This is a genomic window from Hymenobacter tenuis (assembly GCF_054780495.1).
Map to the genome: position 1 here is coordinate 1,660,319 of NZ_BAAGWF010000001.1, position 55,818 is coordinate 1,716,136.

The 55,818-nt window shown below is 56.0% G+C and carries 56 protein-coding genes (2 of these 56 only partly in view); 28 read left to right on the plus strand and 28 right to left on the minus strand.

The genetic code is table 11. The features are described 5' to 3' along the window. The 7 genes from ACYVGU_RS07210 to ACYVGU_RS07240 all read right to left on the minus strand — a co-directional run. Positions 1–351, minus strand: partial view of a hypothetical protein gene (locus ACYVGU_RS07210; RefSeq protein WP_460621482.1) — the 5' portion only. The gene continues 483 nt to the left of window position 1, outside the view; the window shows 351 of its 834 coding nt (coding positions 1–351); the start codon lies at positions 349–351; its stop codon lies off the left edge, out of view. 276 nt (positions 352–627) lie between these two features. Then, positions 628–1,308: a hypothetical protein gene (locus ACYVGU_RS07215; RefSeq protein WP_460621483.1), complete on the minus strand. Its 681-nt coding sequence runs from the start codon at positions 1,306–1,308 to the stop codon at positions 628–630. Positions 1,309–1,389: 81 nt separating this feature from the next. Further along, positions 1,390–1,629: a hypothetical protein gene (locus tag ACYVGU_RS07220; protein WP_460621484.1), complete on the minus strand. Its 240-nt coding sequence runs from the start codon at positions 1,627–1,629 to the stop codon at positions 1,390–1,392. Position 1,630: 1 nt separating this feature from the next. After that, a complete protein-coding gene (locus tag ACYVGU_RS07225) occupies positions 1,631–1,861 on the minus strand; it encodes a hypothetical protein (RefSeq protein WP_460621485.1) in 231 nt (76 codons plus the stop codon). Positions 1,862–1,890: 29 nt separating this feature from the next. Further along, a complete protein-coding gene (locus tag ACYVGU_RS07230) occupies positions 1,891–2,322 on the minus strand; it encodes a hypothetical protein (protein ID WP_460621486.1) in 432 nt (143 codons plus the stop codon). Then, positions 2,322–2,660 carry a hypothetical protein gene (locus ACYVGU_RS07235; protein ID WP_460621487.1) on the minus strand — a complete coding sequence of 113 codons (339 nt, stop codon included), beginning with the start codon at positions 2,658–2,660 and terminating at the stop codon, positions 2,322–2,324. Before ACYVGU_RS07235 ends, ACYVGU_RS07230 begins: the two co-directional genes overlap by 1 nt. Before the next feature lie 61 nt (positions 2,661–2,721). Then, positions 2,722–2,904 carry a hypothetical protein gene (locus ACYVGU_RS07240; protein ID WP_460621488.1) on the minus strand — a complete coding sequence of 61 codons (183 nt, stop codon included), beginning with the start codon at positions 2,902–2,904 and terminating at the stop codon, positions 2,722–2,724. Between the two features lie 141 nt (positions 2,905–3,045). On the opposite strand from ACYVGU_RS07240, the gene ACYVGU_RS07245 reads away from it, so the two are divergent. The 4 genes from ACYVGU_RS07245 to ACYVGU_RS07260 all read left to right on the plus strand — a co-directional run bounded on the left by ACYVGU_RS07245 (position 3,046) and on the right by ACYVGU_RS07260 (position 6,504). Then, a complete protein-coding gene (locus tag ACYVGU_RS07245; protein ID WP_460621490.1) occupies positions 3,046–3,705 on the plus strand; it encodes a helix-turn-helix domain-containing protein in 660 nt (219 codons plus the stop codon). Positions 3,706–3,708: 3 nt separating this feature from the next. Continuing rightward, a complete protein-coding gene (locus ACYVGU_RS07250; RefSeq protein WP_460621491.1) occupies positions 3,709–5,076 on the plus strand; it encodes a hypothetical protein in 1,368 nt (455 codons plus the stop codon). 7 nt (positions 5,077–5,083) lie between these two features. Then, entirely contained in the window at positions 5,084–5,602 is a 519-nt protein-coding gene (locus ACYVGU_RS07255; protein ID WP_460621492.1) for a DNA-processing protein DprA, read from the plus strand. 65 nt (positions 5,603–5,667) lie between these two features. Continuing rightward, the gene (locus tag ACYVGU_RS07260) at positions 5,668–6,504 is read left to right on the plus strand and encodes an aminotransferase class IV (protein WP_460621493.1); all 837 of its coding nucleotides are present in this window, start codon (positions 5,668–5,670) and stop codon (positions 6,502–6,504) included. An 809-nt stretch (positions 6,505–7,313) separates the two neighbouring features. Here ACYVGU_RS07260 and ACYVGU_RS07265 read toward each other — a convergent pair. The 5 genes from ACYVGU_RS07265 to ACYVGU_RS07285 form a co-directional block, all read right to left on the minus strand. After that, positions 7,314–7,604, minus strand: coding sequence for a hypothetical protein (locus ACYVGU_RS07265; RefSeq protein WP_460621494.1), 291 nt, complete (start codon positions 7,602–7,604; stop codon positions 7,314–7,316). Positions 7,605–7,619: 15 nt separating this feature from the next. Beyond that, positions 7,620–8,414 (minus strand): thymidylate synthase, encoded by a 795-nt coding sequence (locus ACYVGU_RS07270; RefSeq protein WP_460621495.1) that lies wholly within the window; start codon positions 8,412–8,414, stop codon positions 7,620–7,622. A 73-nt stretch (positions 8,415–8,487) separates the two neighbouring features. After that, the gene (locus ACYVGU_RS07275; protein ID WP_460621496.1) at positions 8,488–8,970 is read right to left on the minus strand and encodes an SRPBCC family protein; all 483 of its coding nucleotides are present in this window, start codon (positions 8,968–8,970) and stop codon (positions 8,488–8,490) included. Between the two features lie 117 nt (positions 8,971–9,087). Continuing rightward, complete coding sequence (locus tag ACYVGU_RS07280; protein ID WP_460621497.1) at positions 9,088–9,597, minus strand: energy transducer TonB; 510 nt, start codon at positions 9,595–9,597, stop codon at positions 9,088–9,090. 67 nt (positions 9,598–9,664) lie between these two features. After that, positions 9,665–9,904, minus strand: a complete 240-nt coding sequence (locus tag ACYVGU_RS07285) for a hypothetical protein (RefSeq protein ID WP_460621498.1) — start codon at positions 9,902–9,904, stop codon at positions 9,665–9,667. A 206-nt stretch (positions 9,905–10,110) separates the two neighbouring features. Here ACYVGU_RS07285 and ACYVGU_RS07290 point away from each other — a divergent pair, with 206 nt between their 5' ends. Both ACYVGU_RS07290 and ACYVGU_RS07295 read left to right on the plus strand, forming a co-directional pair. After that, positions 10,111–12,411: an efflux RND transporter permease subunit gene (locus tag ACYVGU_RS07290; RefSeq protein ID WP_460621499.1), complete on the plus strand. Its 2,301-nt coding sequence runs from the start codon at positions 10,111–10,113 to the stop codon at positions 12,409–12,411. A gap of 114 nt (positions 12,412–12,525) precedes the next feature. Further along, positions 12,526–13,104: a hypothetical protein gene (locus tag ACYVGU_RS07295; RefSeq protein ID WP_460611746.1), complete on the plus strand. Its 579-nt coding sequence runs from the start codon at positions 12,526–12,528 to the stop codon at positions 13,102–13,104. Between the two features lie 121 nt (positions 13,105–13,225). Here the strand turns inward: ACYVGU_RS07295 and ACYVGU_RS07300 are convergent, their stop codons facing one another. Continuing rightward, a complete protein-coding gene (locus ACYVGU_RS07300; protein ID WP_460621500.1) occupies positions 13,226–14,053 on the minus strand; it encodes a sterol desaturase family protein in 828 nt (275 codons plus the stop codon). A gap of 91 nt (positions 14,054–14,144) precedes the next feature. Here ACYVGU_RS07300 and ACYVGU_RS07305 point away from each other — a divergent pair, with 91 nt between their 5' ends. Continuing rightward, positions 14,145–14,495, plus strand: a complete 351-nt coding sequence (locus ACYVGU_RS07305; protein WP_460621501.1) for a hypothetical protein — start codon at positions 14,145–14,147, stop codon at positions 14,493–14,495. 139 nt (positions 14,496–14,634) lie between these two features. On the opposite strand, the gene ACYVGU_RS07310 is transcribed toward ACYVGU_RS07305, so the two are convergent. Both ACYVGU_RS07310 and ACYVGU_RS07315 read right to left on the minus strand, forming a co-directional pair. Beyond that, positions 14,635–16,242 (minus strand): T9SS type A sorting domain-containing protein, encoded by a 1,608-nt coding sequence (locus ACYVGU_RS07310; RefSeq protein WP_460621502.1) that lies wholly within the window; start codon positions 16,240–16,242, stop codon positions 14,635–14,637. A 485-nt stretch (positions 16,243–16,727) separates the two neighbouring features. Next, a complete protein-coding gene (locus tag ACYVGU_RS07315) occupies positions 16,728–19,334 on the minus strand; it encodes a M1 family metallopeptidase (protein ID WP_460621503.1) in 2,607 nt (868 codons plus the stop codon). 88 nt (positions 19,335–19,422) lie between these two features. On the opposite strand from ACYVGU_RS07315, the gene pxpB reads away from it, so the two are divergent. From pxpB to ACYVGU_RS07340, 5 genes are all read left to right on the plus strand, one after another. Then, entirely contained in the window at positions 19,423–20,118 is a 696-nt protein-coding gene (pxpB, locus tag ACYVGU_RS07320; RefSeq protein ID WP_460621504.1) for a 5-oxoprolinase subunit B family protein, read from the plus strand. Beyond that, entirely contained in the window at positions 20,108–21,115 is a 1,008-nt protein-coding gene (locus ACYVGU_RS07325; RefSeq protein WP_460621505.1) for a 5-oxoprolinase subunit C family protein, read from the plus strand. The genes pxpB and ACYVGU_RS07325 overlap by 11 nt, the downstream gene beginning before the upstream one ends. Next, entirely contained in the window at positions 21,112–21,891 is a 780-nt protein-coding gene (locus tag ACYVGU_RS07330; protein WP_460621506.1) for a LamB/YcsF family protein, read from the plus strand. The genes ACYVGU_RS07325 and ACYVGU_RS07330 overlap by 4 nt, the downstream gene beginning before the upstream one ends. Continuing rightward, positions 21,888–23,081 (plus strand): NRAMP family divalent metal transporter, encoded by a 1,194-nt coding sequence (locus ACYVGU_RS07335; protein WP_460621507.1) that lies wholly within the window; start codon positions 21,888–21,890, stop codon positions 23,079–23,081. The genes ACYVGU_RS07330 and ACYVGU_RS07335 overlap by 4 nt, the downstream gene beginning before the upstream one ends. Before the next feature lie 222 nt (positions 23,082–23,303). Continuing rightward, on the plus strand, positions 23,304–24,737 hold the full coding sequence (locus ACYVGU_RS07340; protein WP_460621508.1) for an amidohydrolase family protein: 1,434 nt from the start codon (positions 23,304–23,306) through the stop codon (positions 24,735–24,737). 204 nt (positions 24,738–24,941) lie between these two features. Here ACYVGU_RS07340 and ACYVGU_RS07345 read toward each other — a convergent pair whose 3' ends face one another. Then, complete coding sequence (locus ACYVGU_RS07345) at positions 24,942–25,973, minus strand: LLM class flavin-dependent oxidoreductase (RefSeq protein WP_460621509.1); 1,032 nt, start codon at positions 25,971–25,973, stop codon at positions 24,942–24,944. Between the two features lie 165 nt (positions 25,974–26,138). On the opposite strand from ACYVGU_RS07345, the gene ACYVGU_RS07350 reads away from it, so the two are divergent. Beyond that, positions 26,139–26,675: a peptide deformylase gene (locus ACYVGU_RS07350; RefSeq protein WP_460621510.1), complete on the plus strand. Its 537-nt coding sequence runs from the start codon at positions 26,139–26,141 to the stop codon at positions 26,673–26,675. A 258-nt stretch (positions 26,676–26,933) separates the two neighbouring features. Beyond that, positions 26,934–27,296 (plus strand): Imm51 family immunity protein, encoded by a 363-nt coding sequence (locus ACYVGU_RS07355; protein WP_460611734.1) that lies wholly within the window; start codon positions 26,934–26,936, stop codon positions 27,294–27,296. Positions 27,297–27,468: 172 nt separating this feature from the next. Here ACYVGU_RS07355 and ACYVGU_RS07360 read toward each other — a convergent pair whose 3' ends face one another. Then, the gene (locus ACYVGU_RS07360) at positions 27,469–29,904 is read right to left on the minus strand and encodes a zinc-dependent metalloprotease (RefSeq protein ID WP_460621511.1); all 2,436 of its coding nucleotides are present in this window, start codon (positions 29,902–29,904) and stop codon (positions 27,469–27,471) included. A gap of 487 nt (positions 29,905–30,391) precedes the next feature. On the opposite strand from ACYVGU_RS07360, the gene ACYVGU_RS07365 reads away from it, so the two are divergent. The 5 genes from ACYVGU_RS07365 (at position 30,392) to ACYVGU_RS07385 (ending at position 36,135) form a co-directional block, all read left to right on the plus strand. Further along, the gene (locus ACYVGU_RS07365; RefSeq protein ID WP_460621512.1) at positions 30,392–32,767 is read left to right on the plus strand and encodes a glycoside hydrolase family 2 TIM barrel-domain containing protein; all 2,376 of its coding nucleotides are present in this window, start codon (positions 30,392–30,394) and stop codon (positions 32,765–32,767) included. A 201-nt stretch (positions 32,768–32,968) separates the two neighbouring features. Continuing rightward, positions 32,969–33,835, plus strand: coding sequence for an aldo/keto reductase (locus ACYVGU_RS07370; RefSeq protein ID WP_460621513.1), 867 nt, complete (start codon positions 32,969–32,971; stop codon positions 33,833–33,835). A gap of 229 nt (positions 33,836–34,064) precedes the next feature. Next, positions 34,065–34,796: a M48 family metallopeptidase gene (locus ACYVGU_RS07375; RefSeq protein ID WP_460621514.1), complete on the plus strand. Its 732-nt coding sequence runs from the start codon at positions 34,065–34,067 to the stop codon at positions 34,794–34,796. A gap of 133 nt (positions 34,797–34,929) precedes the next feature. Continuing rightward, complete coding sequence (locus ACYVGU_RS07380) at positions 34,930–35,355, plus strand: DUF1810 domain-containing protein (RefSeq protein ID WP_460621515.1); 426 nt, start codon at positions 34,930–34,932, stop codon at positions 35,353–35,355. Between the two features lie 117 nt (positions 35,356–35,472). Further along, on the plus strand, positions 35,473–36,135 hold the full coding sequence (locus tag ACYVGU_RS07385) for a hypothetical protein (protein ID WP_460621516.1): 663 nt from the start codon (positions 35,473–35,475) through the stop codon (positions 36,133–36,135). A 184-nt stretch (positions 36,136–36,319) separates the two neighbouring features. On the opposite strand, the gene mgrA is transcribed toward ACYVGU_RS07385, so the two are convergent. Next, entirely contained in the window at positions 36,320–37,312 is a 993-nt protein-coding gene (mgrA, locus tag ACYVGU_RS07390; RefSeq protein ID WP_460621517.1) for an aldo-keto reductase family protein, read from the minus strand. Positions 37,313–37,805: 493 nt separating this feature from the next. On the opposite strand from mgrA, the gene ACYVGU_RS07395 reads away from it, so the two are divergent. Continuing rightward, positions 37,806–38,417, plus strand: a complete 612-nt coding sequence (locus ACYVGU_RS07395) for a hypothetical protein (protein WP_460621518.1) — start codon at positions 37,806–37,808, stop codon at positions 38,415–38,417. Positions 38,418–38,429: 12 nt separating this feature from the next. Here the strand turns inward: ACYVGU_RS07395 and ACYVGU_RS07400 are convergent, their stop codons facing one another. Beyond that, the gene (locus ACYVGU_RS07400) at positions 38,430–38,708 is read right to left on the minus strand and encodes a hypothetical protein (protein ID WP_460621519.1); all 279 of its coding nucleotides are present in this window, start codon (positions 38,706–38,708) and stop codon (positions 38,430–38,432) included. Positions 38,709–38,898: 190 nt separating this feature from the next. On the opposite strand from ACYVGU_RS07400, the gene ACYVGU_RS07405 reads away from it, so the two are divergent. Beyond that, positions 38,899–40,881: a DEAD/DEAH box helicase gene (locus tag ACYVGU_RS07405; protein ID WP_460621520.1), complete on the plus strand. Its 1,983-nt coding sequence runs from the start codon at positions 38,899–38,901 to the stop codon at positions 40,879–40,881. Between the two features lie 179 nt (positions 40,882–41,060). Next, the gene (locus ACYVGU_RS07410) at positions 41,061–41,981 is read left to right on the plus strand and encodes an isoaspartyl peptidase/L-asparaginase family protein (RefSeq protein ID WP_460621521.1); all 921 of its coding nucleotides are present in this window, start codon (positions 41,061–41,063) and stop codon (positions 41,979–41,981) included. A gap of 482 nt (positions 41,982–42,463) precedes the next feature. On the opposite strand, the gene ACYVGU_RS07415 is transcribed toward ACYVGU_RS07410, so the two are convergent. Further along, entirely contained in the window at positions 42,464–43,594 is a 1,131-nt protein-coding gene (locus ACYVGU_RS07415) for an SMP-30/gluconolactonase/LRE family protein (RefSeq protein WP_460621522.1), read from the minus strand. Between the two features lie 233 nt (positions 43,595–43,827). Between ACYVGU_RS07415 and ACYVGU_RS07420 the strand changes: the two genes are divergently transcribed. Both ACYVGU_RS07420 and ACYVGU_RS07425 read left to right on the plus strand, forming a co-directional pair. Beyond that, a complete protein-coding gene (locus ACYVGU_RS07420) occupies positions 43,828–44,343 on the plus strand; it encodes an FKBP-type peptidyl-prolyl cis-trans isomerase (protein WP_460611722.1) in 516 nt (171 codons plus the stop codon). A gap of 279 nt (positions 44,344–44,622) precedes the next feature. Then, positions 44,623–45,255 carry a hypothetical protein gene (locus tag ACYVGU_RS07425; protein ID WP_460621523.1) on the plus strand — a complete coding sequence of 211 codons (633 nt, stop codon included), beginning with the start codon at positions 44,623–44,625 and terminating at the stop codon, positions 45,253–45,255. Between the two features lie 100 nt (positions 45,256–45,355). Here the strand turns inward: ACYVGU_RS07425 and ACYVGU_RS07430 are convergent, their stop codons facing one another. Continuing rightward, positions 45,356–45,964: an acyl carrier protein phosphodiesterase gene (locus tag ACYVGU_RS07430; RefSeq protein ID WP_460621524.1), complete on the minus strand. Its 609-nt coding sequence runs from the start codon at positions 45,962–45,964 to the stop codon at positions 45,356–45,358. Positions 45,965–46,060: 96 nt separating this feature from the next. Between ACYVGU_RS07430 and ACYVGU_RS07435 the strand changes: the two genes are divergently transcribed. From ACYVGU_RS07435 to leuS, 3 genes are all read left to right on the plus strand, one after another. Further along, positions 46,061–46,570, plus strand: a complete 510-nt coding sequence (locus tag ACYVGU_RS07435; protein WP_460621525.1) for a pyridoxamine 5'-phosphate oxidase family protein — start codon at positions 46,061–46,063, stop codon at positions 46,568–46,570. Between the two features lie 97 nt (positions 46,571–46,667). Continuing rightward, positions 46,668–47,351 carry a spheroidene monooxygenase gene (locus tag ACYVGU_RS07440; protein ID WP_460621526.1) on the plus strand — a complete coding sequence of 228 codons (684 nt, stop codon included), beginning with the start codon at positions 46,668–46,670 and terminating at the stop codon, positions 47,349–47,351. 96 nt (positions 47,352–47,447) lie between these two features. Then, on the plus strand, positions 47,448–50,228 hold the full coding sequence (leuS, locus tag ACYVGU_RS07445; protein ID WP_460621527.1) for a leucine--tRNA ligase: 2,781 nt from the start codon (positions 47,448–47,450) through the stop codon (positions 50,226–50,228). A 230-nt stretch (positions 50,229–50,458) separates the two neighbouring features. On the opposite strand, the gene ACYVGU_RS07450 is transcribed toward leuS, so the two are convergent. The 5 genes from ACYVGU_RS07450 to ACYVGU_RS07470 all read right to left on the minus strand — a co-directional run bounded on the left by ACYVGU_RS07450 (position 50,459) and on the right by ACYVGU_RS07470 (position 54,245). Continuing rightward, entirely contained in the window at positions 50,459–51,109 is a 651-nt protein-coding gene (locus ACYVGU_RS07450; protein ID WP_460611716.1) for an NAD(P)-dependent oxidoreductase, read from the minus strand. Positions 51,110–51,176: 67 nt separating this feature from the next. Continuing rightward, positions 51,177–51,620, minus strand: coding sequence for an Rrf2 family transcriptional regulator (locus tag ACYVGU_RS07455; RefSeq protein WP_460621528.1), 444 nt, complete (start codon positions 51,618–51,620; stop codon positions 51,177–51,179). A 98-nt stretch (positions 51,621–51,718) separates the two neighbouring features. Then, positions 51,719–52,090 carry an MmcQ/YjbR family DNA-binding protein gene (locus ACYVGU_RS07460; protein ID WP_460621529.1) on the minus strand — a complete coding sequence of 124 codons (372 nt, stop codon included), beginning with the start codon at positions 52,088–52,090 and terminating at the stop codon, positions 51,719–51,721. A gap of 86 nt (positions 52,091–52,176) precedes the next feature. Further along, positions 52,177–52,350 carry a DUF6728 family protein gene (locus ACYVGU_RS07465; RefSeq protein WP_460611713.1) on the minus strand — a complete coding sequence of 58 codons (174 nt, stop codon included), beginning with the start codon at positions 52,348–52,350 and terminating at the stop codon, positions 52,177–52,179. Between the two features lie 128 nt (positions 52,351–52,478). Continuing rightward, the gene (locus ACYVGU_RS07470; protein WP_460621530.1) at positions 52,479–54,245 is read right to left on the minus strand and encodes an AMP-dependent synthetase/ligase; all 1,767 of its coding nucleotides are present in this window, start codon (positions 54,243–54,245) and stop codon (positions 52,479–52,481) included. A gap of 225 nt (positions 54,246–54,470) precedes the next feature. Between ACYVGU_RS07470 and ACYVGU_RS07475 the strand changes: the two genes are divergently transcribed. Next, complete coding sequence (locus ACYVGU_RS07475) at positions 54,471–54,926, plus strand: hypothetical protein (RefSeq protein WP_460621531.1); 456 nt, start codon at positions 54,471–54,473, stop codon at positions 54,924–54,926. A gap of 10 nt (positions 54,927–54,936) precedes the next feature. On the opposite strand, the gene ACYVGU_RS07480 is transcribed toward ACYVGU_RS07475, so the two are convergent. Together ACYVGU_RS07480 and ACYVGU_RS07485 are read right to left on the minus strand one after the other, a co-directional pair. After that, on the minus strand, positions 54,937–55,257 hold the full coding sequence (locus ACYVGU_RS07480; RefSeq protein ID WP_460621532.1) for a DUF6984 family protein: 321 nt from the start codon (positions 55,255–55,257) through the stop codon (positions 54,937–54,939). A 166-nt stretch (positions 55,258–55,423) separates the two neighbouring features. Beyond that, positions 55,424–55,818, minus strand: the 3' portion of a protein-coding gene (locus ACYVGU_RS07485) for a Rossmann-fold NAD(P)-binding domain-containing protein (protein ID WP_460621533.1). It continues 268 nt past the right edge of the window; the window shows 395 of its 663 coding nt (coding positions 269–663); its start codon lies off the right edge, out of view — the gene reads right to left on this strand; it ends in the stop codon at positions 55,424–55,426.

Below are 55,818 nucleotides of genomic sequence, written 5' to 3' on the forward strand. Positions count from 1 at the left end.
GTGTACTAAGCGCTTTACTCCTAGCCGACACGCCAACGCACAGAGGGAAGCAGGTTTCATACCTAGCAGCTCAGCTAGCTCAGCTAGGGGCATGCCTGTAGGGTAATGCTTCCGCACTAGTTCCTTATGCTCTTCTGACGTGCGAAGCTTGCCAGCTCGATACACCTGGCAGCGGATACCTAAGCGTTTGGCCATCGAGAGTACACACTCCCGGCGACGGCCAACCAATTCGGCTACATAGTCAGAGCCTTTCGTGGGGTAATGCTCCTGAAGTATAGCCAAGTGCTCTTTGCTCCAGTTCGACTTTCGAGGCTGTTTACCGAAGGCCTCCACCTTTAAATTTAGCTTCAAAGCCATTTTAAGTATAGCGGTGTGGGTGCGCCCTAGCTGCTCAGCCAAAGCTTTACCGCCTTTAGTAGAGTACTCAGCTTTCAGTATTGCGAGATGCTGCTCGCTCCAATGATTCTCTCCAGAGCGGCGAAGGATACCCAAGTGCTGCGCCTTATCCCGAATGTGAGCCCATGGGCGGCCAAGCAGGTTTTCGAGCTCAGCCTTAGTACCTGACTGATAATGAGTGGAGAGCACGACAACCTCGGCCGGGCTCCACTTGGTGCATTTTGCTACCATCTAGGCTAGCGTTTGATTACGTTGAAGATGTGCTTTGCGCTCCTCTTTGGCGGCGAACACGTCCGGGTCGAGGTGCCAGCCTTTTGCCTCCCCTAGCCAGGCAGCTTGTAACTCCTCCAGCGTTTCGGCTTCGTTGAGGAAGCTTAGCACCACTAGCTTATCCATGGGTAAGTCGTCGGCTTCAGCGCTTGGGACGGCACCAGCGGAGGGAACCGGGGCGGTTGAAACCGGCGGCGTGGGCGCGGGCGCGGCCGGCAGAGAGGGGCGCTGTTCCGGATTCTGTTTCCGGTCGAACTCGTCGGCCTCGTCCTCTCCATAAGCACCAGCTGCATACAGGTCAGAGAGCTTGAGCACGGCGCGACTCATTGCCCGCTTTTCGGCCATTTCCAGATAATACTTGTTCTGGCTGGTAGCAGGGCATGCACTGCCAAACGTCTCGATGCTAGTGAACTTGGTACCCATCGGCTTCTTAGCCGTGGCCTTTACAGCGGCGTAGTCGGCTTGAGCCGCACACACCTCGTAGGTAATTTTGATACCAACCGCACTAGCTATCTTCTCGATGCCAGTCCGGCGAATGATAGTATAGTGCTGGTGCTTATGTATATCTTCTGATAGAAGACCGTAAGCGGTGAACAGCCGATTAAGTTTATCGCGCTGCGACTCAGTTTTCAGATTATCCACTTATGTTTGCAGTGTTCGTTAGAAATTCATTTGACAGGGCCGCGCTGGGCAATAGCGCGGCCCTGTTGCTTTTGATCCTTGCTACAGTGGCCGATAACTGAGGCGAGTAGCGGGGCGCTCAGCATCTTTAATGCCTAGGCTCGTCGGCTTGCGGTTGGACTTAGGGCCGTAGGCCATGCAGCCATAGGCTAGGAAACACAGGCCGCCGAGCAGCACCAAGAGCACGAACCGAATGCGGCCCCGGGCAATTTGCTTTTTGCGCTCCCGGCTCATTTCGGCCAGCTCCACAGAGTAAAGGCGAGGATGGGAAGTAGCGCGCATCCTAGTGGCCGTTTTGCAGTGGGCGGGATACTACGGCCGGGCTGGTAGAGGCAATGTTCTGGCGGCGCTGCAGCTGCTCAGCCGAGGTGCGCACGTGCCGCGCAAGGGCAGTAGCCACGCGGGCACCGGTGCCAGTCCAGGTTTCAGAGCAGATGTAATGGCCAGCGCTGCATTTGGCGGTCACTGTCGTTTCCCGCCGGATAGTGTTAGTGGAGGTGCTTAAGAGAATCACAGGGCAATTGTGAAAAGGTGAGAGTTGAGTTAGGCAGCGTCTTTCTCCGATAGCGCCTCATAGCGGAGGCGGAATACTTCACGGAGAAAGGCCTGGTACCATGCCCGCTCCTGGCTGTGGAGCATGAAGGCAAAGGCCCGTATGTTGGTCTTTTCTAGGCGGTCGTCGACGAGTGAGTCGTGGGCGTCGATATAAGCCAGTAAGTCTTGCAGGCTCAAGTCGTCTTGCTTGGCTTGCAGGGTGGCTTTGAGCTTATCCCGCCGGCTTTTTAGGCGGAATAGAAGCTTAAGCCTTTCGCCAGCGCTCCAGCCAGGCCACTGCTCTTTTCGCTCAGCCACGAGGGCCGGGTGAGCCGCTATGAGCAGCGGGTTTTCCAGCCAGAACTCCAGCGCCGCCGGCGTGGGCAGCTTGGCCGGTACGGCATAAAAAGCGGGGTTAAAGGAGGCGGTGGCGAGTAGCATTAGGAGGCCTTCAGTAATTCGCCGGTGTATTCGCGCACCTGGCGTTCTGTGACACGATAGTTTTTCTTACCGCAGCAGAAGTAGCCAATTCGGCCCTCTGTAATGAGTTGGCGGGCAGTGCGCTCAGAAATGTCTAGACGTTCCGTTAGCAACCCGTTATAGGGCCGGGACGGGTCAGGGTCACCACCTACACGATACACCACCATGAAGGCTCTTTCTGCGGCTTCCGCTGTCTCACGAGCGCGGTTGCGGCTTTCGATTTCAAATTCTAGGAGGCGTAGTGTTGCCTCCCGGTCCTCAATCTCAACTTGCCCACCGTTGAATGCGAAACGAAGCATTATGTATTTTGCAATAAATGGTGATAAAGCGAAACAAAACGTTAAGGGAAGGACAAAAAAATTAACCTGGCACTGATTGATTATCAGCCCAGTTGTTAAGAATGGAAGCAACCACTTCTGGCATTCTAACAGTCGCTCTCTTCTCTTGCTGCATTCGGCCTTGTTCGGCCTTTAGTGCTTGCTCAGTGGTCATTTTGACCTTTGCAAGAACTGTGTAAGTGGGTGGCTCTTTAGCTTCCATCATGGCTTAAATCGTAAGATGTGAACTGTTATGCAATTATACGTTACTAAACGTTATAAAGCAAAAAATGTTGCAACAATGTATTATAAATCGTTATGAATAGCATTCATTTGCGTTACATTTGAACAAGGGAGATTAACACAAATGCCAAAACTAGATAAGTCCGCTAAAGCACGTCTTACTCAACTGCGTGAAGACGCCAGTATGAGTCTTTATGATGTGGCTGAGAAAGTCGGAAAAAGCCATACTACTATCCATCGGTATGAATCTGACCCTAAAGCGGGCATCAAAACTGATATGCTTCAGGAGTTGGCTCGTGTTTATAAAACAACTGTTGCCTTTATATTAACTGGTGTACATCCAGACAGTACTGTAACAGTACCAAAGGCTGATTACATCGAATTGCCATTTTTTACACGAACTGCATACGGGTCCTTTGCGGTCAATTGCCTTGACCATTTGCCCGACGAATACAATACAATGTGGGTGCTGAAGCGTGAAGGACGAGATTATAAAGACGCTCGCATTCTAGAAATACGGGGCAATAGTATGGCTCCAAAGTATGGCGACCGGGTATGCGTTGCAGTCCGCCCTGTTCAAGAAGGAGACTGGCAATATGCCACCGGCGTTCACGCTATCTCACTTCGCAATGCCATGTTCATAATTAAGCGCATTACGAGCAACCAGAATGGCGTGATGGAGCTCACCAGCGATAGCTCAGGCGAGAAGATGAATATTGAGCTAGGCGATATCCTATGCATGTGGAAGGTAGGCGAGAAGGTGTACGAACCCGCTGAAGACTAGGCAATGGAGCTTGTATTTCGTATCCGAGAAGACCGTCTGGACAAGCACGGGCGAGCCGGCGTGTGGGCTGATATCCACTGGCCAGGCCACCGCGTACAGCCAGGCGTAGCCGTGAAAGTGGAGCCGACCAATTGGCAGCCCACAAAGGAGAAGCGCATCAAATCCCGGGAAGCGGATAGCAACGCCAAGAATCTACGCTTGCAAAAAGTAGTTACTGCAGTAGGTAAACTTTTTACTGCAGCGGAGGCCGAGGGCAAGGCCGAGCGGGACGTTACGGAGCAGGAGGTTCACGCCACCATTGCAGAAGTTCTAGGCTCAGCAGCGGATACGAAACGCACGAAGACGACAGAGCCGGCCCCTGGCCTTACTCCAGCATCGAGCTGGGCGGAGTTCAACGAACAGTGGAAAGCTGAAAACGCCCACTTGATGGCTAAGGAAAGCATGCGCCAGTACAACCCCGTTGTTACTAAGCTTGCTGAATTCGATGCCGCGCTTTGCCTTCAGAATATCTCCAAGGTAGTTTTTGGACGGTACGTGGCCATGCTCCAGTCAGAGCAGAAGAAGGACAGCACTATCCAGACGCACTATAAGTTCTTGCGCGAGTGCTTCCGCATGGTCAATCAACCGGTACCATCCTGGCTCAGCTTGCCAACTACTCGGCAAGGCAGGGCAGCCTCGTTAAAGAAAGATGAGTTCCTAGCCTTGGTCAACTTGCCCCGGGACCAGATATGGAACTATATGCACAAGCACCTCGACTTGTGGATATTCCAAACCCTCCTTCTTCTGCGAGACAGCGACTTGCGGGCCCTCCAGCCGCACCACGTTAAGGAACTAGATCTACCCCTATACGGCCCCACGTTGTGTGCTGAGATTTACCAGGAGAAAACCATGGAGCCTCTGCATTTGCCGTTACCTCCTCTGGCTGCCTCTATCTGGCGTCGCTATAATGGCCGCCTACCAGTGCTCGACCAGAGCGGCCGAGGAAAGGCAATTAAAAAGATTGCTGAGATAGCAGGCCTTACTCGTGAGTTTGTGAAGGTGCAATTCAGTGGTAAGACGAAGATTGAGCAGGTAGGCCCCATTTGGAAGTTTTTAGGTACCCATGCCGCGCGACATACGGGAGCTGACCTGCTAATGCTGGGCAGTGGTGCCGATAAGGATTTGAAGGAGCTAGCGCTAGGCCATAAAATGCCATCCGTTTACGGCTATGATTCCGTCGAGCGCTATGGCCCTGCTATTCTTGACGCCTGGCGTGCTGTGCTGCCGAGTGCAATTCCGTTGGCAAAGACAGAAGCTGCCAACGCATCCGGTGTAATTCCGCGCCGGTTTTCGTTCTTTACTACACAAAATCAGCTAGGCAGCCAATCGTAAAACAGCCGTGGCAGTATTAAATCCTGCATATACCAGCACATACCAGCAGAAACACCGGTATCGCATCATTGCTGGCTTATCCGATGGCACCGTGGTAGTGGAAGCTGCGCGAAAAGGCGGCGCTCTTATCACGGCCGACCTGGCCCAGGGCTACGACCGGGATGTGCTGGCCGTACCAGGCCCACTAGGCTCGCCGGCCTCGGAAGGCTGCCACGAGCTAATAAAAGCCAATAAAGCCGCCCTATATTCGGAGCCCAAAGATCTGGAAGAACTGCTCAACTGGGATGCGGCGCTGCATCTGAACGGCAAGTTCAAAACCCCAACCGCCTACCTAGCCGACGACTTTACCCCGGAAGAATTTAGTCTGATTACCGTACTGCAAGCCGCTCCCAACCGCGAAGAGCACCTCGATACCCTATCCTGGAAAGCGCAGGTACCCGTTTATTCCAGCGCCTCGGTGCTCCTGGGGCTCGAGTTTCGGGGAGTGGTGAAAGCGCTGCCGGGTAAGCGGTTTGCGCTGGTATAGTCTTCAGCGAGTAGCTCCTTCTTTTTTCTGGTTTGGCGTTCATCGTGGCGCTTACTTTTGCTTTCGTGCTCCTATCCAACGGCATTCTCGTTTCTGCTTCCGACTTTTCATTGACACTCCCGAACCGGGGGCTGTTTTTCAACGACGGTTTTTTTGAAACGCTGGTGTGGCAGGATGGCAGCATTCGGTATGGGCGGCACCATGTGCGGCGCATGCAGCGGGCCGCCGCTGCGCTGGGCCTGGTGCTGCCCGCGACCCTAGCAACGGAAGCTACGCTCACCGCTACCCTAGCCCCTCTGGCCGCCGCAACCGCTCCAGAAGCACCACCAGCCGTAGCACGACGGCTGCGTGTGCAGCTTTGGCGCAGCGGCGGTGGCTTATACACCCCCACTACGGATGCTTGTGAGTGGCTGGCTACTGCGCAGCCCTTTCAGGCGCTTGAGACCAGCATTCGTACCGCCGATTTTGCCCAAACCGTGCGCACACACGCCTCCGCTGTTTCCTTTTGTAAAGGGCCGAATGCGCTTACCTATGTACTGGCAGCCCGCGAGCGGGAACAGCGTGGCCTTGATGAAGTTGTATTGCTCTCCGGCCAAGGCCATGTGGCCGAAGCAGTTGCGGCCGCTATTGCCTGGCTTCAGAACGGGACCATTTACACGCCCTCCGAAGCAACCGGCTGCGTAGCCGGAACCCGGCTGGCGCACTTGCGCACCCATGCCCTCCAACTAGGTATCAAGTGGCAGGAAGGCCTATATCAACCCGGAGACCTACTGGCGGCTGAAGCCGTATTTACGGCCAATATTGCTGGACTGCGCGCAGTGCAACAGCTGGGCAGTGTGCGCTTTAACTCCGAAACGCATCCGCTGCTAGTGCAGCTGCGGGCTGCTGAAAAGAATTCCTAGAGCCACGCTGGGATTATACCCGCCCGCTGGGAAGTCGGCAACGCATCTGCAGCCAGCTTTCTTCAAATTCGGCTATATCGGCCTCCGTAACATTGTTTTGGCACAACACTGACGCCCGGTCCCGATGGCCGGCGTCGAGAGAATACAAAGCAATCCAAACCCGTTGACGTCGGCTCAGCGCTGGCGAAACAGAAGCAGGGACATACAAACAGGATACCGCAGTCATAAACGTGACTGCGAAGTAACTGCAAAATTGTATTTTATTATACAGCTATAACTATTTTTATTTTCAGGTAGGTGCTTATAGCATACTCACCCGGGAGCGAAACTGCAGCCAACTATCTGAAAACTCGGCCATATCCGCCTCCGTGATGCTGTTCTGTAGCAATACGTCACTCCTATTGGCACCGGCACCGGCACAGTTCAAGGAATATAATGCTACCCAGACCCGCTGTTGACGAGTTAATGTTGTGGCTTTGATGAAAATGGGAATACTAGTAAATGTTTCATTCATAATCTTCGTACGTAAGCTCGTCAGTAAACAGCTTATACAATAAGTATATTTTTTCTCAAATATTTCTGAAATACAATTTCATAGCCATCTTGCAAAGCTATATATAACTCACTAAAAGCCTTTTACATTTTAAAATAAATTACCTAATAGAGAATATTGAGCTGCTACATAGCGAAAATACAGGCTGCATCCCTGTTCTCAGCAACTAGGTGCTCCACAGAACCAAATCCAATTTTCAGCTGGCACATCAGCTGACACCAAACGAGAAGACGGCTTTTGCGCAGCACTAGGCAACTTAGGTAAGCAAAGCCTTCACTCCTTCCCAAATTGCAAAAACAAGGAAAGTGACCAAAGGCAAGGCCACTACCACCGATAGCACATACTGCATATCGTGCGCCGCCGCCTGTTTTCCCTGCGGCCACAACTCCCCTATACCAGCGGAGTGCGGCCGCACACGCAGCCACCCACGCAGCAGTAGGTACGGCGACACGACAAATAGAAACAGGTACTTTAGCACTGTACCAACTAGGCGGAAAATACCGCCTCCTATTGCATCGGCAAAGGCATCCTCTAGAAAATCTTCCATCCGGCTAGGTCCACTTTACACCGCAACCGGCGCCTTAATAGCAGGCCATGGGTCATAGTTTTCCAGCGTAAGGTCATCAAACTGAAAGCCGAAAATATCCTTTACATCGGCATTGAGGCGCATTTGGGGCAGCGGGCGCACCTGGCGCGCGAGCTGGGTGCGGGCCTGCTCAAGGTGGTTGCTGTACAGGTGGGTGTCGCCGCCGGTCCAGATGAACTCGCCGGGCTCTAGGCCTACTACTTGCGCCATCATAAGCGTCAGCAGCGCGTAGCTGGCAATATTGAAGGGCACCCCCAAGAACACATCGGCGGAGCGCTGGTAGAGCTGGCAGCTAAGCTTGCCATCGGCCACATAAAACTGCACTAGGGCATGGCAAGGCTGCAACTTCATCTGGGGCAAATCGGCCACGTTCCAGGCTGAGAGCACAATGCGGCGCGAGTCGGGCGTTTCGCGCAGCTGGCGCACAATGTCGCTGATCTGGTCGATGGTCTGTCCGTCGGGGCCGGTCCAGGCGCGCCATTGCTTGCCGTACACAGGGCCCAGCTCGCCGTTGGCATCGGCCCACTCATCCCAAATGCTCACGCCGTGCTCCTTGAGGTACGCAATGTTGGTATCGCCACGCAGAAACCAGAGCAACTCGTAAATGATGCTTTTCAGATGCACCTTCTTGGTAGTGACCAATGGAAAGCCTTCCTGCAGATTAAAGCGCATCTGGTAGCCAAACACCGAGAGCGTTCCGGTGCCGGTGCGGTCGGTTTTCTGGGTGCCATGGTCGAGGATATGCTGCAGAAGGGTGTGGTACTGGATCATGAGAGGAAGGCTAACCTGAACAAGCTCAAAAGTAAGGAAAGCTGGCCTCTAGGACCCAAGCAGAGCGAATCTTTTACTGTTCGTTTGGCAGAAACTGCTTTCCGGCGTCCGTTTCGGCATAGTGTTTCAGTACCGCACAACGCGCTTGCAGAAAGCCTCGCAGGTAACGCTTCAGCACTAGCGCGTCAGTTAGCTGGCCCAGCCACCCTAGTGGCGACTCAAACTCAAAAACGTCGCGCATCACGGTGGCCGAGCCGTTCCACGTAAAATGATGTTCGTGGCGCATGCGTTTAAAGGCTCCTTGCTGCATCACATCCAGGAAATAATGCGGCGCCTTCAGCTCCGTGACCCGGCTGGTAAGTGTCTGCCACACCCCAAAGTGCCTAGCCCGGAACGTGACAGAATCTTCGAGTTTCAATATACCGCTGCGCACACCACCCACTATTTCTTCCTTGGTTTTGTGCGTTGACATAGCGTGCAGATCCACACTTAGCGCCAACTGAAAACAGATGTGTGGCGGGGCCTCAATTGTGGTTTCTACTTCGATAATGGGCATTAATTGAGGTAATGTATTATTATGATGCTATTTACATTATCTCAATAAGCAGACGCTGACCCAAGCATGACTTTCTAAAAAGCATGACTCACTGTAGGGCTATTCTATTTTCCTGGCCTATTGAATCTTATAGCCGATAGTAAATTCCTCTTCCGAAGTAGTGGTAGCTGGTTCAAATCGAAGCTGTCGCAATATCAAGCGGGCTTGCTGAACCATACTAGTTTCACCAACGGCACCGGGCGGAATAGTGCTTTCCACCAGGTGCATACGCACTACCTTTCCCGTAGCATCAAGTAAAAGCTTGAAGGTTATGTCGCCCTCTGTTTGGGCACGTAAAGCCTCCACAGGATAGTTGAGCAACGGCCTCACATACCCAGAGTACCTAGTATCTTCAGCTAGTACCTTCTTGTCTTTGATACGTTGACCAAGTCCTCGTTGTAAGAGCGGCATTTTATCAGCTACAGCCGCAATACGCAGGGAGTCTTGCCGCTGCCGCTGGAGAGCAGCAACAGAATCCTGCACAGCCTTTGCTCGCACGATGGAAGCGCCGCGCTGCGCAGATGAATAGGCAGGCCTTGGCGTAGCAACCGGCTGCGCTTGCCAGCGGTTGAACTGTGTTTGCGCCAAGGCCTGCCTACTACCTAACGGAAGTAACAGAAGTACTACCTGATACCACCGCATCTTGCTACTAATTCTATAGCGACTTAACCGGCGTAGCTACCGGAGTTGGCGTTACGGCCGCGGTTTTGGTATCCTTCTTCATGCAGCACGACGGGGTACCGGCAGAAGCCCCCGTTTTGGCGCAGGTAGCTTTCATCTCGGTGGTGCAGGCTTCTTTCTTGCTTTTTTTGGCTTTGCCATCCTTCGTGCCATCGTGGGCAACGGCCGAACCAGCAAAGGCAAACAGGGCGAGGGCAAGCAGTGCGTTTTTCATGCGTAGAGAATCAGAAGGTGAAAGAAACAAAAGCGGGAAAATGGCGGTTGGCTTGACGGCAGTTTGCTACCTAGGGCCACCGCCTCTAAGGTAGAAAATTTGGCGTAGGTACTAGCCTGCCTCACACCACAAACCGCCCAGCTCCTATTCTCCCCTCTGAGCTGCCACGGCTCCTGCCTCTTTTAGGCGGCGCTCCATACTTTCCTATGCCCCTCCGCAAACTCGCTCATCTTACCCTTCTTGCCCTTGGCCTGCTCACGGGCCTAGCCGTGTTTTTCGTGGCGCAGCTGCGCTTCAATTACAACTTCAACGACTTCTACCCTGCCGGCGACCCCGACCTGGACTACTACCTGCAGTACTCCGGGCGCTTCGGCAACGACAACGACTACGTGCTGCTGGGCCTCGAAGCTCCGGCTGGCCAGACGGTGTTCGAGCCCAGCTTCCTAACCAAAGTTGATTCGCTGACGCGCTTTATTCAGGGCCGGCCGCACGTAACGCAGGTATCGTCGCCAACGAATGCCACCAACCCCGTGGTGGAAGGGTTGGGGGTGTTCAACATTCCGTACCTGCACCCCCAGGACCCCAGTCGCCGCGCTCAGGACTCCGTGCTGGTGTACCGTACGCCGGGCCTGGTGGGCAACCTGATTTCCAAGGATGCGCGGGCGGCCACCATCTTGTTCCAGACCTCGCCCAACCTCAGCAAACCGCCCGGCGACTCCTTACTGGCCGCTGTACGCACGGAGCTTACTAGGCAAGGCTTTGCCGACAACCAGTACCACCTCGCCGGCAAAATGGTGGCCCAATCCGTATTCGTCGACCGGCTTCAGATGGAGCTGATGGTGTTTATGAGCCTTTCCGTGGTGCTCGTGACGGGGCTGCTGTGGCTGACGTTCCGGACGTGGTGGGGCGTGGTGCTGCCGCTGGTGGTGGTGCTGGGCTCCATTTTGTGGGGGCTGGGCGTGATGTCGGCTTTTGGTATCAGCATTGACCTCATGACGGCCCTGCTGCCCGTGATGCTGTTTGTGGTGGGCATGTCTGATACCATTCACATCATCACGCGCTACGTCACGGAGCTAGGCTACGGTGCCAGCAAAAAGGATTCGTTGCTGATTGCGCTCAAGGAATCGGGGTTTGGCTCGGGGCTTTCGGCGCTTACTACCAGCATCGGTTTCTTTACCCTGATGACAAGCACCATCCGGCCGATTTACAACTTCGGGCTGTTTACGGGGGTAGCGGTGCTGCTCACGTTTGTGCTTTCGTTTACGCTGCTGCCGGCCATGCTGGTGCTGCTGCGCAAGCCCCAGCTGCGGGTGCCGCGCGAACAGGGCCACAGCTGGGACGGCGTGCTGGGCCGCCTATTCCGGACGGTGCTGGCCCGCCGCCACTGGGTAGTAGCCATCAGCGCCCTAGTACTGGTGCTGTCGGTGGCTTCGGCCTCGCGCATTCGCATCAACTCGGCCCTACTCGATGACCTCTCGCAAAACGACCCGGTAAAGCTGGATTTCAAGTTTTTCGAGCGCCAGTTTGCTGGGGTGCGGCCATTTGAGCTGGACCTGAAGCCGGGCGCCGGGCGCGGTATTTACAGCCTGGATGTGCTCCGTCAGACCGAGAAAATAGAAGGTTACCTGCAAACTACTTACGGCCTGAACTTCGTGGCCTCGCCGGTTACCATCATCAAATCGGTGCGCAAAGCCTTGAACGGGGGCCTGCTGGAAGAATACCGCCTCCCCGACTCGGAAGCCGAGCTGGCCCGCCTCACGCGCAAAGTCAAGCTGTTTCGCAAGAAACCGGAGTTCCGGGCGCTGGCCCTGCCCGATGGTACCGAGGGCCGCCTCACGGGCCGCATGCCCGACGTAGGCAGCATCCGGGCCGATAAACTGAATGCCGATTTGCGCCGTTTCCTGCGTGCGGAGGTCGACAGCACCGTGCTGCGGACTAGGCTCACCGGCTCGGCCAACCTCATCGATAAAAACAACGAAAACCTCACCCTGAACATGATTACGGGCATGAGCATCGATATTGTGATGGTCACGCTTATTGTATTGCTCCTGTTCCGCTCGGTGCGCATGACGCTGGTAGTGCTGGTGCCCAACCTGGTGCCCATCCTGATTGTGGCGGGCGTGATGGGGGCGGCCGGTGTGAGCATGAAGGTGAGCACCAGCATCATTTTCACCATTGCCTTTGGTATTGCCGTGGATGACACCATCCACTTCATCAGCAAACTGAAGCTAGTGTTGCTCGATGAGCCCAGCTTGTTCAAGGCGGTGCGCAAAACCTACCTTATGGCGGGCAAAGCGGTTATTGTCACGTCCCTGATTTTGGTGGGCGGCTTCTCTACGCTGATTTTCTCTTCTTTTGACGGCACATTTTACGTGGGCTTGCTCATCGGCCTTACGCTCCTGTTCGGGGTAGTAGCTGAGCTGACGTTGCTGCCCATTCTGATTCTGTATTTCTACCGCCACAAGCCCAAGGAAATCAGGCAGCCGGTGCCGGCTTTGGGCGGTTAAGCGACCTAGGAAATGAGCCCCGCAACCCCAAAAGCGGTTAGGCAAAGTAGCTGAAGAGGTGCCATGAAACTGGCCGGGTAAACTACGCAGCTTCCTTCGTCGTTACTTTGCCCTATGACGAAACGCTTCCTGCCCCTTCTTTTCGCCCTTTCCTGTGGTAGCGCCCTGGCCCAAACTCCTGCACCCACCCAGAATGACCCACTGCCCCGCCTGATTAAAGAGCGGGAACTGATGGTGCGGCAATATGAAGAAGCCAACTCCCAGCGCAACAGCCTCTTCGGCAACAAGGCCAGCAAAAAAGATTTGCAGGAAGTGGTGGATGCCCTGAAAGGCATCATCCGGAAAGACACCGAAATTGTGCGCGCCGTGCAGGATGCCACCCTGCGCCGCACGGCCAGCGTGGTGGCCGAAAACCAGCAGGCCAAGCAACAGGTAACCGTGGCACAAACCGACCAAACCAGCACCCGCCAGCGCTTCTACGACCTGGAAAACCAAATCAGCAACCTGGAGCTGCGCGAGAAGCAACGCGCCAAAAAGCTGCAAGAGTTGCAAGCCGTAGCAGATGACGCCACTGCCGCCCGCACCAGCCGCGAGCTGCTGGCCGCCGGCCTGGCCGTACTCTGCGCCGGCTTATTGTGGTACATCCTTAAGCTCCGCAGCCGGTTGGCTACGCCGGTGCGCCGCAAGCGGTAAAGGAGCCGGGCCCATAGCTTGGCACTTGGCACCACGCACTAGCCCCTACACCCACGCAAACTGCTGACAACTGCATCAGATATTACTACCAGGAACTAGCTCCCACAGGAAACCGCTTCAACTAAGGTGGCCCGAACAGCAGGCGCCACCGCGCCTGGAAACTGCGGGCGTGGCGCACATCATGCCATAGGTCGCGCCACTCATGAAAGTTGAGGTAGAGGATGTTGTGTGAGGTTATGGGCTTGGTGAGACCGTAGCGGGGCCGTTCCTCTTCCGGCTGAAAGGTGCCAAACAACCGGTCCCAAAGAATAAGGCTGGTACCAAAGTTTTTATCGAGGTATTGGGGGTTGTGGCCGTGGTGCACACGGTGGTGCGAGGGCGTCACGAATACAAACTCAAACCAGCGCGGCAGCCGGCCCACAGATTCGGTATGAATCCAGAACTGATACAGCAGGTTGATTTCGTAGCAGGTAAACAGAATCACCGGCGGAATGCCTGTCAGCCAAGCCGGAATAAAGAAAATGATTTTGAAGTGCTGGGTCCAGGAGCTGCGGAAGGCCGTGGACAGGTTCAGGTGCTCAGAGGAATGGTGCGTAACGTGCGTAGCCCACCAGATACGCTGCTTGTGGGCCAGGTAGTGTGCCACGTAATTGCAGAAATCAACGGCCAGATAGCCCATTACCCAGGCCCACCAGCTGGCCGGAAGGCGCCACAGGGCCAGGTTGCAGAAGAACAGCCCGAAGGCCAGAATGCCGGTTTTCAGCCCCAGACTCAGCCCCATATTACCCACCCCAATACCAAACGACGCCCAGAAATCGGGGGCATCGTAGTGGCGGTGGTCATCATGGCGCGTTAGGTACCACTCCAGCGCCACTGAGGCCAGAATCAGGGGCAGACAGTACGGCACCAACGGCACGAGCTCCTGCTTAAGTTGAGCTACTTCCATCATGCCCAGAAGATAAGAAGCGCTGGCCACAGATGCCAGCCCCCATGCAGCCAAACGCGGGGATGCTTGGCCGCCAACCCGTATTTTTGACGTTATGCTGGTTCCCGCCGCCCAATTCCTGACGTATGCTGAAGCGGTAGCGCTGTACAACCTGCTGCTTGAGGTGGAGGTAGATGCACTGGTAAAAACCTGTGGCCCACCCTCCTTTCCGTTCGGCGACGGCCTGTATTACCAACTGCTGATTGAAGAAGTCGATGCGCCCACCGCCCAGGATGTGGTGGATGCGTTTGAGCGGCATCGCACCACGGCCGCCCCCCTGCGCTGCCCCACCTGCGGCACCCCGGAACCTACGCCCGTGGCACACCCGGCCTGGTGGAAACGGCTCTATTACGCGGGTACTACCCTGCACACCTGCCCCAACTGCCATGCGGAGTTCCCGCTCTGATCTAGGTCTAATTAGGCCTTGAACTTATTGACACCTGGCATAGAAACCGATTCAAACCGGCTGGCCTACCGACAACAGGAGCTCCTCGGCGGTTTACAGGTGCCGGAGGGCTAGTGCTATCAGTAGGCCTGAGTTACGCTTAGCGTATCTGAATCTGTCGGGTAATGGTTTCGTCGGTGGTTGAGAGACGCAGCAGGTACAGGCCACTAGGCAGGTCACGCACCTCCAAGAGCTGGGTTGCCGGCGCGGTGGATTCGGCCAGTTGCATCGTCCGGACAACGCGGCCGTGGAGGTTCAGCAGCTGCAGCTGGGTAGCGGGCAGCGCCGGCAACCGTAGGGTCAGCACGTCGCGCACCGGGTTCGGGAACAGGCTAAACACATTCCAATCGATACTACGCCGGTTCAGCTTATTGGAAAGCACGGCCAGAAAGCTGGTGGTGCCGTTGGCCTTCACCCGATGGGGACCAAAAGCCACCTGGTTTGTTAGCGTGCCTCCCAGGAAAATCCGCAGGTGCTGCAGGCTGGGCCCGGGTGCTACGGCCAGCGCTTTGCTGGAGCTCGTTCCATCGGCATTTTCCTCCCAGGCTACAGCACCAGTAGGCTGTAGGACCACCACAGCCGCTTCGCCGGGTGGGCGCGTGAGGCCCACCACAGCGCCCTGCAGCAGCGGCACCGGCGAAAGGTTACCTACTGCCTGGGTGGTAAACGGAACCACCTGGCCTATGGAGCGAAGCCATGTTACGGCCCCGGAGGAAGTAAACCGGGCCACAAACCCTTCCGTGCCGGTACCGGCCGTGAGCGTGCTCGTCCCAACACCAATGGTGCCCCTGAAGCTTCCCGCAACGTAGCTATTGCCCAGCGCATCTGCCGCCAAGGAGCTAACGCCGTCGGTTGTACCGGTCGTAATCCAGCGGACTGCCCCGGTTTGCTGGCTGAGCTTAGCTAGTAAGCAGTTGCCACCGGCCGAGCTGGGCAATACGTTGCTGCCCACGGTAAGCGGACCAAAATAGCGCCCCAGCATATACACCCCGTTGCGGGCATCTGCCCCGATGTCAATTCCTGCTGAGCTTAGGGTGCTTCGCGCGCCTAGGCTCCACCGGTACTGGCCAGCATTGTTTAGCGCGAGCACATATAAGCTACGGTTGCTGCTCTGTACGCGGGTGCCATCATCCAGCACAAAGCCCCCATTGCAGATGCCGGTTACGTAAGAGTTGCCCTGCAAGTCAGAGGCAATAGCCGAGCCGAGCGTTGGCACAAACTCATTTCCGGCCCGAACACCCCAGCGGATAGCCCCATCGGCTGAAAGCTTAAGAATTACAATGCGGTCCGTGAAATTAACGGCAGCCGATCCGCCGGGCAGGCTGCTAATGTTGCCGATATACCCTCCTAGCACATACGACTCGCCGGACAGCGGATGAACGCTGATATCGATGCCGGTCACGCTGCTACTCGTTCCCGTTACTACGGGCGTTGCGCCCAGAGTAGTCACCCACTCGGGTTTGCCTTGCGGACTAAACCTAGCCACCAGCAAATCAGTGGTGGTACTGGTGGCCGTTAGGCGTGTTTTGCCCACGGTAATGGTTCCGCTGAACTGCCCCGTAACGTAGGCATTACCGGCCAAATCAGTTGCTACCGCTTGCACCGTGAAGGGTTGGGCATCGGCCCATTGCCACTTTGATTGCGCCAGCATAGGCAGCGCACCTACCAGATAAAAAAAGACGAGCGAAAGAAGTTGTAGTGGTTTCATGGCCTACACGATGAGGAGAACAACAGTCCCTGAATCAGTCATCGAGCGCACACAAAGCCCGCCACACAAAGCCTCTCTTTCCCGCTAGCTTTGCCCCAGATAATACACGTTAGCCATAATAAAGTACAGAGTTTAATATAAGCATTTTATTAAAATTTATTGCGCAAGGGTGAATCCATAATCTGATGGCCAACTACTACTCAGCCACTAGGTCCCTTTACCAGCGTAACCGTCCAGGCTCCTGCTCAAAAAACCCGCCACTACCCGCCAGCCTGCTCCTAGATTTTTACCTAGTGTGCGCATGCTGCCTATGCAAGAATATCCTGCAAATCAGAAAGACAAGCTACGCTTGTCAAAGCATCTCGCGTGCTGATAGTGGGCTAGTTCCTCCATGAACGATTCGAGCGAGATGCTTCGGCAAGCGCAGCATGACTATCCTTTTATGATGGGGCTATACAGCCTACCATACCCTGTCTGGCCTGTACTTACATCATCAGCTTCTCGGCCCGGAAAACATCATCGGCGGCTTGCAGGAGCTTGGCGCGTAGCTTCGGATTGTAGTTCGGGTGCGCCGCCAGAAAGTCGCGGACGGTGCGGGCGGCGGTGGGCGTTTGGTAGGAACCCAGCGTGGACTGCAGCCAGGAAGCGGGAAAGAAAATGTCGCCGGTTTGCTGAATTTCTTCGAGCAGGGCCAGGCTTTGGGGCAGGTACTTTTCGGAAGTAGTGGCCCGCAGCGGGTGGTGCAGGTAGGCCAGGGCTGCCGTTACCCAGGCTTCTTTTTCGCGGTTCTTCTCGTCAGAGAGCGAGGCAAAAAAGGCGTCGCGGGTTTGTACGTCGGGCGAGAGAGCCGGCATCAGGAACTCCATGCGCTTTTTGCGGTCGGGGTTCTGGATACGGGTGAGCTGCTTGGGCAAGATGGGCGTGGCGGCGGGGTAGTCGCGGACGGCTAGGGCCAGGGCAAGGGCGGTGTAGTCGTCCTCGGTCAGTTTTACGCCCGCGGGGGCCTGCTGCTTATCCCAGATCTGGTAGAGGCGCGTTTGGGCTTCATTGCTCAGGGCTACCGACTGATACGCTTTGAACAGCAGCTTTTTGGAGTTGGAGGCTGGGTTCTGTTGCATGTTTTGCCACAGCTCCTTCTCCAGCGTAGGCGCCAGCGCCAGACGATCCGCCGGCTTCTGCAGCTTCCAGTAGATGTCCGTGAGCTGTCCGGTCAGCAGCTTGATATTCAGCTCTTCTTTCTCCTTCGGCAGCGCCTGCCGATACACCTCCAGCAACTGCCGTGGCGCAATGCTGCGGCCATTGAGCATGTTTTCGTAGAGGTTTATGTAGGCCGAAGCGCGGGCCACGGGGTTCTGCAACTGGCCTAGGCCAGTCGTCAGCTGCTTATCAAGCGGAAAAACGCCGTAGCCCAGGCCCGTGGAGTTAAACAGAATAAACGCTGGCGCGGCTTCTCCTTCCGCCTGCGGTAGCGAAACCTGGCGCTGGTTCATGTTCACGGTCAGCTCCTTTACCTGGCCGCCAGGATACACCAGCAGCACCTCGAAGAGTTGGGGCCACAGCCTATCCGACTTGTCCTCGGCTTGCTGGGTGAGCTGTAGGCTGGCAATCTTGCCGTTGCTGGTTTTCAGGTCGTAGTCGAAGATGGGGCGGCCGGGCTGGTTTACCCATACCTGGTTCCAGGCCTGTAGGTCGGCGGGGGTGCGGGCGTCGAGGATCTGGATGAGGTCGGGCCAAGTGGCGTTGCCGAAGCTGTACTTTTTGAGGTACTCCTGCAGGCCTAGGCGGAAGGGCTCCTCTCCCATCAGGCGCTCCAGCTGCCGCATCATAATGGGCGCTTTGTGGTAGATGATGTTGCCGTAGAGCGAGCCAGCATCCTTCAGGTTTTCCAGCTCCTGCCGGATGGGGTTGGCCCCGGTGGTGCGGTCGACGCCGTAGGCCGCGGGATAGTGGTCGATAACGAACTTGAGGTCGTAGTTGGAATTAGCTACGGCCACCTGCGTGATTTTGTCGGCCATGAAGTTGGCAAACACCTCCTTCATCCACACGTCGTTAAACCACTGCATGGTCACTAGGTCGCCGAACCACATGTGGGCGGTTTCGTGGGCAATCAGGTTAGACCGACTGATTTTCTGGTCCTGGGTAGCGCCTTCATCCAGAAACAGCGTGCTGGCCTTGTAGTCGATGGCGCCCACGTGCTCCATGCCGCCGTACTGGAAATCGGGCAGGGCCACGAAATCGAACTTGCGGAACGGGTACGGAATGGCGGTGTAGTCCTGCAGAAACTTCAGCGCGTCGGCATGAATCTGGAAGATGGGGTCCAAGCTCAGGCGCAATTTATCCTGGTCGGTTTCCCGGTGCAGAAACTGCATCTCCCGGCCCGCCAATGTGCGCGAAACTCGCGTAAACTTCCCCGCCGCAAACGAGAACAAGTAGGTGCTGATGGTATCCGAAGGCGCGAATCGCAGGGTTTTGCTCGTGGCCGTGGTGGTGGAATCGAGCAGCGGGCCGTTGGCTAAGGCCTGCCACTCGGGCGGCATCGTGAGCGTGAGCTGAAAGGATGCCTTCAGATTAGGCTGGTCGAAGACCGGAAACACGGTGCGGGCGCGGTCGGGCACGAGCAGCGTGTAGAGGAAATCCTCGTTGCGGTTGAGGCTCTGATTGCCGGCCGTAAACTCAATCTGAACTTCGTTCGGGCCGATTTTTAGGCTTGTGGAGGGTAGCACCAAGTGCTCCTGCCGGAAGTCAATCGTTACTGGTTTGCCGTTCACCTTCAAGCTTTTCAGATGGTCGGCCTGCTCCTTAAAATCGAGCTGCACGGGTTGGCTGGCATCCGTGAGGTGAAAGCGGACGGTTTCAGTGGCCGCAATAGGCTGGTCTTTGCGCGCCGGCACGAATAGCTGTAGGTCGTAGCCCAGGCGGGAAAGGCGGCGGGCACGGTCTTCCGCCAGTTGCTGGCTTACGCCAGGCACCACGGCTACCGGCACCGCGGGCGGGGAGGCATCAGGAAACAGGAGCTTTTTAGAGCAGGACAACAGGCCTAGGGCAAGCAGCAGCGCGCTTGTGCGCACACTAGTAGTATATTGAAGCTTCATTCCAGAAAATTCCATCAGGTCGAAGACCCAAGGTAAAGCAAACCAGCCGATGGCCCAGCCTTTGCGGAGAAACTCAGAGCAGCCACCCATGCAGCTGTACCCGCTCGGCGATGCCGCCATTGTGCTGCAGTTTGGCACTACCATCGAGGAGGCCACGCACCGCACCATTCAGGCCCTAGGCCACTACCTGGAGCACCATCCGTTTTCGGGCTTTCTGGAATATGTGCCGGCCTTCACCACCCTCACCGTGTACTACGACCCGTGGGTGGTCAGCCGGGCCGGACAGCAAGACCCCTACAAAAGCGTGGCCAGCGCCCTGCAGCAGTTGCTCCAGAAAGTACCCACAGCGGCTACTGAGGCAGCAACTGATGTAGTAGAAATTCCGGTGTGCTATGGCGGACGGTTTGGGCCCGATCTGGAGCTAGTAGCCCGCCACACTGGCCTAGCGCCCGCCGAGGTCATTGCCCTGCACACTGCGCCCGACTACCTGGTGTATATGATTGGCTTTGCACCAGGTTTCCCGTACTTGGGTGGCATGAATGAGCAGCTGACTACGCCCCGCAAAACCCAGCCGCGCGCCCACGTGCCGGCCGGTTCGGTGGGAATTGCCGGCGGCCAAACGGGCGTATACTCGTTGCCTACGCCAGGCGGCTGGCAGCTGATCGGGCGCACGCCGCTGCGGCTGTTCACGCCCGAAGCAGCTTCGCCGAGCCTGCTCCATGCAGGCCAGCGGCTGCGGTTTGTATCCATCTCAGCGGAGCAATACCAGCAGTATGAGTTGTAGCATTCTTCGCCCCGGCCTGCTTACTACCCTGCAAGATGCCGGCCGCTTCGGTTATCAGCAGGTGGGCGTCATAGTGAGTGGCCCCATGGATGCGCGCGCGCTGCGGGTGGCCAACCTACTGGTCGGCAACCAAGGCGGTGCGGCGGCGCTGGAAATCACGCTGCTCGGGCCCAAAATCCGATTCGAAGCCGACCACCTGATAGCTCTCACGGGGGCAAACCTGTCGGCCAAGCTTGATGGTAAGCCCGTACCGCTCAACCGCCCAGTAGCCGTGAGGCGCGGCTGTGAGCTGGCATTTGGCTCGGCGCGGATGGGCTGCCGCGCCTACCTGGCCGTGTCGGGCGGGTTTGAGGTACCGGCAGTGCTAGGAAGTCAGTCGACCTACTTGCGGGCGGGCATTGGTGGCCTAGAAGGACGGGCTTTGCGCGCCGGCGACGTACTGCCCGCCCCCGGCCCAACTCCTGCCGGAAAACGCCTTCATCAGCAGCTGCTAGGCCACTCCTCCGGCCAAGACTGGGCCGCCAGCACCTGGTATCCTGACCCGCAACTCACGCCCGTACCCAGCAACAGTCCACTCATCCGGGCCATGCGCGGGCCCGAATACGCGCTGTTCACGGAGGAAAGTCAGCAGGCCTTTTGGCAGGAAGAATTCACTGTAACACCGAATTCCGACCGCATGGGTTTCCGGCTGGCGGGCCCGGTTCTGCAGCTGCAAACCGAGCTGGAAATTCTCTCAACGGCCGTTACCTTCGGCACGGTGCAGGTCCCGGCCTCCGGTGAGCCTATCGTGCTCATGGCCGACCATCAAACCACGGGCGGCTATCCGCGCCTGGCGCAGGTGATGACAGCCGACTTGCCCCGCCTTGCCCAGGTGCCGCCCGGCGGACGTCTGCGCTTTCAGGAAATCAGCCTTTCTGATGCCCAATACTGGTATCTGCACCAGGAACAAGCTCTTCAGCAACTCCAACGGGGCCTTGCCCTATTTCACTTTCGATGAACCCACCCTACTCCGTCGACCTGAACTGCGACATGGGGGAAAGCTTCGGCGCCTACTCCTTGGGCCACGACGAAGCCATCCTGCCGTTTGTCACCTCCGCCAACATTGCCTGCGGCTACCACGCCGGCGACCCGGCCGTCATGAAGCGCACCGTGCGCCTGGCCCTGCAGCACGGCGTCGCCATCGGCGCCCACCCTGGCCTACCCGACCTGGTGGGGTTTGGCCGCCGCGAAATGGCTATTTCTCCGGAAGAGGCCTACGATATGATGGTGTACCAACTGGGTGCCCTAGCGGCTTTCGTGCGGGCGGAGGGCGGCACTGTGCACCACGTAAAACCCCACGGCGCGCTCTACAATATGGCCGCCGTGAACACTGGCCTTGCCGAAGCCATTGCCGAAGCCGTGTATCGCGTACAGCCCGAAGCCTGTCTCTACGGGCTGGCCGGTAGTTCCCTCATCGGTGCCGGACAGAAGCTAGGCTTGTCCGTTGCCCACGAGGTTTTCGCCGACCGCACCTATCAACCCAATGGCACGCTCACGCCGCGCCGCCAGCCCAACGCCCTGATTACGGAAGCCTCCGCTTCCATTGCGCAGGTGGTGCGCATGGTGAAAGAAAGTCGGGTGAGGGCCCTTTCCGGCGAGGAAGTAACCATTCAGGCGGATACCGTGTGCCTGCACGGCGACGGCGCCCACGCCCTGGAGTTTGCCCAGCAGATTCGGGCCGCGCTACGCGAGGAAGGTATTGCGGTGCGGGCTCATCAGCCGGTTTCCGCGTGAGGCCGGCGCGCAACTGGGGCGTCCTGATTGGGGCAGCCTTCCTGATGGCTACCTCGGCCGTTGGCCCCGGCTTCCTGACCCAAACTACTGTTTTCACTCAATCACTGGGGGCCAGCTTCGGCTTTGTGATTCTCACCTCAATTCTCATTGATATTGGGGTTCAGCTCAATATTTGGCGGGTTATAGCCGTGTCGGAAATGCGGGCTCCAGATATTGCCAACCGCGTACTGCCGGGCCTCGGCGGCTTTATTTCGGCGCTTATTGTACTAGGTGGCCTAGCGTTCAACATCGGTAACGTGGGCGGTGCAGGCTTAGGCCTACAAGTGCTCACAGGCCTACCCGTTACATTCTGCGCTGTGCTGGCTGCGGCTATGTCCATTGCCATCTTTCTGGTGCGCGAGGCCGGCCCAGTCATGGACCGTTTTGCGCAGCTTATGGGGCTAGTAATGATTCTGATAATCATTTACGTAGCTGTCACGACGCACCCACCCGTAGCCGAAGCAGCCTTGCGCACCATCGCGCCATCGCGCATCGACCTTACTGCCATCATTACCCTAGTGGGCGGCACCGTGGGCGGCTACATCACGTTTTCTGGAGGCCACCGCCTGCTCGATGCCGGCATCAAAGGCCCCTCGGCACTGCCCCAGGTGACGCAAAGCGCCATCATGGGCGTTTCCGTCGCCTCCCTGATTCGGGTGTTTTTGTTTCTGGCCACGCTGGGCGTTGTGAGCCGGGGCTTGGCTATTGGTACTGAAAACCCGCCTGCGTCGGTATTTCAGCTGGCGGCAGGCCAGGTGGGCTACAAACTGTTTGGCGTGGTGATGTTTGCGGCGGCTATTACGTCCATCATTGGCTCGGCCTATACTTCCATCTCCTTTCTGAAGTCGATGGTACCCAGCGTAGCGGCGCACGAAAACCGCTGGATTATCGGGTTCATAGTCCTCTCCACCCTAGTCTTTGTCACGATTGGCAAACCCGTAAGCCTACTCGTATGGGCTGGGGCCCTGAACGGGTTTATCCTGCCCATCACCCTAGGCACCCTGCTCGTCGCGGCCTACCGCCCCAGCGTCGTCGGCACCACGTACCGCCACCCGCTGTGGCTCGCGCTATTCGGAGGCCTAGTAGTACTAGTCATGACCTGGATGAGCGGAACGGTGCTGGTGCAGCAACTGGCGGCGTTGTTGAAGTGAGCCTGGCTTCAGTTTAGAAAAAAGAACGTAGCTCCCCTCCTCAGATGAGGAGGGGTTGGGGGTGGTTGACAATCGTTGTTTACCCAGCCGGTCATTCCTCAACTTCCCTCGGATTGACATTCAAGTATAGGTCGTTCTAGGTCACTTCAACCACCCCCAGCCCCTCCTCATCTGAGGAGGGGAGCTACGTTCTAACTTCCAGTCTTCAGATATCACCGGTTTATGAATCTCCTCTCCCGCTTACTTGCCTGCTCCTTCCCCATCCTGGCAGGTTGCGCCACGCAACCGCCCCAACAGGCCTACGACCTCGTTATCATCCACGCCAATGTGGTGGATGTGGAAACCGGGCAGGTTCGAGAGAACCAAACCCTAGGCATCACGAACGGGCAAATCCAGCGGCTGGAAAAGTCTGGCGGACGCACGTTGTCAGCTAAGCAGACTCTTGATGCCCAGGGCAAATACCTGATTCCGGGCCTTTGGGATATGCACGTGCACTTCCGGGGCGGCGACTCGCTCATTACGGCCAACCGCAACCTGCTGCCGCTCTACCTGGCTCACGGCATCACCACGGTCCGCGACGCGGGCGGCGACCTGACCCCAGCCGTTTTTGAGTGGCGCAAACAGATACGGGCCGGGCAGCTCGCGGGGCCTACCATCTTCACCTCTGGCCCAAAAATAGATGGTCCGAAACCCACTTGGGCCGGCTCTTTGGCAGTAGAAAACCAAGCAGATATCGACAAGGCGCTTGACTCCTTACAGGCATTGAAGGTCGATTATGTCAAGATTTATGAAAGCACGATTTCGCGAGACGCTTTCCTCAACACCGTTTCCTCAGCCGAAAAGCGCGGCATGCTGACCACGGGCCATATGCCCTACACCGCCACGCTTCGTGAAGCGTCGGATCGGGGACTGGATGCCTCCGAGCATCTGTATTACGTATTCAAGGCGTGCTCCAGTAAGGAAGACAGCATCACAACGGCAGTGCAGCGCAGCTTGGGCACGGCCAAGCCCCTAGGCCTGTTTGCCGTGCTGCCGGCCATTTATCGCACTTTCGATGCTGGCGCCGAAGCAAGCATCTACCGCACGCTGGTCAAAAACAAGACGGCCGTGGTACCCACGCTCTACATTCAGAAGCTGCTGGCCGAACTCCCCGAAACCGACCACTCCCGCGACACGCTACTCGCCTACATCGACCCCAAAATTCAGGCGACTTATGCCGGACGCTTGAACGGCGCCCGCCGACAATCAGCCGTCACCCGGGCCTTCAATAAACAGCTAGGCGCAAAGTTCATGACCCTGGTTCCGGCTATGCAAAAGGCCGGTGTGACGATGCTGGCCGGCTCCGATAGCGGCGCATCCAATTCCTACGTTTACCCCGGCACCTCCCTGCTGGGCGAGCTGGAACTCATGGTGCAAGCCGGCCTTACGCCAGCCCAAGCCCTACAAACTGCTACCATCAATGGGGCCCGGTTCCTGAAAGCCGACCAGCACTCCGGCACCATCCGCAAGGGCAAAGATGCTGACCTCGTGCTACTAGATCAGAATCCGCTGGAAAATATCCGTAACCTGCGCCAAATCAATACCGTGATTACGCGCGGCCGGGTGTACACAGCCTCCGAACTACGCCAAATGCTACAAGCTGTTAAGCACCGCTAGGCCAGGCGTTATTCAACTGTTGAATACGCTAAACCGTCATGCTGAACGGAGTCGAAGCATCTCTACCGCTTTGTAGCAGTTCTAGGCCAGTAGTTAGCCAGAGGTAGAGATGCTTCGACTCCGCTCAGCATGACGGTCTAAATGCACGCTATCTATACCCTTTATTCATTACAGCAACTGAAGCCTCACTGGCAACTCTTGGAGTTAGCCAACTGCGTGCAAGAGCGGTGCGACACGGGTACCGAGCAGCTCAATGGACCGCATGATTTTCGAGTGTGGCAAGGTGGCAACATCCTGCTGAAACGTCACGCGCGAAACCCCGCCCAACGCCTCGCTGTGCCGCAAGATTTTAGCAGCTACTTCCTCGGGGCTACCCACCAACAAAGCCCCTAGTGGCCCGGCCTGCATATCGAAATGGGCACGCGTGACGGGTGAGCCGCCCCGTTCCCGCGCCCGGCTCGTGAAGGTGCGGGCGTACCCCGGAAAGAACTCTTCCTGCGCCTGTTGCGTGGTTTCGGCCACGTAGCCGAGCGAGTGTAGGCCTACTTTCAGCTGCTCTGGCGCGAACCCAGCCCGGCGGCCCGCCTCCCGATACAGATCTATCAGGGGCCGAAAACGGTGGGTGTCGCCGCCAATAATGGCCACCATTAAGGGCAGGCCTAGCATGCCAGCACGTGCAAACGACTGCGGCGTGCCGCCTACGCCCAGCCAGATAGGCAGTTGTGGCTGCACTGGCCGGGGGTAAATCCCCTGCCCCGTAAGAGCCGGCCGAAATTTTCCCGACCAATGCACCTGCTCCTGGTCGCGCACTTGCAGCAACAGCTCCAGCTTTTCGGCGAACAGCTTGTCGTAGTCATCCAGATCGAACCCGAACAGCGGGAATGCCTCAATGGAGGAGCCACGGCCTACCACCATTTCGGCCCGACCCTGCGAAATCAAGTCCAGGGTAGCATATTCCTGAAATACCCGCACCGGGTCGGCGGCGCTTAGCACCGTAACGGCGCTGGTAAGGCGGATGCGCTTGGTACGCGCAGCTGCCGCGGCCAGAATAACGGCGGGGGCCGAATCAAGATACTCCGGGCGGTGATGCTCGCCCATGCCAAATACATCAAGGCCTACTTGGTCGGCCCACTCAATCCGGTCGAGCAGCTCGCTCATGGCCTCTACCCCGCTGGGGGTTTTGCCAGTACCATTATCCAGCAAAGCGGCGGCGAAACTATCTATTCCAATTTCCATAATTCATTGATCAACTAACGACTACAACTTCCGGTAAAACTTCCACGGCCTAGGCACTACTTCTGCCAAAAGCATCTAGGTAGCAAGCCACAACAACAAACATACAATTAATGTACGTACATAGTTTATCTATTAAGTAATTTATGCTCTGCCATCTGACTTACTATGCCCATCCGTGAAATCCTGCAGCTAGGCCACCCCACGCTCCGTGCTGTGGCTCAGCCCGTTTCCGACCCCACCACACCCGCCATTGCGGCCCTTGTCACCGACCTTACAGACACCGTAGGCCATTGGCGCGAAACCACCGGCTACGGCCGCGCCATTGCAGCCCCTCAGATTGGGGAGTTGCACCGCGTGGTACTGCTGCGGCTGCCGGGCAAGCCGGTTTGGCCCTTCATTAACCCTAGCATTGTGGCGCACAGCCCCGAGAAAATGGTGGTGTGGGATGCCTGCCTGTCGTTCCTCTCCATCTTTATGCAAGTAGAACGCTACGAGTGGATTACGGTACGCTACCAAGACCTGCTAGGCCAGTGGCACGAAACCCACGCCGGCGCCGAAGACGACCTGGCCGAGCTGCTCCAACACGAAATCGACCACCTCGACGGCATCCTATCCATCGACCGTATGGTGGACGTGAAAAGCCTGTGCTCCCGCGAAGAATTTGAGCGGCAGCATCGCGCTGATAGCCCGTATGGGAGATGACGAGGTGACAAGGTGATAAGGTGATAAGGTGATAAGGTGATAAGGCAAAGGAACGTCATGTCGAGCTGGTCGAGACATCTCGCGTGCTGATGTTGTGTTACTATTCCATTACAAGCCCGTCATCCTGAGCTTGCGAAGATTCTTCTCACAACTGAACGACTGGCCTAGCGCCTCGTGCGACGGTGTTAGGATCCTTCGCTGGGCTCAGGATGACGCGCTTTTTCAACCTTATGGTTTACTAGCTCTACCTTTAGGCCAATGGCAAATACCTATTACCCCTTCTTAATCTACGATCTTCAGGAGAATGCTACCCCGGAGCGACAGTACCGCATTGTAGTTGACCTATCGGAGATGGACGATTACTACGCAGTGTTTGAGAAGCACGGCTTCGGCGGCGGCGGCGCTTCCTGGGCTGAGCACATCGAAACGATTCTGGAAGAGCACGACCCCGAAATCCTAGACCATGTAGAACTGGCTGGTGAAGGCGAAATCTTTCGGGCCTACACGGATAGCCGCGCTACCACCGAGCAGTTCTTGCGCCTCATCCACCCCATCTTCGCCGACCTCGGCAGCCTCAACAAGTACCTCAGCCAAGCTGACCCCGGCGACTTTTTTGAGTAAATAGGCCTAGGAATTCTCTAAAGGTTAAAAACAAGACCGTCATGCGGAGCTTGTCGAAGCATCTCTACCGCTTTGTCTAGGCCAGTTGATTAGCCAGAGGTAGAGATGCATCGACTCCGCTCAGCATGACGTTTCTTTTTTGCCTTCCGCGAAGCCCTAGGCCACTAACTTCCTAAAACCCCTCACATCCATCATCGCCAATGGGGGCGCCGTCGGGCATGGGTAGAGCGGGTGCGGCTTGGAATTTCTCGGGGGTAGATTCAAACTGTTCGATCATGCGAACTGCGGCAAAGGCGGTGGCTTTGCGGCCTTCATCTTTACCTGATTTCTGCTCTTTCTGCAGCTGTTTTTTTAGCTCTTCCACTTTCAAAGCGGCCAGGGCTTTCACATTCACGGGAGCTTGCGGAGCGGCGGCTAAGGCCAGCAGCTTTTGTAGGGTGAGTGTGTTTACTAGGCGCTGCAACTCCCCTGCATAGCCAGCTTCCGGCTTGCTGCGCCAGGTTTGATCTAGTAGTTTATCAAGCACGGCGGCTAGGCCAGGTTGCTCCGTGTGCCGGGCGTGGTATTCTTCTAGGCGGGCCGCGCGCTGGGGGTTCAGCAGAAACTCCAGGGTAGTAGCAGCGGCCGATTCGGCGGCGCTGGTGGGGTCGAAGGTAAGGCCGGTGCGGCTGGGGAAGGTTTCGCGGGAGCGGTCGTAGTTCACGGGGCGCGGCGGAATCTTAGCCATCAGCTCTTCGGACAGGGCTAGCTCCCGCGGTGAAATCGTGCGCATGAGAGCATCAAACGCCTTCCACTGCTCGGCAGGCTCCACAAACTTCGTGATAGTCTGGCCGTCGCCTTTCACGGCATAAGTGTAGTAGAGGCCACCTATTTCCTTAGAAGCCGCTTCTACCTGATAGCGCTGCAGCAGATACATGGGTACCAGCACTTCTTCCAGCATGGCCATGGGCTGACCGGGAGCCAGGGCCTTCTCCGAGAAGCGGGCCAGCAGCTGCTTGCGCACGTCCATCAGGCGGTTCAGCTCATCGGCGGCATTGGCGCCTTCATCCCAGAGGTGAGCATACGGGTGGGCCCCGCCGGCGGCGCGGGCATCGGCATCCGAAATAAACACATAGCCATCTGCCAGGGTCTGCTTCATAATGGCGTTGAGGCCCAGCTTTTCATCGGCTTTCGGGCCGAAATCCTGGTAGCCATACAGGATAGCGCGCTTGTCCCACGTCCCGATTCCTACGCCGTAGGCCTCACTGAGGTCGATGGAGCCATCGGGGCGCATCTTGATGCGAGGCATGGGGTAGTCCATCACCGACGATCGGTCTTTGGTGCTGGCCGAGTAGTTGTGGTAGAGGCCTAGCGTATGTCCTACCTCGTGGGCCGCCAGCTGGCGTAGGCGCGCCACACCCATCTGCAGCATTTCGGGACTGGTGGGCTTGCCCTCTTCATAAGGCTGCAGCAGCCCCTCGGCAATCAGGAAATCCTGGCGCACCCGCAACGAGCCTAAGGATACTTGGCCCTTGATGATTTCACCGGTGCGTGGGTCCATGATGCTGGCGCCATAAGACCAGCCCCGGGTGGAGCGGTGTACCCACTGAATCAGGTTGTAGCGGATGTCCATCGGGTCGGCGTCTTCGGGCAAGAGCTTCACCTGAAACGCATTGCGGTAGCCGGCCGCCTCAAAGGCCTGGTTCCACCACGCGGCACCTTCCATCAGGGCTGAGCGAATGGGCTCGGGCGCACCCCTATCTAGGTAGTACACAATGGGTTCCACAGCCTCGCTCACGGCGGCGGTGGGGTCCTTTTTCTGGAGCCGATGCCGCACGAGTTGCCGCTTCATGATGGGCTGGTCGATGGGCGTGGCGTAGTCCATGTACTCGTTGGCGTAGTAGCCGGCCCGCGGATCGAAAGCGCGGGGCTGGTATTTATCGTCGGGGAGCTGAATGAACGAGTGGTGCATGTGCACCGTCACGGCATTCGGGTCGGGCGTAACCGACTGAATTTCGCGCCCTTTGGCTTTGCCCGTCAGCGTAATCACGGCCTCAAACTCCGAGTTTTCGGGGAAGGCCTTGGTGTTGGGCATGAACACCGCCGAGCGGCTTTCATCGGCTTTGTAGGCCCCTTGCTTCAGGTCTTCCAGCTTGTCACCGATCTGGTGCGAGTCGCGCATCAAAAATGGCGTCAGGTCCACCAATACCTTGCCTCCCTCCTGCGCTTCCGCTTTGAAACCCCAGATAACCGACTGCGCAAAGGCTTGCTCCACTGATTTGCGCTCGTCGGGGTTCTGGCTCACGGCCCGGAAATCGTAATTGGGCTGCAACAGCAGAATTTTGGGGCCGCTCTTCACAAACTTCACCACACGCGTCTGCCCGATCTGGCCCCGATCGAGGCCTAGGTCGTTGGAGCCGACCCCATTGGGCAGCGTGCTGACGTAGAGGATTTCCTTATCGAGCTTATCGATTTCCAGCAGTATGCGCCCGCCTTTTTCGTCCCAGTAAAACGGAAAGAAGCCCGAGAACTTTTGCATTCCCTTGGTCTTTTCAGCCAGGGTTTGGGCCGAAGCCAGATGCGAGCCGACCAGCAAAGAGCCAACCAGTAAGGAGTAGATTTTTTTCATGCAGGGAGACGAGTGAAATCGGCATAAGGTAGAAACTGCGGCGGTTTATGTAACATCGGACGCCGTAAGTTTTTATAGCTGGCAAAAGCATAGTCCTATCGGGACCATCCATACACGATAAAGTTATCTATAACCTACCCCCGTAGATCTGCCTGATTTGCTTGGCGTATCTCAAAGCGTACTTGCCGTTCCCTACTGAAGCCGTCCTGCTCAACAGAACCGTTCTTTAAGCCATGTCAGCCAAGCGACGCGCTTCGGTTGTTGGCTTGGTGCGCTACCCGTTTACCCTTGCAGCTATTGCTCGAACTCCTACTGAGTTGCCTGCCCTATTGCTAGGTAGCTAGTCGACTCAAACTGTTTAGTAGGACTTTACTTATTGAAAACTGCACAAAGATTACCAAGTTGCCAACGTATTTCACTTTATCCATTTATGAAGAGAATTTTTCTTCTCGGTTTATTACTAGTGGTCGGCTGTCATCAATCAGATATGACGATTGCCATGCAAACCAACACGATAGCCCCCAAAACGAGCCTATTTGATGCGGGCTGGCGCTTTCACCGGGGCGGAGCCCAAGGTGCGGAAAAGGCAGATTTCGACGACCAGCATTGGCGTCCGCTTGATCTGCCCCACGACTGGAGCATTGAAGATGTGCCGGGCACTACCTCCCCTTTCAGCCCCGAAGCCATCAGTCAGGCCAACGGCGGGTTCACGATGGGCGGCACGGGGTGGTATCGGAAAACGTTTGAGCTACCCGCAGCCCAGAAAGGCAAACGAATTCAGCTGCAGTTTGATGGCGTGTACATGAATGCCGAGGTATGGCTGAACGGCGAGCTATTGGGCACGCACCCCTATGGCTACACCAGCTTTTGGTATGATGTAACAGACAAAGTAAAGTTCGGAGCCCGAAATGTGCTGGCCGTGCAGGTCCGGAATGAAGGCCAGAACAGCCGCTGGTATTCCGGCTCGGGCATTTACCGGCATGTGTGGCTCACGGTGCAGGCGCCACTCCATGTGGCGCAGTGGGGCACCTACCTCACCACGCCTGCGGTAACGGCCACAGCCGCCCAAGTCAAAGCCCAGACTCAGGTAGTAAATCAAACCGGGCAGACCGCCCAGTTTACGCTGGTTACCAGCCTACGTGGCCCCAAAGGCCAGCCCGCCGCCCGCACGGAGTCCAGCAAAACCATTGCCGCCGGCGAAACTACTACTATTGACCAGCTTTTATCGGTTAAATCACCCGCGAGATGGTCGGTGGAGCGGCCTACACTCTACACGGCCATAACGGAGGTTTATCAGAATCGGCAACTGATTGACCAAGTGGAAACACCGTTTGGCATTCGTACCATGGCCGTTGATGCCGCCCGCGGATTTCAGCTGAATGGCCAGACGGTGAAGCTGAAAGGCGGCTGCATCCACCACGACAACGGCCCTTTAGGCGCCAAAGCCTACGACCGGGCCGAGGAGCGCAAAATTGAGCTGCTGAAAGCCAGCGGCTACAACGCCATCCGATGCTCCCACAACCCGCCCTCCCCAGCCCTGCTGGCAGCCTGCGACCGGCTAGGCATGCTGGTGATTGATGAGGCCTTTGACAGCTGGCGCGAAAGCAAAAACACCTTCGACTACCACCTCTACTTTGATAAATGGTGGCAGCAGGACGTGGCCAGCATGGTACTTCGCGACCGAAATCACCCTAGCATTATCTTCTGGAGCATCGGCAACGAAATTCCGGAACGCGGCACCCCTGCGGGCGTGAAAACCGCCCAGGAAATAACCAACTATATCCGGACGCTAGACGCCACGCGGCCCATTACAGCCGGCGTGAATGGCCTGGCGCCCGATAAAGACCCGTATTTTGGCGTGCTGGATGTGGCCGGTTACAACTACGCCGCCGGCGGCGACCATCACCAAACCGATATCTATGCCCAGGACCATGTCCGCCTGCCTCAGCGCGTTATGTTCGGCTCGGAGTCGTATCCGCTGGAGGCGTTTGGCAGCTGGATGGCCGTGCAGGACCACCCGTACGTAATCGGCGACTTTGTCTGGACGGCGGTTGACTACATCGGGGAAGCTAGTATCGGGTGGCTGGGCTACTGGCAGAAGCAAGAGTTTTACCCCTGGAACTTGGCTTTCTGTGGCGATATTGACATTTGCGGCTGGAAACGCCCACAGTCGTATTACCGCGATGCGCTCTGGAAAGAAAACCAGGTTTCGCTGTTCGTGAAGCCTCCTACCCCTTCCTTTGCCTTGAACCCACAGAAGGAAGACTGGAGCAAGTGGGAATGGCACGATGTGCTGGCCGACTGGACGTGGCCGGGCCAGGAAAATAAGCCGCTTACCGTGGAGGTGTACTCTTCGTGCGAGGAAGTGGAGCTACTGCTGAATGGCAAAAGCCTGGGCCTGAAGCCCACCACGCGCGCCACCCAATACATGGCCACCTGGAGCGTGCCTTACCAGCCCGGCGAGCTAAAAGCCGTGGGGCGCAACGGCCAGAAAACGGTAAGTACCGCCGTGCTGCAATCGGCCGGGCAGCCTAGCCGCCTAGCGCTTAAGCCAGACCGCTCCACCCTGCGGGCCGATGGGCAAGACCTGAGCTATATAACCGTAGAACTAGAGGACAAGAACGGTATCCGTAACCCAAAGTCGGAGCAGGCGCTGACGTTTGCGCTAACGGGCCCGGGCACCATTGTAGGGGTTGGTAACGCAAATCCGCGCAGCCTGGAAAGCTACCAGAGCCCAAAGCGCAATGCCTGGCAGGGCCGGGCCATAGTTATCGTGAAGGCTAGCAACCAGCCCGGGAAGCTAACCTTGCGAGCTACTGCGGATGGCTTGCCGGCCGCCTCGGTATCCTTGGAAACTCGCTAGGCAGGAAAAAGCGGCTAACCGGTATCTGCAGCGCTTGGAGCACCAGCTTCGAAAGATAGCTGACTACCCTAGCCCCTCTCAGCACGCCAACCCCTACCGCCCTAGGTTTACGCCAGCACCCGCGCCTACTCGCGCGGCACCTACGTATAAACAGGCCCAACCTGCTTGGGCGATATCCTCTACTACTTTCCTTTTTTGCGAATGGCTAACACACCCACTACCACGCCCGCCAAAACCTTTACGCTCGGCGGCGACCTAACCATCAACCGCATGGGCTACGGCGCCATGCGCATCACTGGCGAAGGAATTTGGGGGCCGCCCCAGGACCACGAGGAATCTATCAGGGTGCTGAAGCGGGCCGTGGAGCTAGGCATCAATTTTATTGATACCGCCGACAGCTACGGCCCCCATGTTTCAGAAGAGTTGATTGCAGAAGCCCTGCACCCGTACGCGGCGGGCCTCGTGATTGGCACCAAAGGCGGCCTGCTGCGCACTGGGCCCAACCAGTGGCCCATTGATGCCAGCCCGAAGCACCTGCGCGAAGCGCTGGAAGGCAGCCTCAAGCGCCTCAAGCTCGACCAGATAGACTTGTATCAACTGCACCGCATCGACCCGGAAGTACCCTATGAGCAAACGCTGGAGTTTTTGCAGCAGGTGCAGGAAGAAGGTCTGGTGAAGCACATTGGTATTTCCGAAGTTACGGTGGAAGAGATTCAGAAAGCGCAGCAGTACGTAAAAGTGGTATCGGTACAGAATATGTACAGCGTAGATAACCGCAAATGGGAGGCAGAGCTGGAGTTCTGTGAGCAGCAGGGCATGGCTTTCATTCCGTGGTATCCGCTGGCCGGTGGCAATGAGCAGGCCTTAAGCAAACTCACCGAAATCGGGCAGAAGCACAATGCTAGCAAGCAACAGATAGCGTTAAGCTGGCTCCTGCACCGCTCGCCTAACATCCTGCTGATTCCGGGTACATCCAAAGTAAAGCATCTGGAAGAAAACGTGCAGGCGGCGTCCATTTCCCTTTCGGCCGAGGATATGGCCCAGCTCGACAGCCTCGGCAACGCCTAGGTTAAACCCTTTCGGTAACCGAGTACTACCTCAGCCCGGCACGAATGGCAGCGCAAAACCAGCCGCCACGTGCCGGGCTTTTTTGTGGCCATGGAGGTGCTGGAATCGGCCACCGGAAAGCTAACTTGCGTTACTGTCTGGCTGTCATTGCTTCGCCTCCTGCCCTTTTTGGCTTCTTGCCAGGGTAGTACGTGCCGCACTCATCTGGTGGCCGCACTACCTATAGTTTATGAGTACAACCGTACAGATTGGCGACCTGGCCGTGGAGGTGGTGCGCAAACCCATCCGGACCATGCGCGTGACCATTTACCCACCCGCTGGCCGCATTCGGGTGGCCGTGCCGCTCCGCCTGCCCGAAGAAACCATTCATCAGTTCGTGCTATCCCGCCGCGACTGGATTCAGAAGCACCAGGCGCGGTTTGCCGCCTTACCCCGGCCCGCCCCGCGCACCTACAGCACCGGCGAAACGCACTACTACCAAGGCCGCCCGTACCAGTTGCGGGTGCATACTACCCTAGGCCGCGCGAAGGTGGTGCTCCTAGATGACCAATTCCTGGACCTCTATATCCAACCCGAAAGCACTCTTGCCGAACGTGAGCAGGCCCTGACGGCCTGGTACCGGGCGCGGCTGAAGGAGCAGATACCCGTGCTGCTGGCCCACTGGGAGCCGATTGTGGGCGTGCAAACACTGGCCTGGGGCGTGAAGCAGATGAAAACGCGCTGGGGTACCTGCAGCATCCGGGCGCGCCGCATCTGGCTCAGTCTGGAATTGATTAAAAAGCCGGTTTCCTGCCTGGAATACGTGGTGGTACATGAGCTGGTGCATCTGCATGAACGGCTGCACAACGCCCGTTTCTGGGGCCTGATGGACCAGTTCATGCCCGACTGGCGCCAGCACAAAGCCTTGCTGCAAGCCCACCCCACCGGCACCGGGCCCACTGGCGCTACCGATGCAGATTAGTTTGCTACCCTGAGTGTACCTGTAGCACATGCTGCGCTATCCTTTTGTCTGTCTCATCCGAGCATCATAGCCCTGGTTTCAGAACATCCGTAAGTAGGCACAATAGCCTATCTCCAGATAAATAAGCGACAACATGACCAGACAACGCGATGTAGCACGATTTATTCATGCCCAGGAAACCGATTACGCCGTGGCTCTAGCTGAAATCAAACGCGGCCGCAAGCAGAGCCATTGGATGTGGTACATCTTCCCGCAAATCCAGGGCCTAGGCTACAGCGAAACCTCCATGTTTTACGCCATTCAGGATGTGCACGAAGCCGAGGAATACCTCAACCACCCACTACTAGGCAACCGATTATTGCAAATCTGCCAAGAGTTACTAGCTCTGCCGACTTCCGACGCCCACCGCATCTTCGGCAGCCCCGACGACATGAAACTCAAGTCCTCCATGACCCTGTTCGCGGCTGCCGGCAACAACCCCATTTTCCAACAAGTACTAGACAAGTTTTTCAACGGCGCCAAAGACGCTAGGACTTTGCAGTTACTCAAAAGTGTTTAAATTCTGTAAACAGGCTAAGTTAACTCAGACCCATAGGCGAATACACACTAGTTCATCTGGTCAGATTAATAACTAGATACATTCAATAATGCCCGCCAACATTAGTTTGTACAATTAATGAACAAAATATTACTTATCGTGCTCCTGTGCATACTTGCATCGTGCCACCAAGAAACAGGAAAATCCAAGTATTTATCACCAGAGCCAGTTAAAAACGTAATAGTCAACTTAACTGACAGCTTGGGTCACTTAGGAAAAATTTCGCTTGACTTGCCGACGCGCTATGATACCGCATTTAATTGGAGAAACTATTATGGCTGTGACGGCGGCTTCGATTTCAGATATCGTGTACAGCCTAAAAACAAGTATATTATACGGGAAAACGCTTTTTTCTGGGTTATACCTTCAGACTCAATTGAGAGATTTACTATTAAACATCAAGGTCTATATGAAATAAGAAAGAGTGATTCATGTAGAATATTTACCTATCATGCTTTAAATAAAAAGGAAATTATTGCCCGAGGTAGAGGCGCATTAAACTCAAAAAATTTCTCAGATACAATAGAGAGGATCAACAGTAACTATTACTCCATATTCACATACAAAATTCCCGATTCAACAAATCATAAATTACTACAAAAGATAGAAGCCAGAACTATTAAAAAGGGAGTTATAATTGATTTAGAGTTTGAGTTAAATATTCCCAAAGAGGATTCATTAGCAAAGCATTTTATCTCAAACTCTAAATACTACTTAAGAACCGTTAAAATAAGCGACTAACTGTGTCTTTTTGCTAACCCCATTCTTTATTAGTGATAAAGCTATTGAAGCAGACCTGACAGGCTACACGAACCCCGTGCATCTTGTAGGCTGAGGTTCAAATAATACTTGAGCCTAGTAAGACACAATAGGCTCGCGGAGCAAGGCGCAACATGTTGCTAAATCCGTAGTAAGTAGCGCTGCACTATCCTTTCAGAATCAAGTCAATCCGTTCGAATTCGGGCTCGCTGAACGCGAGGTTTTCCAGGCAGCGCAGGGAATCGGTTAGCTGGTCGGGTTTGCTGGCTCCGATGAGCACGGAGGTTACCCGCTCGTCGCGCAGAATCCACGACAGAGCCATTTGCGCCAGGGTTTGGCCGCGTTCCTGGGCTAGGGCGTTTAGTTGCTGTACCTGGCTGAGGCGCTCCGGTGTCAGCTGCGTTTCGGTGAGGAAACCCACGCCTTTTGCCACTCGTGAGTCGGTGGGGATGCCGCGCAGGTATTTGTCGGTGAGCAGGCCCTGGGCCAGCGGCGAAAACGGAATGCACCCTACCCCTTCTTCACCGAGCAAGTCCAGGAGCCCATCTTCTACCCACCGCTCAAACATTGAGTACTTGGGCTGGTGAATGAGGCAGGGCGTGCCCAGCTCGCGCAGAATCTTGATGGCCTCGGCCGCCTCGGTGGGCTGGTAGTTGCTGATGCTTACGTACAATGCCTTGCCCTGGCGCACTACCTGGTCAAGCGCCGACATGGTTTCTTCCAGGGGCGTATCGGGGTCGGGCCGGTGGTGGTAGAAGATGTCCACGTACTCCAGCTTCATGCGCTTCAGGCTTTGGTCGAGGCTAGAGATGAGGTATTTGCGGGAGCCCCACTCGCCGTAAGGCCCTTCCCACATGTGGTAGCCGGCCTTAGTGGAGATAATCAGCTCGTCGCGGTAGCCCCGGAAATCCTCTTTCAGAATACGGCCGAAGTTGGTTTCGGCAGAGCCGGGCGGCGGTCCGTAGTTATTGGCAAGGTCAAAGTGCGTTACGCCACTGTCAAAAGCCCGGTGCAGGATGGCGCGGAAGTTACTGAGCACATCCACGTCGCCGAAATTGTGCCATAGCCCCAACGACACGGCGGGCAGTTTCAGGCCGCTGCGGCCACAGCGGCGGTATTGCATGGAGGAATAACGAGCGGGGTTCGGTTGGTAGGACATTTACTGGCGAGTAGAACTAAGTATGGTGGGAAAATCTAGGATTAGTGCTCAATATAGAAACCTACTAAAATCCTGCTGACTTTCGCAGGACCGTTACCTCTTTACCCTATGGCATCCTACAGGTCCGTATTTAAGATTAATTCTTATACCCTCAGAGTAGTGCGTTTACTAGGAGCCAAGAATGTATTTTTTATGGGTGTTGGATGGGCAGTGCTTTTCTCCCTACTAGGGTTAGCTCTTATTCTATTTACCGGCCTAGTGCTCTATTTACAAAAGCGCATGTCAGATCTAAAGATTTCTGACCGCCTAGAGGCAGCAGCTATATGGTCTGTCATATTACTTCACGAGTTGTTCTTTATCTGGATCTGTTGGATGTTGCTGTTTCCTGAGGGTTTAGAACAATGGAGCTGGTTTCTGCTGTGCCTATTAGGGTTTCCCTTGGCCCTAGTTGCTTGGTGGAAAACCATATTTTCTAGCTCATCATCTGATCCAGATGGAACTCGTCCGCAGCCGTAATATGAACGGCGGAAGATTTGCGGACTGCTACTTAAGTGTGTTTTCTATGAGGTTATTTTTTGCTTTTGCTCTGGCTCTAGCTCCACTCTTTGCCGTTTGTCAGTCGCCATTGCCTAGGCCAGAAAGTTTATACCGAAAAGCTTTCCAATTCATCAAGGCCGATCCTGAGTTTCTTAAAATGCGCGGCAACAACGGCTGCGTAGCTGTCTTTGATAGTATAGTTCACCAGAATCAGTCTACATTTCTGGAAGACCTCGGGAAACAATGGGGCTATGCAGGCGCAACCGATATGGCCCGTTTACTCGACTCGCTAGGGACGCTGGACCGCTCAACGTATCATACCCCCTACTATTCCCGCGCAGTCGCCAAGCTTACCACAGCTTATGGCAGCAAAAAAGGCGACATGGTTGTTCTGTTTTCACCGCTACACAACAATATGCTGCTGGCAGAAGTGAGCGACAACCAGGAAGGTGGCCCCGGCCTGCGTGCTATTCTTTCGACCTTCGACCAATCAGTATGTTACCTATTCGTGTTCGGGCCTGATGGTCGAATTAAGCAGCACTATAGGAGGGTTGTGAGCTATAATTAATCTAGCATTCTACTAGGTGCTGGTAGTGCTCAAAGCCGCTTCCGTCACAATGCGAGTAAGAATAGGCATGAGGTGCGGACGGTATAAATCCGTCAACTCTTTCAGTTCTGCCTGTTTTCTCTGTAAGGCAGCTGGTGCCCAAATATGTTGCTGCTTTTCATATAAAGGGTAATTCATGATTTGAGTATAATACGCCTCTACTATTTTTAGCTCCTCATCGGTTAAAGGCTTGATGTTGTACCATTTGAGCCAGTATACGTTTTTATTTAGGCGTGAAATTCCAAGAGGCAATGCTACCTGCCCGGTAGTTATTGAACGGGCCGTAGATACAAACTTGCGAAACAGACCAACGGATTTGGGAGGATTAGGCGCTAAGTACAGTATAGATGGCGAATGAGCCGCCAAAGTTAAATTTCTCTCCGACCTTCGGCCACCAATCTGCCCTTTTCGTTGTTATCAACGAATCCCAAATTCCAATCTGTTGGCTGAACAACCTACCTATACCGACCCTTACGCACTGGAAAAAGAGCTGCGCAAGGTACAGGCCCTCATGAAGCTCGAGCAGCAGGAGGACCTAGAACAATTTAAAATCAAAAGCGCCCAGGCTAGCATTGCTGAGCGTCAAAAGCGTGGCCTGACGTGGTATCCCGTCAAAATCACGAAGGAAGATATTGGCTTTGGCGGCAAGCTCGTCATTGAGTTGGAGCGCCCCTCTGGGGCCAATGGGCTCCACCTGTTTCAGGTGGGCAAAAACGCGGCTCTTTTCGGTAATATCCCCGGCCGCTCGGCCTCCGACCGGCCCACGCTTTCGGGCGTTATCACCAGCGTAAAGCGCAATAAAATTCTGCTGGCTACCACCAAAGAGGACCTTCCCGATTGGGTAGACGAAGGCAAGCTGGGCGTGGACCTGACCTTTGATGAGGTAAGCTACCGCGAGATGGAGTACGCCTTGGGCAAGGTGATGGGCGCCTACGGTACGCGCCTGGCCGAGCTGCGCGACGTGCTGCTCGGGGCCCAGCCGGCTCGGTACAAACCTGAGGCCGAAGCGCAACTGTACTACCCCTCTCCGCTTAATGAAAGCCAGCTGGCAGCCGTGCGCCACGTGCTGGCTGCGCAGGATGTGGCCATTATCCATGGGCCTCCCGGCACCGGCAAAACCACCACGCTGGTGCAGGCCATCCTGGAAACCATTCGGCGGGAGCGGCGGGTGCTGGTGTGCGCGCCCAGCAACACGGCCGTTGACTTGCTCACGGAAAAGCTGGCCGAGCGCGGCGTAAACGTCATCCGGATGGGCAACCCCTCGCGCGTGTCGGATTTGCTGTTGCAGCACACGCTCGATGCTCAGATCATGAACCACAAGAGCTACGGTGAGTTGCGAAGCTTGCGCCAGACGGCCGAGCAGTACCGCGAGCAAGCTGGCAAGTTTAAGCGCCACTTTGGTTGGGAAGAGCGCGAGCAGCGCCGCCACCTCAAGGAGCAGGCACACCTGTTGCTGCAGGAGTCGGACCAATTGGAGCGCTACATCACCGAGGATTTGCTGGAGCAGGTGCAGGTAATTACCTGTACGCTGGTAGGGGCAGGTAACCGCGCCATTCGCCACCTCACCTACGAAACAGTATTTATTGATGAGGCGGCCCAGGCCCTGGAGCCGGGCTGCTGGATTCCGATTACCAAAGCCAACCGCGTGGTGCTGGCCGGCGACCATCAGCAGTTGCCGCCCACCGTGAAAAGTGATAAAGCCGCTAAGGACGGCTTGCGCGAAACCCTGTTCGAGAAGTGCATCAAGCGTCAGCCCGAAACCGCACGGATGCTGGAGGTGCAGTACCGCATGCACGAGCAGATTATGGAGTTCAGCTCGGAGCAGTTCTATGAGGGCAAGCTGAAAGCTGCGCCTACCGTGGCCCACGCCGATTTACCCGACTACGACCTGCGCTTCGCCCCCGACATGGCCGTGGAGTTTCTGGATACGGCTGGTTTTGGTTTTCAGGAACTGGGCCTCGATGAAAGCCGCTCTATTGCCAACCCCGAAGAAGCCGATCTGCTGCTGAAGCGCTTAGCCCAGTTGCTGGAGCCCTATGATGCGGCCGACCACACCGAGGATTTGCTCACTATTGGCGTCATTGCCCCCTACCGCGCCCAAATCAACTACCTCAAGGATGCGGTGGAAGAGAATGATGAGCTAGCCGGGCTGTTGGAACACCGCATGCTGAGCATTGGCACCGTCGACTCGTTTCAGGGCCAGGAGCGCGACATTATTGCCATCAGCCTTACGCGCAGCAATCCCCAAGGCGACATCGGCTTTCTCTCAGACATTCGCCGTATGAATGTGGGCATGACCCGTGCCCGACGCAAGTTGCTCCTCGTTGGCGACTCCAGCACCTTGGGTTCTCACCCCTTCTACAAGGCGTTTCTCGATTACGTAGAAAGCATTGGGGCGTACCGCACTGCCTGGGAGCTGCAATAGCACTCGCTGGTTTACTAGCCCTTGCTCCTGCTTAAATCCCTGAAAATCACCGCTACCGGCCTTAGTATCCGTATTTATTGGTAGGCCGCGTACTAACACTGAAAAGCCCCTTCACCACGAACGGGGCTTTTTTTTGTGCGTAACAAGGCAAGATGTTTCGTCTCTAAACTACCCTAGTCATGCCTACATATGCCCTAGTACTTCACGGTGGTGCTGTTACGATGGACCCCAGCAATATTCCGCCAGAAAAGGAAGCTGCCCTGCGCGAAGGCCTCCAGAATGCGCTGAATGTAGGGTGGGAAATTCTGCACCAGGGCGGTACCGCCTTAGATGCCGTGGAAGCCACCGTCAATAGCCTCGAAAACAATGAGAACTTCAACTCGGGCCGGGGCAGCAGCCTCAACCTGCAGGGCGAAGTGCAGATGGACGCCTCTATCATGGATGGACGCACCCTGCAAGCCGGAGCCGTAAGTGGTGTACGCTACGTGAAGAACCCCGTTAGCTTGGCCCGCACCGTCATGGAGAAATCAGAATATGTGTATCTGTCCGGCGATGGGGCCATTGAATTTGCCCTAGAGCATGGCCTGACGATGGAAGCCGTGCATTACTTCGAGACCGACAAAACGCGCGAAGAATGGCTGGAGATAGTGAATGAACAAGCGAAAGTGCCTCAAAAGGATACGGTAGGCGCCGTAGCCCTCGACCAGGATGGCAACCTGGCCGTAGCAACCAGCACGGGCGGCATTGAAGGCCAGCGCAAAGGCCGCGTCGGCGACAGTCCCGTACTGGGCGGTGGCTCTTACGCCGCCAACGAAGCCTGCGCCGTATCCTGCACCGGCGACGGGGAAGTGCTGCTGCGCGGCGCCCTGGCCCATGAGGTATATGCCTTAGTCAAATACAAAGGCCTAGGTGTGCAGCAAGCCTGCCAAGAAGCTGTACGCCTCCGCGAAGAAGACCTGAAAGGCGACAAAGGCTTTATTGCTATTGACCAGGAAGGCAACGTAGCCATTGAGAGTAATACCAACGTAATGCGCTGCGCTTACCGCGTGGAGGAACAGGAGCCGTTTGTAGCCGTCTGGCGCGAGGAGCTAGACGTGTAAGCCAATGCATCAGGCTGGCAAAGCGGGGCCCCAGGCAACTCAGCCAAAGCAACTTTGCTACTGCCGGCGCCCTAGTCTTTTGTCGTTCGTCGCCAGTAAAAAAGCCCGTCATTTTGGGCGGAGCGAAGGACCTTATTATACAAGCACGAGCAGTTACACCTGCTTATTCTGACGTGATAAGGTCCTTCACTCCGCTCAGGATGACGGGCCATATTAAAAAAGCTGACCTAGGTTGTACCTAAAAAATGAGGAACGGTCATGCTAAGCTTGTCGAAGCATCTCTACCGCTTCGTTGCTGTTCTAAGCCCTTAGTTACCCAGATGTAGAGATGCTTCGGCTCCGCTCCGCATGATGGTTAGTTTAGCAACCTCAGCATTCAAGATGCTTCGGTCCCTAGTTTGATGCGCCACCTGCTCAGCAGGACGGTCTGGAAGATCAACACGACTGTTCAGATACAGCCTAGCTTCATTGTTTTGCTAGCCCTATTTCAGGTCAATAACCGACATAGTGTGCGGGGCATCGGACTTGATGTTGACAAAGTTTTTTTCCGGCTTATCGAAGTCAGAGATATAGAGGCGGTTGCCCTTGAGCAGGACTTCGGCTGGTTGATCGAGCAAGCCGTTACGGCCGTCGGTGTCGCCGTTTTGGGCGAGGGTAGTCACCGAGTTATCCTTCAGATTTACTACCTCAATGGCATTCTGGCGCGAGTTGCAGAGGTAGGCTTTATCGGTAGCGCGGTCAATGATGAGGCCATCGATGCAGGGGATTTGCTTGCCAGTGAGGGCTAGGGTCTCCTGTTTGGCCAAGCTGCCGTCGGGCTTAAGGGTAATGCGGTAAAACTTACCGTCGCCGAAAGAACCGGTGTACAGGCGCCCCTGGCTATCATAATCAAGCCCGTCGGCGCCATTGTCGAGGCCGGTTTCATTGACAGTCGTAGTGAACAAGGCCAGCACGTGCGGGTCCTTGGTTTTGGGTTTCAGATGAATGGGCCCCTTGTTGAGCTCATCCAGAGTAAAGTGAAAAATAGCGCTACCCTTGTCGTTGCCGGAAAGGTCCCACTGGCTATCCGTAACGTACAGGGTATTGCCTTTCCACACCACGGCGTTGGCCAGTGCAAAGTGGTCGACCACGGTTTCTACTTCCCCGGGCTCGCCGTTTTGCACCCGCACGCGCATCAGCCGCGATTTAAAGTTCTTGTCATTTTCGTACTGGTTTTCGGCGTAATAGAGGTTACCATCGGGCCCGAACGCCAAATCCATGGGCGCGGCCTTCTGGGTGCTGGGTTCCACGGGCAGGGTGGTCAGATAAGGCTTAAGCGTGGTATCCGTCATTTCCATCAGCACGGCCGGATAGGTGTTATCGGCCAGGTTCGGGACTGACAGGATGATGCTCCCATTGGGGGCTAGCGCCAGGCCATCGGGCGTGTTGTGCGCCTCGTCCAGGGTGTGCAGCAATTTGGGCGCACCAATATTCGCTACGGTATCCGCCGCAGTAGGCACCGCTGAACCCGTGGCCTGGCTGTCAGACGCAGCGGTCTCAGAGTTAGATGAGTTTGACTGGCAGCCGGCCAGCAGCGCGCCGCTCAGCAGTAATGTTGGCAGATACGATTTCATAATACAACAAAACAGAGCCGCAGCCGGCAGTACAATACAAAGGATATCAGCAGGCTTAACGCGTTGCCTATGCTTGAGTTAGCTTAGGCCAAAATTTTACAAAGCCCTGTATACCTGCCTGAAGAGGGTTCTCTGCCCTACCCACACCGACAAATCCGCCCTATTTCCGTAACTAGCCTAACGAAACCCAATTCTCCACTTCCAGCCCCGGACGCCATCGTCCACCCCGAAGTATGGCCCAAATCAGCGAAAACAAAGTCGTTACCATCACCTACGACCTGAGCGTAACCGACGAAAATCAAGAGAAAGTCCTCGTGGAATCGGCCGAGGAAGATGCGCCGATGGTATTTCTGTTCGGCCAGAGCGGTTTGCCCGAAGAGTTTGAGCGTCAGCTCGATGGCAAGCAAGCCGGCGACACGTTCACCTTCTCGCTCACGCCCGAGCAAGCCTACGGCGAGTACGACCAGCAAGCCGTAGTCGACATTCCGAAGAATGTGTTTGAAATCGACGGGCAAATTGACAGCGAAATGCTACAGGAAGGCAACTTCCTTCCCATGGCCGACAACCAAGGCCACCACATGCAGGGCAAAGTAGTTGAAATCGGAGCCGACTCGGTGAAGATGGACTTCAACCACCCCCTAGCCGGTATGGTCATGCATTTCGATGGCAAAGTAGCCGCCGTGCGCGATGCTACCCGCGAGGAGCTCGACCACGGCCACGTGCACGGCGAAGGCGGCCATCAGCACTAGGTCTTACCTAGCTCTCAAGTAGTAAAAACGGGGCCTTAGGGTCCCGTTTTTGTGTTTTATTCCTATTTATAATCATATAACTAATTATATTTTTACTCTTATAATTCTTTGTTTGGCCTTCGGAGTAAGTCTTAGCTTGTAAGAACCCGCTAGCATAGCAGGAAATACGGGCTGATATATTAGTCCTCTGCTTTCAATAAAACGGGACTATAACAGCCTAATAGCGGAGTAAATACAACTAGCTTTGCGGCATTATCTATTTTTTGATTTAGCAGAACTATGCTTCTTCGTGCATCGCTCACTTTTATGTGTGCAACCCTTCTGTTTGCGGGCCGCGGTCATGCGCAACAAACCAAGGAAGAATTGAAAGCAAAACTGGCCAGTTCAGTTTGTGTTTCTCTCGAAAAAACCATGGCTGAGAAGCCTACTTCGCTTACCCGCGAGCAGTACAACAAGTTAATTGGACAAAGTTTTGCGCCTGCATTGGGCAAGGATGTCACAGCCTTTCAGCGCCTTTATGGCAAGGACGCATTCGGCAACGAAGAACTTATGCATGACTTAGGAGTAGAAATAGGTGCTATTCTACTACAGGACTGCCCAGCATTTATGGCGCTGACTTCTTTAGTTTCTGAAGGCCCTGCATCTACGGCATCTACTACCGGAAAATCAACTGGCAAACTAGGTGCACTAAAAGGCACAGGCTTGGGCATGCTACAACTGGCCATTAGCAAATCAGAAAATGCTGAATTTGCTTGGCTAAGCCGCTTCCAGGGAGCAGATGAATTGTTACCTAAGCTGACAACACTCCAAGGCCGCCCAGTTCGGATCAGCTGGCAGGAGGTTGAAATTTTCCAACCCGAAAAAAAACAATACCTCAAACTCCGCGAGATTACAGCAATCGAGCTTTTGTAAGGCGTATTTTATCAAAACAAGAAAGGCGTGGGATAATTTTCCACGCCTTTCTTGTTTCAAAAACTCAGTTCATTCTAAGCACGAGCCCAAGAATCATTTGCTATATACTAACCTCCACCGCCGCTCGAAGCTCCGGCCAAAACTCCCGGAAATCGGCTTCATAGGCTGGCAGCTCCGCCAGAAATGCTGCCGCGCCGGTGCTCAGGATGGCCGCCGCAGGTACGCGCCGAGACAGACCTAGCAGGGCCCGCTCCAGCCCAGCCGCTTGTGCATACCCCGTCAGCCAGTCACCTTGGCGCATGTAGTGCAGCATTTCCCGCAGGCGCTCGGGCAGTTCGTGGCGGCGGGCGTGCAGTAGGGTGTATAGGCGTTGGGCAAAGGCCGGTAGCGGTTCAGAGGGGTTGTCGTGGTAGTGGGCAAAGTCGCGGGCCAGCAGGTGGTCGTAGGCCACGTCGGCTACTACCCCTGCCCACTTGCCCAACCCTGCTTCGCGCAGGCGGGCGGTGCTGCGGCGTACGAGGGGATGCGCGTCGGTAAAGCTGTCGATAAAGCGGTGCAGCCGGATACCGCGCTGCACGGCAGGTGGGTATATCAGCAGGCCGGCACGGCCGCGCACAGCCTCAGCGGCAAAGTTACCCACCACGATATCCTCGTAGTCAGGAGTGGTGGCAGGCGAGCCGGAAAGCAGCAAGTGAGCAAGAAAATTCATAGTGCCGGAAGGTACTGCGAAAACACCGAGCTGAACCTTCCGGCCGACCAGCCGTATTTTCTGAACCATTCTTACTACCACCAAAACCCGACGATAATGGCTGAGCATGTTGCCGAAAGTCACGATGTGACTAAGCTGATTGATAGAATCAAGGATATTAAGATTGCCATGCTAACCACCGCCGATACGGAAGGTGGCCTGCATAGCCGCCCGATGTATACCCAAAAGCCTGAGCAGGACGGCACGCTGTGGTTTTTTACCGAGAAAGATTCGGCCAAGATTTTCGAGGTGCGCAAAGATCAGCACGTAAACCTGGGCTACTCTAAGCCTGATGACAACCTGTATGTATCCATTTCGGGTACTGCTACGGTTGTCACTGACCAGAGCAAAATCAAGGAGCTGTGGTCGGAAGGCCTGCGCGCTTGGTTCCCAAAAGGCCAGGAAGATCCCAACATTGCGCTGCTGAAAATCAACATCGACCGTGGCGAGTATTGGGACCAGCCGAGCAATGTGCTGGTGCGGGCTTTCGGCTACGTGAAGGCTGTAGCAACCGGCGAGCGGTACCAGCCCACCGGTGATGAGCATGCGAAGGTGAACCCTAGCTAAGCATCCGGAAAGGAAATATTAAAAAGGGCCGGAAAACATCCGGCCCTTTTTTGTGGATATAAGCATAACCTTTGCACCCCATCCTTCCTTAGCTCCTTTGGCACTCACCACCCTTTCCATTCTAACCTTATTGCCCGATCAGAAGCGTTGGGGCTTTGCACAAATGGGCGCCGCCCAGCGGCCCTTGCAACGGGTAGCCGGCCTGCGGTTTCAAAAACTGCTAGGTAGCGGCGCGGGTGGTTTCGGGGCGCTGCCTAACCTGCGGCGCTATGGCTTTATGGCGGTGTGGGAGTCAGAAGGGGCCGCAGCTGAGTTCTTTGCGCAGCACCCCTTGTGGCAGCAATACCAGCAACGCACCTCCGAAATCTGGACGGCCGAGCTAGCCCCTGTTAAGTCGCATGGTCTGTGGGATGGCGTGAACCCCTACGACTACCCCTGCGAGGGCAGTAAAGCCGACGGGCCAATGCTCGTGCTTACCCGCGCCTCTATCCGGTGGCAGAAAACGCCGCGTTTCTGGCGCTACGTGGCCCCTACCAGCGCCACGGTAGCACAGGCTCCGGGGGTACGGGCCGCTATTGGGTTAGGTGAACTGCCCGTAATTCGGCAGGCTACGGTCAGCCTCTGGGACTCGGCGCAGGCCATGCAGGATTATGCCTACCGTAACGAGAAACACAAGGAGGTTATTAAGCTTACCCGTCAGGAGAAGTGGTACGGGGAGGAGCTATTTGCCCGGTTTCGGGTACTAAGCAGCCTAGGAACCTGGGACGGTAAGGCACTCTAGTACCAGTGCCATGCAACAGCCCTACAGAAAAACCCCGGCCTCACCCCTGTTTTTCTGTAATTTCGCCCGTTCCGAACAACTGTACCCCGACTGCCCATGCCCGGCTACCATCCCCAGGATATCGAGAAAAAGTGGCAAGCCCACTGGAAAGAGCACAATACCTTCAAGGCTGATAACGCCTCCGAGAAGCCCAAATACTACGTGCTGGACATGTTCCCGTACCCCAGCGGCGCTGGCTTGCACGTAGGCCACCCCCTCGGCTACATTGCCTCCGATATTGTAACGCGCTACAAGCGCCTACAGGGCTTCAACGTGCTGCACCCCATGGGTTTCGACTCGTTTGGCCTCCCCGCTGAGCAATACGCCATTCAGACCGGCCAGCACCCCGAGAAAACCACGCGCGAAAACATTGCCCGCTACATCGAACAGCTTAATTCCCTGGGCTTTAGCTACGATTGGAGCCGCGAAGTGCGCACCTCCGACCCCAGCTACTATAAGTGGACGCAGTGGATTTTCCTGAAACTGTTCAATAGCTGGTATAACCTCGACACCGACCGCGCTGAGCCCCTGAAAACCCTCCTCGATAAGTTTGCCGAGAATGGTAGCCAGGGCGTGCGCGCCGCCGGCGACGAGGAAGAGCGCCATGAGTTCACGGCCGGCCAGTGGCAGATGATGAGCGAGAAGCAGCGCTTATTGGCAGTACACCCCTACCGACTGGCTTATCAGTCAGACACCTACGTGAACTGGTGCGCCGGCCTCGGCACGGTGCTCAGCAACGACGAGGTGAAAGACGGCCTTTCTGAGCGCGGTGGGTTCCCCGTGGAACGTCGGTTAATGCCGCAGTGGAACCTGCGCATCACCGCCTACGCCGACCGCCTCCTCCAGGGCCTCGATACCATCGACTGGCCTGAGGCCGTGAAGGAAATGCAACGCAACTGGATTGGCAAGTCCATCGGGGCCGAAGTAACCTTCTCGGTGGAGGGCCATGAAAGCGCGCAAATAAAGGTCTACACTACCCGCGTCGACACCATTTACGGTGCTACTTTCTTGGTGCTAGCACCTGAGCACGAGCTGGTTAAAGAATTGACCACGTCCAAGCAGCAGGAAACCATTCAGGAGTACATTGATGCCACCAAGCGCCGCTCGGAGCGCGACCGGATGGCCGATACTAAAACGGTTTCGGGTGCTTTCACGGGTAGCTTTGGTATCAACCCGTTTAGCGGCGAGCCTATCCAGATTTGGATTGCCGACTACGTGCTGGCGGGCTACGGCACCGGCGCCGTAATGGCCGTACCCTCCGGCGACCAGCGCGACTACGTCTTTGCCAAGCACTTCAACCTACCCATTGTGCAGGTGACGGATGCTCAGCAGATCGATGAGCAAGCCGATCCGACCAAGGAAGGCCGCTACATCAACTCAGAGCTGATCAATGGCCTGGGCTACAAAGAAGCCACCCAACGCCTGATTCAGGAGTTGGAGACGCGCGGCATCGGTAAGGGCAAAACCAATTTCCGCATCCGCGACGCTATCTTTGGTCGTCAGCGCTACTGGGGTGAGCCGATTCCGATTTACTACAAAGATGGGGTAGCCTACGGCGTGGCCGAAGCCGACCTCCCGCTGGTGCTCCCGGAAATTGATGAGTACAAGCCCACTGAGACCGGCGAGCCGCCCCTGGGCCGTGCCAAAGACTGGAAGTACAAAGGCCAGTACGACTACGAGCTGAGCACCATGCCCGGTTGGGCCGGCTCCTCGTGGTACTACCTGCGCTACATGGACCCACAGAACCAAGAGCGTTTCGTGGGTCAGGAAGCTGAGCAATATTGGCAGAATGTAGACCTATATCTCGGTGGTGCAGAGCACGCTACGGGCCACTTGCTCTACTCCCGCTTCTGGCACCTCTTTCTCAAAGACCTAGGCCTAGTAACCGCCAATGAGCCCTTCCAAAAGCTCATCAACCAAGGCATGATCTTGGGTCGCTCGAACTTCGTGTACCGCATCAATGGCACCAACACGTTCGTGACGGCAGGAAAGAAAGACCAGCACGAAACCACTGCTTTGCACGTCGATGTAAACATTGTAGAGAACGATGTACTCGACATGGAAGCCTACAAGAAATGGCGTGAAGAGTATGCTACGGCCGAGTTTATCCTCGAAGACAACGGCACCTATGTATGCGGCGTCGAAGTTGAAAAGATGTCGAAGTCGAAGTACAACGTGGTGAGCCCTGATGTACTCATCGAGAAATTTGGGGCAGATGCACTACGCTTATACGAGATGTTCTTGGGGCCGCTGGAGCAGTTCAAGCCTTGGAACACCAACGGCATGAGCGGTGTGGCGGGCTTCCTCAAGAAGCTCTGGCGCCTCTACCACCCCCAGGATGGCGACTTCGCCGTAACTGACGAAGCTCCAAAACCCGCTGAACTGAAGGCTCTGCATAAAGCCATCCGGAAGGTGGAAGAGGACATCGAGAAGTTCTCGTTTAATACCACCGTCAGTGCCCTGATGATTACGGTGAACGAGCTAACGGCCCTCAATACGCACAACCGCTCTATTCTGGAGCCGCTGGTGGTGCTGGTGTCGCCGTACGCGCCGCACCTGGCAGAGGAGCTGTGGCAGAAGCTAGGCCACGAGGCCGGTAGCATCAGCTCAGCAGCCTACCCTGAGTTCAAGGAAGAATATCTGGTAGAAGATACGGTGAACTATCCGGTAGCCATCAACGGCAAGGTGCGCGAGCAGCTGCAATTCCCGGCCACCGCCACTGCGGCTGAAATTGAAGCCGCTGTGCGTGCTACGGATATTCTGGCCCGTTACGCCGAAGGCAAAGAAGCCAAAAAGATCATTGTGGTACCCGGCCGTATGGTCAACGTAGTAGTGTAAGTGGCCTAGGCCACACGTGCATAGAAAAGGCCCGCGGGATAATTCCGGCGGGCCTTTTCTATTTTAGAACTCAGGCTAGCTACCCTCCTTGGAAAGGAGGCATTTGGAGTGATTAATCAATCGACGAACAGCTACTAGTGCTAATATCGTTCTAGGCCAGTCAACCACCCCTAACCCCTCGCCGCTTGATGCGCGGAATCATCTGAGGAGGGGAACTAGCTGCTAGTTTCTTAGTACGCTGCAGTAAAGCGCTGACGGATATGCTTAGGCGCTTCTACTTCATCTAGAATTACTACGGCTAGATCTTCGCCGGAAAGAATGCTACGACCCTCTTCGTTGAACACTGGGTTTTCCAGCCCTAAGCGGTACTGACCGGTGCGGCCCGTACTGATGCCTTGGTGCATTTCAATGGCTGGGCTTAGGAAAGTCCAGTCTAGGATATCGTTCTTTTTCAGCTCGTTAAGATAGTCGCGGGCGGCGGTAGCGCCGGGCTTGATATCAGCTGGAAACTGGGGTCCATCTACTAGCTGCTGCCCATTGATATACAGGCTGCCGGCGCCCCCAATAGCAATCAGACGCTTCACGCCCGATTTAAGGGTAGCAGCCTCAATGTCGCGGGAGCCCTGCAGGAAGTCGTGGTATAGGTTGGGGTTGGTCCAGCCAGCATTGAATGAATTAATGACTACATCGTGGCCACGTAGCTGCTGGGCTAACTCCTCAACGTTGTTCACGTTGCCGGTTACAACCGTCAGGTTTTCATTGTGTTCCGTAAGCTTGCTGGGGTCACGCACAATGGCGGTAACGTGGTGGCCACGGGTTAGGGCTTCGCGGAGCACTTTCGAGCCAACAAAACCGGTGGCTCCAATGAGGGCAATTTTCATGGTGTTAAAAGTAAAAGTGAAAACAACCTGCTGTAACCACAATGGTTACAATGCAGGGCAAAAAAATTTAGGTACGTGCGTTAGCCTGAGTTAGAATATCAGTAGTTACGTGTTGTAGGCTTACACCCGCCAGCACCTGCTCCAATGCCGTTTGCGCCTGTTGCAGGGTAGCATCTAAGGCCGTCTGGATGTTACGCCCCACCAAGCAGGCAGGGTTAGGTTTCTCATGCACACTAAACAGCTGACCTTCTTCGACTACTTCCACGGCGCGGTACACCTCCAGCAGCGTGATGGCGGCGGGTGTACGCGTCAGGAAGGTGCCACCGGAAGCAGGTCGTACTTCTACTAGCCCCGCTTTCTTGAGCTGACCCAACAGCCGCCTAATTACAACCGGGTTGGTGTTCACGCTGCCAGCCATGCGCTCTGAGGTGAGCAGCACGTCGTCTTCCTGCTGGAGAGCCAGTAGGGAAAGTACATGCACCGCCACCGAAAAACGACTACTAATCTGCATAGCGCGAAGGCAAGCAAGGCATGAAAGAATTTTACTAGGTGCTTTGCTACGACAAAGGTAGCATTGTAACAATCATAGTTACAACTAAAGCCTACTTTTTATTCGCTTTCAGTATGTTCAGCGGCAGCAAGCTCTTCGCGCTGCTTTTTGGGCAGAGAGGCGCGTACTAGGTCGTATGAGTGGTCAATCCAGGTACGCAATTGATTCTCGGTAGCTCCGGTGCCAATGAGTACGGTGTTCCAATGCTTTTTATTCATGTGGTAGCCGGGCAACACGTACTCGTGCTGTTCGCGCAGCTCCTGGGCACGCTCTGGGTCGCACTTGAGGTTGATGCTGCCAAATGTGTCGATATCGGTGAGGACAAATACTTTACCGCCCACCTTAAACACCAGGGTTTCGGGGCCGAAGGGCGTCTCTTCAGTTACGCCTGCTTTCAGCAAACAATAGTCGCGGAAGTCTTCAATGTTCATGGCCCCTAAGTAACGCTATAAAGCAAAAAAGACCGCCATGCTGGAGAGAGGAGCATGACGGTCTTCTGTATAAACAAGGCTAGTACCTAGCGCAGGAACCAGCGGTAGAGCAGAACAATAAACCCCACCAGGAACATGGCCATGCTCAGCTTATTGATGAAGTGCATGGTGCGCAGGTTGAAGTTGGAGTGGCGGGTAGGATCAGACTTGCGGAAAAAGTAGCCGAGAGCCGGACCGAAGTTAAACAGGTCTTTGCGCATGATGTGAGTGCTTTCTGGTACGCTATGATAACACCCCAACGGGCGGAAAGATTTACAATCTGCAAGATATTCATCCTGCTATATCCATCCCAATTTGGCTGGTTTGGGCCTTTGCTGTTCACTAGCCCCTAGCGAAACAACGACTCTATGCGCTGCTGGTTGTTCTGGCTGATAATCTTGCGTTTCACCTTCATAGTCGGCGTCAGCTCCCCTGATTCTACACTCCAGGAAGTGTGAAGCAAGGCCACTCTTTTGATTTGCTCCCATTGGGCAAAGGCGGCGTTGGTTTGCTGTACCAGCTGCTCATACAGCTGCTGTACTTGCGTGTGAGCGGCCAGGGCTGCATCGGAAAGGTCGGTGGGCAAGTTGTGGTTTTTGGCCCAGGCGCGCAGCTCCGCAAAAGCCGGCACCAGCAAGGCGGCCGCAAACTTTTCGCCCTCGCCCACTACCATCACCTGCTCCACCAGCGGCGACTCCGAGAGCTTAGATTCCAGCGGCTGTGGGGCTACATACTTGCCGTTGGAGGTTTTAAACATCTCCTTTTTACGGTCCGTGATTTTCAGAAACTTGCCTTCCACAAACTGGCCAATATCCCCGGTGTGCATCCAGCCGTCGGCATCAATTACTTCGGCTGTGAGGTCAGGACGGTTGTAGTAGCCCTGCATCACGGAGGGCGAGCGGGTCAGGATTTCACCGTCGGGGGCCAGTTTTACTTCTACACCCGGAATCACAGGGCCCACGGCGCCAATAAAGTTGCCTTCGGCTACGGGCTGGCTGGCGGCAATTACGGGCGAGGTTTCCGTCATGCCGTAGCCTTCCATCACCCGGATGCCTGCCGCCCAGAATACGCGGGCTAGGCGCGGTTGCAGGGCTCCGCCCCCGCTCACAATGTAGTGCACCTGTCCGCCCATGGCCTCGCGCCACTTACTGAACACTAGCTTGTTGGCGAGGGCCAACTGGGTGTTATACCAGAAACCCTGGTCTTTTTGCGTGTCGTAGCGCAGGCCCAGGTTCAGCGCCCAGAAGAACAGCTTTTTCTTCGCCCCCGTCAGCTCTTGGCCCTTGGCCACAATCTTGTCGTAGATTTTTTCGAGCAACCGCGGTACCGTGGTAAACACCTGGGGCTGCACCTCACGCAGGTTGTCGGCAATGCGCTCCACGCCCTCGGCGTACCAGATGCTGAACCCCAGCAGCAGATACAGGTAGGTGGCCGTACGCTCGAAGATGTGGCTCAGGGGCAGAAAACTCAAGGCTTTCTGGCCGGGAGGCAAGGGCAAGTATCCGGTCAGGTTTTCGCAGTTATACAGGATGTTGCGGTGACTGAGCATTACGCCTTTGGGCCGACCGGTGGTGCCCGAGGTATAGATGAGCGTGAGCAGATCATCGGGCTGCACGGCGGCCTTGAGGACATCCAGTTCGCCGGCGGTATGGACTACGCCGAGGGCTAGCAGCTCTGAGAAGTGCGGTACACCGTCGAGCTTATCAAACGTGAAGATGTGCTCGGGCCCTTGCTCCAACCCTGCCACGGCTTGCTGCACCCGCGCCAGCAGCTTTTTGTCTTCCACCAGCACCACGCGCACGCCGGCATCCTGAAAAATATGGCGGTAATCTTCCACCGTAATGGTGGGGTACATGGGCACGCTCACGGCTCCGAGCTGGGCAATACCAAAGTCGGCCACCATCCATTCGGGCCGGTTTGTTGAGATAATCGCCACTTTGTCGCCGCGCCCGATGCCAAGCTGCCGCAGCCCTAGGCTCACTTGGTCACTGAGCTCCTGCACCCGCGTGGTGCTGAGCGGCTGCCACTGGCCGGCTTTCTTTTCCACCAGGCAATCGGCCTGGGGCGAGGTATTTACTAGGTGGGAAAGCAGGTCGAAGGTGCGGGTGATTTTCATGGGGGCAGAACAAGAAACGTGGCCTCTTCATTCGAAGGCCGGCGCAAAAATAGCTCACCTAGCAGGCAGCCACGTGTAAGGCCATAATTTTACCGCTACTGTGCAGCAGCAAGCACCGCCGGCTACCTTTGGTTTGAGTGAATTGGCAGGCTAGTAGAGAGCCAGGGTAGCAGCAACGCTGCCTCACCCCGTCGTGTCTATATCTTCACCAAACTTCCTACCCCTATGAAATACCTGCTACTCCTGGCTTTGCTGCTGGCCACTACCCCCCTGCTCGCCCAAAAGCCCATTGCTGAAACCGAGGCGGTCAAGAAAACCATCCAGACGTTTTTTGAAGGCATGCGCAAGGCCGACAGCACCCTGGTGCGCTCCACGCTCGCACCGGGTGCCGTGTTCCATACCCTCAGCACCCGCAACGGACAAACGCAGCTGCGTCCCGAAAACCCCTCTGAATTTGTGAAGGCCGTGGGCACCCCGCACCAGGAGGTGTGGGATGAGCGCATCACCTTCGATAAAGTGCTGATTGATGCCAACCTGGCCAGCGTCTGGACGCCATATGAGTTCTACCTCGGCAGCACTTTCAGCCACTGCGGCTACAACTCGTTCCAGCTGGTAAAGCTCACCGAAGGCTGGAAAATTGCCCACATCATTGATACGCGCCGCAAGGAGAACTGCAAGTAACCAACGCGGGCTAGAAGGCCGGAATCCGGCGCACAGGCGAATCATCTACCTTCCAGCAATCGAGCTCATACAGGTTCCCTTCCTGATCCAGGTACAACGAAACGAGCACCACTACCCCATCCAGATCCAGAAACTGGGTGCTGGCAATTCGCTCGCCTAACCGCCGGTTGGGTTCTCGACTAAGAAAGCGCAGACTGCTGGTTTCGCCCGTCTGCAGCTCGGCCACTTCTGCGGTGTGCAGTGCCGCCAGCAGGGGCTCAGCACCCGGCGCGCCCCGCAGCATATACATTAGCAAGCCCAGTTCTGCCAAGTTCAGTGTGCGTTTGTTCATCGGTTCCGGTCTGCCTACCGCTAGGCCACATCAGGCAGCAAACCAGAGAGTATACGCCCAGTGTGCCCTTTCAGGCACCCAAACCCCGGAATTATTGCGCCGGAAAAACTAGCCCCAGCCTACTATTCCCTGAACCCTGCTGAGGGGCTTCCGCTCTTTGCTGTGCCTAGGCTTTTGCCAGCGCCACAATGTCGGGCACTTCCAGCACGTGCTGGGGGTAGCCCACGCGCGCGGCGTTGATCATGGCCAGCCCCAGTTCCTGCAACGTCGAGACGTACTTAGGCAGGAACCGGCGCAGCGCCGGATACATCCAGTTGAAATACTTGTAGTACGGCAGTACGTTTTTCAGACCGGGCGTGGCTTTCATAAAACCGGGCCGGAACATATACGCCTGCGCAAAGCCAAGTTCTAGTAATGCATTTTCCGTCTGGCCCTTCACGCGGGCCCACATGCTGCGGCCGTGCCCGGTGCTATCGGTGCCGGCGCCCGAAACATAGCAGAACGTAAGGCCGGGGTTGCGCGGCAGCAACGTTTGGGCGAAGTGCAGCGTGAGCTCGTAAG

Excerpts from the sequence above, each read along its gene's own strand:
- ACYVGU_RS07300 (WP_460621500.1), bottom strand. The coding sequence starts at position 14,053 with ATGATGGAAGTAGCTCAACTTAAGCAGGAGCTCGTGCCGTTGGTGCCG.
- ACYVGU_RS07240 (WP_460621488.1), bottom strand. The coding sequence starts at position 2,904 with ATGATGGAAGCTAAAGAGCCACCCACTTACACAGTTCTTGCAAAGGTC.
- ACYVGU_RS07410 (WP_460621521.1), top strand. The coding sequence starts at position 41,061 with ATGCCTACATATGCCCTAGTACTTCACGGTGGTGCTGTTACGATGGAC.
- ACYVGU_RS07245 (WP_460621490.1), top strand. The coding sequence starts at position 3,046 with ATGCCAAAACTAGATAAGTCCGCTAAAGCACGTCTTACTCAACTGCGT.
- ACYVGU_RS07235 (WP_460621487.1), bottom strand. The coding sequence starts at position 2,660 with ATGCTTCGTTTCGCATTCAACGGTGGGCAAGTTGAGATTGAGGACCGG.
- ACYVGU_RS07270 (WP_460621495.1), bottom strand. The coding sequence starts at position 8,414 with ATGATCCAGTACCACACCCTTCTGCAGCATATCCTCGACCATGGCACC.
- ACYVGU_RS07385 (WP_460621516.1), top strand. The coding sequence starts at position 35,473 with ATGAACAAAATATTACTTATCGTGCTCCTGTGCATACTTGCATCGTGC.
- ACYVGU_RS07340 (WP_460621508.1), top strand. The coding sequence starts at position 23,304 with ATGAATCTCCTCTCCCGCTTACTTGCCTGCTCCTTCCCCATCCTGGCA.
- ACYVGU_RS07265 (WP_460621494.1), bottom strand. The coding sequence starts at position 7,604 with ATGGAAGATTTTCTAGAGGATGCCTTTGCCGATGCAATAGGAGGCGGT.
- ACYVGU_RS07315 (WP_460621503.1), bottom strand. The coding sequence starts at position 19,334 with ATGAAGCTTCAATATACTACTAGTGTGCGCACAAGCGCGCTGCTGCTT.
- ACYVGU_RS07480 (WP_460621532.1), bottom strand. The coding sequence starts at position 55,257 with ATGAACAAACGCACACTGAACTTGGCAGAACTGGGCTTGCTAATGTAT.
- ACYVGU_RS07360 (WP_460621511.1), bottom strand. The coding sequence starts at position 29,904 with ATGAAAAAAATCTACTCCTTACTGGTTGGCTCTTTGCTGGTCGGCTCG.
- ACYVGU_RS07370 (WP_460621513.1), top strand. The coding sequence starts at position 32,969 with ATGGCTAACACACCCACTACCACGCCCGCCAAAACCTTTACGCTCGGC.
- ACYVGU_RS07290 (WP_460621499.1), top strand. The coding sequence starts at position 10,111 with ATGCCCCTCCGCAAACTCGCTCATCTTACCCTTCTTGCCCTTGGCCTG.
- ACYVGU_RS07275 (WP_460621496.1), bottom strand. The coding sequence starts at position 8,970 with ATGCCCATTATCGAAGTAGAAACCACAATTGAGGCCCCGCCACACATC.
- leuS (WP_460621527.1), top strand. The coding sequence starts at position 47,448 with ATGCCCGGCTACCATCCCCAGGATATCGAGAAAAAGTGGCAAGCCCAC.
- ACYVGU_RS07325 (WP_460621505.1), top strand. The coding sequence starts at position 20,108 with ATGAGTTGTAGCATTCTTCGCCCCGGCCTGCTTACTACCCTGCAAGAT.
- ACYVGU_RS07220 (WP_460621484.1), bottom strand. The coding sequence starts at position 1,629 with ATGCGCGCTACTTCCCATCCTCGCCTTTACTCTGTGGAGCTGGCCGAA.
- ACYVGU_RS07395 (WP_460621518.1), top strand. The coding sequence starts at position 37,806 with ATGGAACTCGTCCGCAGCCGTAATATGAACGGCGGAAGATTTGCGGAC.
- ACYVGU_RS07455 (WP_460621528.1), bottom strand. The coding sequence starts at position 51,620 with ATGCAGATTAGTAGTCGTTTTTCGGTGGCGGTGCATGTACTTTCCCTA.
- ACYVGU_RS07465 (WP_460611713.1), bottom strand. The coding sequence starts at position 52,350 with ATGCGCAAAGACCTGTTTAACTTCGGTCCGGCTCTCGGCTACTTTTTC.
- ACYVGU_RS07355 (WP_460611734.1), top strand. The coding sequence starts at position 26,934 with ATGGCAAATACCTATTACCCCTTCTTAATCTACGATCTTCAGGAGAAT.
- ACYVGU_RS07380 (WP_460621515.1), top strand. The coding sequence starts at position 34,930 with ATGACCAGACAACGCGATGTAGCACGATTTATTCATGCCCAGGAAACC.
- ACYVGU_RS07305 (WP_460621501.1), top strand. The coding sequence starts at position 14,145 with ATGCTGGTTCCCGCCGCCCAATTCCTGACGTATGCTGAAGCGGTAGCG.
- ACYVGU_RS07450 (WP_460611716.1), bottom strand. The coding sequence starts at position 51,109 with ATGAAAATTGCCCTCATTGGAGCCACCGGTTTTGTTGGCTCGAAAGTG.
- ACYVGU_RS07345 (WP_460621509.1), bottom strand. The coding sequence starts at position 25,973 with ATGGAAATTGGAATAGATAGTTTCGCCGCCGCTTTGCTGGATAATGGT.
- ACYVGU_RS07365 (WP_460621512.1), top strand. The coding sequence starts at position 30,392 with ATGACGATTGCCATGCAAACCAACACGATAGCCCCCAAAACGAGCCTA.
- ACYVGU_RS07330 (WP_460621506.1), top strand. The coding sequence starts at position 21,112 with ATGAACCCACCCTACTCCGTCGACCTGAACTGCGACATGGGGGAAAGC.
- ACYVGU_RS07475 (WP_460621531.1), top strand. The coding sequence starts at position 54,471 with ATGAAATACCTGCTACTCCTGGCTTTGCTGCTGGCCACTACCCCCCTG.
- pxpB (WP_460621504.1), top strand. The coding sequence starts at position 19,423 with ATGCAGCTGTACCCGCTCGGCGATGCCGCCATTGTGCTGCAGTTTGGC.
- ACYVGU_RS07350 (WP_460621510.1), top strand. The coding sequence starts at position 26,139 with ATGCCCATCCGTGAAATCCTGCAGCTAGGCCACCCCACGCTCCGTGCT.
- ACYVGU_RS07415 (WP_460621522.1), bottom strand. The coding sequence starts at position 43,594 with ATGAAATCGTATCTGCCAACATTACTGCTGAGCGGCGCGCTGCTGGCC.
- ACYVGU_RS07420 (WP_460611722.1), top strand. The coding sequence starts at position 43,828 with ATGGCCCAAATCAGCGAAAACAAAGTCGTTACCATCACCTACGACCTG.
- mgrA (WP_460621517.1), bottom strand. The coding sequence starts at position 37,312 with ATGTCCTACCAACCGAACCCCGCTCGTTATTCCTCCATGCAATACCGC.
- ACYVGU_RS07285 (WP_460621498.1), bottom strand. The coding sequence starts at position 9,904 with ATGAAAAACGCACTGCTTGCCCTCGCCCTGTTTGCCTTTGCTGGTTCG.
- ACYVGU_RS07435 (WP_460621525.1), top strand. The coding sequence starts at position 46,061 with ATGGCTGAGCATGTTGCCGAAAGTCACGATGTGACTAAGCTGATTGAT.
- ACYVGU_RS07460 (WP_460621529.1), bottom strand. The coding sequence starts at position 52,090 with ATGAACATTGAAGACTTCCGCGACTATTGTTTGCTGAAAGCAGGCGTA.
- ACYVGU_RS07430 (WP_460621524.1), bottom strand. The coding sequence starts at position 45,964 with ATGAATTTTCTTGCTCACTTGCTGCTTTCCGGCTCGCCTGCCACCACT.
- ACYVGU_RS07425 (WP_460621523.1), top strand. The coding sequence starts at position 44,623 with ATGCTTCTTCGTGCATCGCTCACTTTTATGTGTGCAACCCTTCTGTTT.
- ACYVGU_RS07470 (WP_460621530.1), bottom strand. The coding sequence starts at position 54,245 with ATGAAAATCACCCGCACCTTCGACCTGCTTTCCCACCTAGTAAATACC.
- ACYVGU_RS07295 (WP_460611746.1), top strand. The coding sequence starts at position 12,526 with ATGACGAAACGCTTCCTGCCCCTTCTTTTCGCCCTTTCCTGTGGTAGC.
- ACYVGU_RS07230 (WP_460621486.1), bottom strand. The coding sequence starts at position 2,322 with ATGCTACTCGCCACCGCCTCCTTTAACCCCGCTTTTTATGCCGTACCG.
- ACYVGU_RS07250 (WP_460621491.1), top strand. The coding sequence starts at position 3,709 with ATGGAGCTTGTATTTCGTATCCGAGAAGACCGTCTGGACAAGCACGGG.
- ACYVGU_RS07375 (WP_460621514.1), top strand. The coding sequence starts at position 34,065 with ATGAGTACAACCGTACAGATTGGCGACCTGGCCGTGGAGGTGGTGCGC.
- ACYVGU_RS07310 (WP_460621502.1), bottom strand. The coding sequence starts at position 16,242 with ATGAAACCACTACAACTTCTTTCGCTCGTCTTTTTTTATCTGGTAGGT.